The organism is Myxococcus xanthus, assembly GCF_013116825.1.
GTDB lineage: Bacteria > Myxococcota > Myxococcia > Myxococcales > Myxococcaceae > Myxococcus > Myxococcus xanthus_B.
Map to the genome: position 1 here is coordinate 115,343 of NZ_JABFNS010000002.1, position 49,993 is coordinate 165,335.

The 49,993-nt window shown below is 70.9% G+C and carries 43 protein-coding genes and 1 pseudogene (1 of these 44 only partly in view); 32 read left to right on the plus strand and 12 right to left on the minus strand.

The genetic code is table 11. The features are described from left to right. The 5 genes in view from HNV26_RS01225 to HNV26_RS01245 are tightly spaced (each overlapping or abutting the next) and all read left to right on the plus strand, a layout consistent with a single transcriptional unit that may run on beyond the window. Positions 1-563 carry the end of a GumC family protein gene (locus HNV26_RS01225; RefSeq protein WP_171439404.1) on the plus strand. Its footprint begins 1,630 nt before the window's first position, so only the last 563 of its 2,193 coding nucleotides appear in the window; the start codon falls outside the window, past its left edge; its stop codon occupies positions 561-563. Further along, positions 560-1,810 carry a glycosyltransferase gene (locus HNV26_RS01230; protein ID WP_171439405.1) on the plus strand — a complete coding sequence of 417 codons (1,251 nt, stop codon included), beginning with the start codon at positions 560-562 and terminating at the stop codon, positions 1,808-1,810. The genes HNV26_RS01225 and HNV26_RS01230 overlap by 4 nt, the downstream gene beginning before the upstream one ends. After that, positions 1,807-2,943 (plus strand): glycosyltransferase family 4 protein, encoded by a 1,137-nt coding sequence (locus HNV26_RS01235; protein WP_171439406.1) that lies wholly within the window; start codon positions 1,807-1,809, stop codon positions 2,941-2,943. The genes HNV26_RS01230 and HNV26_RS01235 overlap by 4 nt, the downstream gene beginning before the upstream one ends. Beyond that, positions 2,940-4,400 carry an O-antigen ligase family protein gene (locus HNV26_RS01240; RefSeq protein ID WP_171439407.1) on the plus strand — a complete coding sequence of 487 codons (1,461 nt, stop codon included), beginning with the start codon at positions 2,940-2,942 and terminating at the stop codon, positions 4,398-4,400. Before HNV26_RS01235 ends, HNV26_RS01240 begins: the two co-directional genes overlap by 4 nt. Next, the gene (locus HNV26_RS01245) at positions 4,369-5,511 is read left to right on the plus strand and encodes a glycosyltransferase family 4 protein (protein ID WP_171439408.1); all 1,143 of its coding nucleotides are present in this window, start codon (positions 4,369-4,371) and stop codon (positions 5,509-5,511) included. Before HNV26_RS01240 ends, HNV26_RS01245 begins: the two co-directional genes overlap by 32 nt. A 13-nt stretch (positions 5,512-5,524) precedes the next feature. Here HNV26_RS01245 and HNV26_RS01250 read toward each other — a convergent pair whose 3' ends face one another. The 5 genes from HNV26_RS01250 to HNV26_RS01270 form a co-directional block, all read right to left on the minus strand. After that, entirely contained in the window at positions 5,525-6,676 is a 1,152-nt protein-coding gene (locus tag HNV26_RS01250) for a glycosyltransferase family 4 protein (RefSeq protein WP_171439409.1), read from the minus strand. Next, positions 6,673-7,932, minus strand: a complete 1,260-nt coding sequence (locus HNV26_RS01255) for a glycosyltransferase family 4 protein (RefSeq protein ID WP_171439410.1) — start codon at positions 7,930-7,932, stop codon at positions 6,673-6,675. Before HNV26_RS01255 ends, HNV26_RS01250 begins: the two co-directional genes overlap by 4 nt. Positions 7,933-8,095: 163 nt before the next feature. Continuing rightward, positions 8,096-9,274, minus strand: coding sequence for a glycosyltransferase family 4 protein (locus HNV26_RS01260; RefSeq protein ID WP_171439411.1), 1,179 nt, complete (start codon positions 9,272-9,274; stop codon positions 8,096-8,098). Beyond that, positions 9,271-10,419, minus strand: coding sequence for a glycosyltransferase family 4 protein (locus HNV26_RS01265; RefSeq protein WP_171439412.1), 1,149 nt, complete (start codon positions 10,417-10,419; stop codon positions 9,271-9,273). The genes HNV26_RS01260 and HNV26_RS01265 overlap by 4 nt, the downstream gene beginning before the upstream one ends. A 9-nt stretch (positions 10,420-10,428) precedes the next feature. Next, entirely contained in the window at positions 10,429-11,097 is a 669-nt protein-coding gene (locus tag HNV26_RS01270) for a class I SAM-dependent methyltransferase (protein ID WP_171439413.1), read from the minus strand. Between the two features lie 194 nt (positions 11,098-11,291). On the opposite strand from HNV26_RS01270, the gene HNV26_RS01275 reads away from it, so the two are divergent. The 3 genes from HNV26_RS01275 to HNV26_RS01285 are packed head-to-tail and all read left to right on the plus strand — an operon-like array spanning position 11,292 to position 14,699. Then, a complete protein-coding gene (locus HNV26_RS01275; protein WP_171439414.1) occupies positions 11,292-12,812 on the plus strand; it encodes an oligosaccharide flippase family protein in 1,521 nt (506 codons plus the stop codon). A 20-nt stretch (positions 12,813-12,832) separates the two neighbouring features. Beyond that, entirely contained in the window at positions 12,833-13,783 is a 951-nt protein-coding gene (locus HNV26_RS01280) for a glycosyltransferase family 2 protein (protein WP_171439415.1), read from the plus strand. A 1-nt stretch (position 13,784) separates the two neighbouring features. Beyond that, positions 13,785-14,699 carry a glycosyltransferase family 2 protein gene (locus HNV26_RS01285; RefSeq protein ID WP_171439416.1) on the plus strand — a complete coding sequence of 305 codons (915 nt, stop codon included), beginning with the start codon at positions 13,785-13,787 and terminating at the stop codon, positions 14,697-14,699. Positions 14,700-14,711: 12 nt separating this feature from the next. Here HNV26_RS01285 and HNV26_RS01290 read toward each other — a convergent pair whose 3' ends face one another. Further along, positions 14,712-15,353, minus strand: a complete 642-nt coding sequence (locus HNV26_RS01290; protein WP_366816716.1) for a DUF2780 domain-containing protein — start codon at positions 15,351-15,353, stop codon at positions 14,712-14,714. A gap of 99 nt (positions 15,354-15,452) precedes the next feature. Here HNV26_RS01290 and HNV26_RS01295 point away from each other — a divergent pair, with 99 nt between their 5' ends. Together HNV26_RS01295 and HNV26_RS01300 are read left to right on the plus strand one after the other, a co-directional pair. Beyond that, positions 15,453-16,475, plus strand: a complete 1,023-nt coding sequence (locus HNV26_RS01295; protein ID WP_171439418.1) for an ROK family protein — start codon at positions 15,453-15,455, stop codon at positions 16,473-16,475. Between the two features lie 160 nt (positions 16,476-16,635). Continuing rightward, positions 16,636-18,537, plus strand: a complete 1,902-nt coding sequence (locus tag HNV26_RS01300) for an LTA synthase family protein (protein WP_171439419.1) — start codon at positions 16,636-16,638, stop codon at positions 18,535-18,537. On the opposite strand, the gene HNV26_RS01305 is transcribed toward HNV26_RS01300, so the two are convergent. Continuing rightward, positions 18,491-19,621, minus strand: coding sequence for an acyltransferase family protein (locus HNV26_RS01305; protein WP_171439420.1), 1,131 nt, complete (start codon positions 19,619-19,621; stop codon positions 18,491-18,493). The two genes, HNV26_RS01300 and HNV26_RS01305, sit on opposite strands and share 47 nt — an antisense overlap. 73 nt (positions 19,622-19,694) lie before the next feature. Here HNV26_RS01305 and HNV26_RS01310 point away from each other — a divergent pair, with 73 nt between their 5' ends. The 3 genes from HNV26_RS01310 to HNV26_RS01320 all read left to right on the plus strand — a co-directional run bounded on the left by HNV26_RS01310 (position 19,695) and on the right by HNV26_RS01320 (position 23,544). Then, positions 19,695-20,840 (plus strand): glycosyltransferase family 4 protein, encoded by a 1,146-nt coding sequence (locus HNV26_RS01310; RefSeq protein ID WP_171439421.1) that lies wholly within the window; start codon positions 19,695-19,697, stop codon positions 20,838-20,840. A 128-nt stretch (positions 20,841-20,968) separates the two neighbouring features. Then, positions 20,969-22,456, plus strand: a complete 1,488-nt coding sequence (locus HNV26_RS01315) for an MraY family glycosyltransferase (protein WP_171439422.1) — start codon at positions 20,969-20,971, stop codon at positions 22,454-22,456. A gap of 44 nt (positions 22,457-22,500) precedes the next feature. After that, positions 22,501-23,544 carry a nucleotidyltransferase family protein gene (locus tag HNV26_RS01320; RefSeq protein ID WP_216611690.1) on the plus strand — a complete coding sequence of 348 codons (1,044 nt, stop codon included), beginning with the start codon at positions 22,501-22,503 and terminating at the stop codon, positions 23,542-23,544. A gap of 189 nt (positions 23,545-23,733) precedes the next feature. On the opposite strand, the gene HNV26_RS01325 is transcribed toward HNV26_RS01320, so the two are convergent. Beyond that, on the minus strand, positions 23,734-26,493 hold the full coding sequence (locus HNV26_RS01325; protein ID WP_171439423.1) for an FG-GAP-like repeat-containing protein: 2,760 nt from the start codon (positions 26,491-26,493) through the stop codon (positions 23,734-23,736). 179 nt (positions 26,494-26,672) lie between these two features. On the opposite strand from HNV26_RS01325, the gene HNV26_RS01330 reads away from it, so the two are divergent. From HNV26_RS01330 to HNV26_RS01340, 3 genes are all read left to right on the plus strand, one after another. Further along, positions 26,673-27,644 carry a nucleotidyltransferase family protein gene (locus tag HNV26_RS01330; RefSeq protein WP_171439424.1) on the plus strand — a complete coding sequence of 324 codons (972 nt, stop codon included), beginning with the start codon at positions 26,673-26,675 and terminating at the stop codon, positions 27,642-27,644. 103 nt (positions 27,645-27,747) lie between these two features. After that, positions 27,748-29,046, plus strand: coding sequence for a UDP-glucose dehydrogenase family protein (locus HNV26_RS01335; protein WP_171439425.1), 1,299 nt, complete (start codon positions 27,748-27,750; stop codon positions 29,044-29,046). A 2-nt stretch (positions 29,047-29,048) separates the two neighbouring features. Then, complete coding sequence (locus HNV26_RS01340) at positions 29,049-30,236, plus strand: acyltransferase family protein (RefSeq protein WP_171439426.1); 1,188 nt, start codon at positions 29,049-29,051, stop codon at positions 30,234-30,236. 79 nt (positions 30,237-30,315) lie between these two features. On the opposite strand, the gene HNV26_RS01345 is transcribed toward HNV26_RS01340, so the two are convergent. Beyond that, positions 30,316-30,606 (minus strand): hypothetical protein, encoded by a 291-nt coding sequence (locus HNV26_RS01345; RefSeq protein WP_171439427.1) that lies wholly within the window; start codon positions 30,604-30,606, stop codon positions 30,316-30,318. A 99-nt stretch (positions 30,607-30,705) separates the two neighbouring features. Between HNV26_RS01345 and HNV26_RS01350 the strand changes: the two genes are divergently transcribed. After that, a complete protein-coding gene (locus HNV26_RS01350) occupies positions 30,706-31,326 on the plus strand; it encodes a hypothetical protein (RefSeq protein WP_171439428.1) in 621 nt (206 codons plus the stop codon). Positions 31,327-31,429: 103 nt separating this feature from the next. Next, the gene (locus HNV26_RS38850) at positions 31,430-34,048 is read left to right on the plus strand and encodes an O-antigen ligase family protein (protein ID WP_171439429.1); all 2,619 of its coding nucleotides are present in this window, start codon (positions 31,430-31,432) and stop codon (positions 34,046-34,048) included. A gap of 21 nt (positions 34,049-34,069) precedes the next feature. Here the strand turns inward: HNV26_RS38850 and HNV26_RS01360 are convergent, their stop codons facing one another. After that, positions 34,070-34,606, minus strand: coding sequence for an aminoacyl-tRNA deacylase (locus tag HNV26_RS01360; RefSeq protein ID WP_171439430.1), 537 nt, complete (start codon positions 34,604-34,606; stop codon positions 34,070-34,072). Between the two features lie 147 nt (positions 34,607-34,753). Between HNV26_RS01360 and sitA6 the strand changes: the two genes are divergently transcribed. Then, on the plus strand, positions 34,754-35,488 hold the full coding sequence (sitA6, locus tag HNV26_RS01365) for a SitA6 family polymorphic toxin lipoprotein (RefSeq protein ID WP_171439431.1): 735 nt from the start codon (positions 34,754-34,756) through the stop codon (positions 35,486-35,488). 31 nt (positions 35,489-35,519) lie between these two features. Beyond that, entirely contained in the window at positions 35,520-36,245 is a 726-nt protein-coding gene (gene sitI6, locus HNV26_RS01370) for a SitI6 family double-CXXCG motif immunity protein (protein WP_171439432.1), read from the plus strand. Between the two features lie 28 nt (positions 36,246-36,273). Here the strand turns inward: sitI6 and astB are convergent, their stop codons facing one another. Continuing rightward, on the minus strand, positions 36,274-37,596 hold the full coding sequence (gene astB, locus HNV26_RS01375; RefSeq protein ID WP_171439433.1) for an N-succinylarginine dihydrolase: 1,323 nt from the start codon (positions 37,594-37,596) through the stop codon (positions 36,274-36,276). A 17-nt stretch (positions 37,597-37,613) separates the two neighbouring features. On the opposite strand from astB, the gene HNV26_RS01380 reads away from it, so the two are divergent. The 10 genes from HNV26_RS01380 to HNV26_RS01425 all read left to right on the plus strand — a co-directional run bounded on the left by HNV26_RS01380 (position 37,614) and on the right by HNV26_RS01425 (position 46,518). Further along, positions 37,614-38,567, plus strand: coding sequence for a lysophospholipid acyltransferase family protein (locus tag HNV26_RS01380; RefSeq protein WP_171439434.1), 954 nt, complete (start codon positions 37,614-37,616; stop codon positions 38,565-38,567). Between the two features lie 12 nt (positions 38,568-38,579). Further along, positions 38,580-39,131 (plus strand): hypothetical protein, encoded by a 552-nt coding sequence (locus HNV26_RS01385; protein WP_171439435.1) that lies wholly within the window; start codon positions 38,580-38,582, stop codon positions 39,129-39,131. Then, on the plus strand, positions 39,128-39,754 hold the full coding sequence (locus HNV26_RS01390) for an LptA/OstA family protein (protein ID WP_171439436.1): 627 nt from the start codon (positions 39,128-39,130) through the stop codon (positions 39,752-39,754). The genes HNV26_RS01385 and HNV26_RS01390 overlap by 4 nt, the downstream gene beginning before the upstream one ends. Then, positions 39,751-40,494, plus strand: a complete 744-nt coding sequence (gene lptB / locus HNV26_RS01395) for an LPS export ABC transporter ATP-binding protein (protein ID WP_140860825.1) — start codon at positions 39,751-39,753, stop codon at positions 40,492-40,494. Before HNV26_RS01390 ends, lptB begins: the two co-directional genes overlap by 4 nt. Before the next feature lie 248 nt (positions 40,495-40,742). Beyond that, the gene (rpoN, locus tag HNV26_RS01400; RefSeq protein WP_171439437.1) at positions 40,743-42,260 is read left to right on the plus strand and encodes an RNA polymerase factor sigma-54; all 1,518 of its coding nucleotides are present in this window, start codon (positions 40,743-40,745) and stop codon (positions 42,258-42,260) included. A gap of 81 nt (positions 42,261-42,341) precedes the next feature. Then, complete coding sequence (locus tag HNV26_RS01405; protein ID WP_171439438.1) at positions 42,342-42,992, plus strand: GNAT family N-acetyltransferase; 651 nt, start codon at positions 42,342-42,344, stop codon at positions 42,990-42,992. Positions 42,993-43,005: 13 nt separating this feature from the next. Beyond that, positions 43,006-43,791 (plus strand): hypothetical protein, encoded by a 786-nt coding sequence (locus HNV26_RS01410; RefSeq protein ID WP_171439439.1) that lies wholly within the window; start codon positions 43,006-43,008, stop codon positions 43,789-43,791. A gap of 304 nt (positions 43,792-44,095) precedes the next feature. Then, positions 44,096-44,764 carry a ribosome hibernation-promoting factor, HPF/YfiA family gene (gene hpf / locus HNV26_RS01415; RefSeq protein WP_090485061.1) on the plus strand — a complete coding sequence of 223 codons (669 nt, stop codon included), beginning with the start codon at positions 44,096-44,098 and terminating at the stop codon, positions 44,762-44,764. 413 nt (positions 44,765-45,177) lie between these two features. Next, positions 45,178-45,639, plus strand: a complete 462-nt coding sequence (locus HNV26_RS01420) for a PTS sugar transporter subunit IIA (protein ID WP_090485059.1) — start codon at positions 45,178-45,180, stop codon at positions 45,637-45,639. Positions 45,640-45,672: 33 nt separating this feature from the next. Next, complete coding sequence (locus HNV26_RS01425; protein ID WP_171439440.1) at positions 45,673-46,518, plus strand: hypothetical protein; 846 nt, start codon at positions 45,673-45,675, stop codon at positions 46,516-46,518. Here HNV26_RS01425 and dtd read toward each other — a convergent pair. Next, positions 46,515-46,976: a D-aminoacyl-tRNA deacylase gene (gene dtd, locus HNV26_RS01430; RefSeq protein WP_140860836.1), complete on the minus strand. Its 462-nt coding sequence runs from the start codon at positions 46,974-46,976 to the stop codon at positions 46,515-46,517. The genes HNV26_RS01425 and dtd overlap by 4 nt on opposite strands. A gap of 185 nt (positions 46,977-47,161) precedes the next feature. Between dtd and dacB the strand changes: the two genes are divergently transcribed. Together dacB and HNV26_RS01440 are read left to right on the plus strand one after the other, a co-directional pair. Continuing rightward, the gene (gene dacB / locus HNV26_RS01435) at positions 47,162-49,408 is read left to right on the plus strand and encodes a D-alanyl-D-alanine carboxypeptidase/D-alanyl-D-alanine endopeptidase (RefSeq protein ID WP_171439441.1); all 2,247 of its coding nucleotides are present in this window, start codon (positions 47,162-47,164) and stop codon (positions 49,406-49,408) included. Positions 49,409-49,618: 210 nt separating this feature from the next. Continuing rightward, positions 49,619-49,969, plus strand: a pseudogene (locus HNV26_RS01440) (single-stranded DNA-binding protein); the annotation flags it as partial. Between the last annotated feature and the right edge of the window lie 24 nt (positions 49,970-49,993).

Here is a 49,993-nt window from a genome sequence, read left to right on the forward strand (position 1 = left end):
CCTGCATCAACCTGGGCGTGGCCATGGCCCAGAGCGGCAACCGGGTGCTGCTGCTGGACACGGACATGCGCCGGCCGCGCCTGCACCGCGCCTTCGGAGTTCCCAACGAGCTGGGCATCTCCTCGCTGGTGGTGGGTGAGGGCACGCTGGACGCGGCGGTGAAGAGCACCGAGGTGCCCGGCCTCTTCGTGCTGCCGTGCGGACCGCTGCCGCCCAATCCGGCGGAGCTGCTGCACACCCAGGCCTTCACGGACCTGCTGAAGGCCGCCTCCGAGCGCTTCGACCGCGTCATCCTGGACAGCCCGCCCATCAACGCGGTGGCGGACGCGGCGGTGCTGGCCACGAAGTGCGACGGCGTGGTGCTGGTGCTGAAGGCGGCCAAGACGAACCGCGAGTCGGCGCGGCGTGCGCTGCGCTCGCTGGCGGACGTGCAGGCGCGCATGTACGGCGCCATCCTCAACGACGTGGACCTGTCGGCGCCGCGCTACGGTGACTCGTATCTGGGCTACCAGGGCTACGGGCAGTACGCGGAAGACTCCAAGGATGGGGTGGCGCAGTCGTGAACGCGCCATCAGCGGGCGCGGGCTTGCGGGTGCTGCACCTGGGCAAGTTCTATCCTCCCGCGTCGGGGGGCATGGAAGCCCACGTGCAGACGCTGGCGCGCGCCCAGGCGGCGCTCGGCGCGCAGGTGGAGGTGCTGTGCGCCAACCATGCCGCGGACGGCGCGGGCACCAGCCACGAGTTCCAGGGCCGCAGCCCCACGTGTGAGGCGTGGGACGGACCGGTGCGCGTGACGCGCCTGGGCCGGCTGGCCTCCGTCGCGCGCATGGACGCGATGCCGGACCTGCCGCGCATGCTGGGACGCGCGTTGTCGCGGGGCGTGGACATCGTGCACCTGCACACGCCCAACCCGACCTGGGTGCTGGCGCTGGACGTGGCGCGCCGGCTGCCTCCCGTCTTCATCACCCACCACAGTGACGTCATCCGGCAGAGGGTGGCGGGCGCGCTCTTCAAGCCCTTCGAGGCGCTGCTCTACGCGCGGGCCCGGCGCGTGCTGGCCACCAGCGAGGCCTATGTCTCGGGCTCACCGCTGCTGCGCGCCTTTCGCGACAAGGTGCGGGCGCTGCCGTTGGGGCTCGACCTGGCGCCGTACCTCCATCCCTGCGCCGCCGCGCGTGAGGCGGAGGCCCACTGGCGGGCGCAGGCCGCGGGCGCGCCGCTGTGGCTCATGGTGGGGCGGCTCGTCTACTACAAGGGCCTGTTCACCGCGCTGGAGGCCCTGCGCCGGGTGCCGGGGCGGCTGGTGGTGGTGGGGCAGGGGCCGCTGGAGGCGGAGGCTCGACGCCGGGCGCGCGCGCTGGGCGTCGCGGACCGGGTGACGTGGGCGGGCTATCTGCCTCCGGATTCGCTGGTCGGCGCGCTGCACGCGGCCACCGCGCTCTGGTTCTGTGGCAATGCCCGCAGCGAGGCGTATGGGTTGTCTCAGGTGGAGGCCATGGCCAGCGGGCTGCCCGTGCTGAACACGGCGATTCCGCACTCGGGCGTCGCGTGGGTGAGCCTGCATGAGCAGACGGGGCTGACGGTGCCGGTCGGCGACGCGGAGGCCCTGGCGGCGGCGGCGCGGCGACTCCTGGAGGAGCCCGGGTTGGCGCAGCGGCTGGGGCGCGAGGCCCGGGAGCGGGCCGTGGCGGAGTTCCGGCATGACGTCATGGCCTGGCGCAGCCTGTCCCTGTACTCGGAGGCGCTGGGCCGGCCCGCGCCGGTGATGGCGCCCGACGTGGCGCTGCTGCGCTTGACGGGGAGCGTATGAGCCATCCCCTGCGCGTGCTGCACATCTCCAGCGGCAACCTCTACGGTGGCATCGAGACGCTGCTACACACGATGGCGCGCGAGCGGGACCTTCGTCCGTCGCTGTCACACGCCTTCGCGCTCTGCTTCGAGGGCCGGTTGGCTCGGGAGCTGCGCGACGCGGGCGTGGAGGTGCGTGTGCTGGGGCCCGCGAAGACAGGCCGGCCCTGGTCCGTGTGGCGCGCGCGGAGCGTCCTGCGCGAGCTGCTGCGCGGCGGGCGCTACGACGTCGTCATCTGCCACGCCATCTGGCCTCAGGCCCTGTTCGGGCCCGTGGTGCGCACCGCTGGTGTTCCCCTGGCCTTCTTCCAGCACGACGCACTGACGGGCCAGCACTGGCTGGAGCGGTGGGCGCGCGTCACGCCGCCCGACCTGGTGCTGACCAACAGCCGCTTCGCCGCGGGCACGCTGGTGTCCGTCTATCCCCAGGTGCCTTGGCGCGTGACGCACTGTCCGCTGCCCATGCCACCGCCGGCGCTGGGGGCGTCCGAGCGCGCGCGCGTGCGCTCGGAACTGGGGGCCTCCGAAGGGGACGTCGTCATCTTCCACGCCAGCCGGATGCAGGAGGGGAAGGGGCAGCGCTTGTTGCTGGAGGCGCTGGGCCGGTTGCGAGCGGTGCCGGGCTGGCGCGTCTGGTTCGCTGGCAGCGCTCAGCGTCCGGACGAGGAAGCCTATCTGGAGGGGCTGCGGGCGCAGGCGAAGCACCTGGGGATCGAAGGGCGGCTGCGACTCCTGGGGCAGCGCTCGGACGTGTCGCGGCTGCTGCGCGCCGCGGACATCCACTGCCAACCCAACTCGAGGCCGGACGCGTTTGGTCTGGTCTTCGTGGAGGCGCTCCAGGCGGGCCTGCCCGTGGTGACCACGCCGATGGGGGGCGCGCTGGAAATCGTGGATGCCTCCTGCGGGGTGTTCGTCCGCCCGGAGCCGGAGTCACTGGCCCTGGCCCTGGGGCGGCTCATCGAGGACCCCCAGACGCGCGTCCGGTTGGGCGCGGCGGGGCCCGCGCGTGCCGCGGCGCTGAGTGATGCGGGAGGCTTCCTTCGCGGCATGGAGGAGGCGCTGCGCGCGCTGTCCAGGCAGGAGGTGCCGGTGTGAGGGCGCCCCAGCTTCAGGGCCCCGGCGTGCTGAAGCGCCGGTACGTGCGCCGCGCACCGGGGGCCGCGCTGGAGGCGGTCTCGGAGGGGGGCTCGCCCACCGCGCCCGTCGCGCGAGGTGCGCGCATGGGCGGCGGCCTGCTGGCGTCGAGCCGCCTGGTGCCGCTCTTCGTCGGTCTGCTCATCTGCTGCCAGCTCGCGCTGCTGGTGGAGGCCATCGCGCCGCTCCGCGTGGCGGTGCGCGTGCTGGCCTTCGGCGTCAGTCTGGTGCTGCTGGCGCTGGTGCGGGGACGGAGTCTGAAGCACCCGGCGCTTCCCTTCATCCTGGCCGCGCTGGGCATCACCGCGCTCCAGCTCTTCAACCCTGGCACTGGTGCCCCGCTGGCGGCGCTGGCGCAGTTGGGCATCCAGCTCGCCATCGCCGCGCCACTGCTGTGGGTGACCCGGCTGGCCATCGACCCGAAGACGTTCCGTCGCACGCTCGCGCTGCTCTTCTTCTTCAACGCGGCCAGCGCGGGCGTGGGCGTGCTGCAGGTCTACTTCCCCGGCCGTTTCCAGCCCGCGCTGTCCGCCGCGGTGCAGGGCCAGGGCGAAGGTTATGTGAGCAGCCTCCAGTTCGAGACCTCGGACGGCGTGCGCGTGTTCCGTCCCATGGGCCTGACGGACATTCCGGGCGGCGCGTCCACTGGCGGCTTCTACGCGGTGCTGCTGGGGGGCGGCTTCCTGCTGTCATCCCGTCGCGGGCTGACGCGCGTGTTGAGCGTGGGCGGCATCCTGGTGGGGCTCTTCGGCATCTACCTGTCGCAGGTGCGCGCCACCGCCGTCATGCTGGTGGTGTGTCTGGTGGCCCTGGCGGCGGTGCTCCTGGTGAGTGGCCGCGTGGGACGGTTCCTGGCCCTGCTGGCGGTGATGGGCACCGCGGGTGTGGCCACCTTCGGTTGGGCCGTGGCGGTGGGCGGCGACGCGGTGCTGAGTCGCTGGTCCACGCTCTTCGCGGCCAGCCCCGACGAGGTGTACCACAACAACCGCGGCTACTTCCTGACGGGGACCTTCGCGGACGTGCTGCCTGAGTATCCGCTGGGCGCGGGCCTGGGCCGCTACGGCATGACGAATGCCTACTTTGGCGACAACAGCGACCGCGAGCGCCCGCCGTTGTGGGCGGAGATCCAGTGGACCGCCTGGGTCTACGACGGCGGCATCCTGGGCGTGTTGTTCTACCCGCTGGGCGTGCTGATGTCGTTGCTGTGGGCCTTCCAGGTCGCGCGCAGCCGTGACGGTCCGGAGGACGAGTTCTGGCTGTGGGGCAGCGTCCTCTTCGCGTACAACCTGGGCGCCTTCGCGCTCACCTTCAGCTATCCGTTCTTCATGAGCCAGACGGGCATGGAGTTCTGGTTGCTCAACGCGGCGCTCTTCGGCGCCCTGGCCCATGCGAAGACCGTACACCCTCATCGCCGGTGACTTCGTGGACACCGGAGGCATGGACCGGGCCAACCTGGCGCTGGCGCTCTGGCTGGCGAAGCAGGGGCACCCCGTCCGGTTGGTGGCCCACCGCGTGGCGGAGGTCCTCCTGCGTCATCCCAATGTGCGCTTCGTGCGAGTGCCCAAGCCCGCCAATGCGTACCTGCTGGGCGAACCGCTGCTGAGCGCGGTGGGCCGGGCCTGGGCGCTGCGCACCCGCGCCGAGGGAGGCCGCGTGGTGGCCAACGGGGGCAACTGCCCGGTGGCGTCCGCCAACTGGGTCCACTACGTCCACGGCGCCTATGCCTCCGAGCCCAGCGGCGGCGTGCTGCGCCAGCTCAAGGGCCACGTGAGCCACCGGTACTACGTGCGTTCGGAGCGGCAGGCCCTGCGGCGCGCGCGCGTCATCATCGCCAACTCGGAGCGCACGCGGGAGGATGTGGTGGCGGCCACGGGCGTTCCCGCATCCCGGGTGCGCGTCATCTATCTCGGTGGGGATGCGGAGCGCTTCCGCCCGGTAACCGCCGAGGCGCGGCGTGAGGTCCGCGCATCCCTGGGGTGGCCGGAGGCCCGGCCCGTGGCGCTCTTCGTGGGCGCGTTGGGCGACCGCCGCAAGGGCTTCGACACCCTCTTCCAGGCGTGGCTGCGGCTGTGCGCGCGTGCGGATTGGGGCGTGGACCTCAAGGTCGTGGGCTCGGGCGCGCAGCGGGACGCGTGGGAGCGCGAAGCCGCGGACAGAGGACTGGGTGAGCGCATCCAGTTCCTCGGCTTCCGTGACGACGTGGCGCGCTTGCTGTCGGCGGCGGACGTGCTGGTGTCTCCCACGCGGTATGACGCATATGGGCTGAACGTCCACGAGGCGCTATGTGCCGGGCTGCCTGCGTTGGTGAGCCGCTCGGCGGGCGTGGCGGAGCGCTACCCGGAGGCGCTGTCGGGCCTGCTGCTGGACGCGCCGGATGACGTGGCCGCGTTGGTGCGGCGCCTGGAGGATTGGCGCCAGCACGCCGCGGCCTGGGCGCCTCATGTGGCCGCGCTGTCGGAGACGCTCCGGGCGCAGACCTGGGACTCCATGGCGGAGGCCATCGTGGACACGGTGGAGCGCGAGGGCTGAGGCGCCTGCTTCGTCAGCCGCGCCGCTCCAGGACCTCGGTGAAGAAGTCCAGGTGTGCCTTCGCCACCACCGGCCACGAGAAGTGGGTGACGGCGCGCTCTCGGCCCCGTGTGGCCAGCTCTTCTCTGCGCTGGGGACTCTCCAGCAGGTTGGCGATCGCCTGCGTCCAGGCGGACACGGACGCCTCCGGCAGCACGATGCCCGCGTCGTCCATGGTGCGCGGGACTTCGCCCGAGTCACTGCCGAGCACGGGCACGCCACACGCGAAGCCCTCCGCCAACATGCGGCCGAACTGCTCCCGCCATTGGCGCGTCGTCTGACTGGGAGCGCACAGCATGTCCATGGCGTTGAGCGCGCGTGGCACGCCTGAGTGGGGCACTCCGGTGAGGACTCGCACCGATTGAGGGTGCCGGGCCGCCCAGTCACGCAACGCGCCTTCCATCGGGCCCCCGCCGACGAAGAGCGCGCGCCACGGGGTGTCGAGCGCGTCGAGCGCAGCCATCAGGAGGGGCACGCCCTTCTCCGGGACGAAGCGGCCGAGAAACCCCACCACGGGGGGGCCTGATGTCTCCCACCCGAGCTCGCGCCGCAAGGACTCGCCCGCGGCGCGATTGGGTTGGAACAGGTCCGCGTCCACGCCCATGGGAATGGCGCGCGCGGGACGCTCCGCATAGCCGGGACGGGTGAGGAGGTTGTCCCTCACGGTTTCACCCCAGGCCACCCAGCCCGAAGCGCGCTGGACGACGAAGCGCTCCGCCTGGGCGAAGGGCGGCGGGTAACGCTTGGACAGGTTCTGCGCGGTGCTGAAGACGAGCGGGACGCGACGCGGCGTGAGCAATGCCGCCTCCAGGCCGGCCAGCACATAGGGCTCTTCCCACACGTGCACCAGGTCCGCGCCGCGCGCGAGGTGCGCATGCAACTCCGGACCGTAGAGGAAGGTGTGGAGCGAGCGGCTGAAGAAGGCGCGCACGCCTTCCGTCCTGGCGGCCTCGTCCGCTTCGAGCCGCAGGGCGAGCGGGCTCAGGTCGCCGTGGAAGAAGCGGGGTGCCACCGTGGTGACATCCCATGCACCCGCGCCCACGCGCATCATCTCGTTGGCGAGGCGCCGGTTGAGGCCGACGACGTAGGAGTGAGAGAGGGTGATGAGCCGGCGTGACTGCTTCAAGGGATGGGGGCTCCACGGCTTTCAGATGGGGGATTGCTCCGCACGAGCGTGCGGTACAGGGTGAGCACCTCGCTCGCGTAGCGTTCGCGCGAGAAGTTCGCCGCCGCGGTGAGTCGCGCGGCCGTGCCCAGCCGGGCTCGCAGGGCTGCGTCCTCCAACAGCGTTCGCATCGCCTGGACCAGCGCGTGCACGTTGCCTGGAGGTATCAGCAGCGCGTCCGTGCCATTCGTGAGTGCCTCCGCCGCGCCGCTCGCGCTGGAGACGATGGCGGGCCGCCCGCAGGCGAGCGCCTCCGCGATGGTGAGGCCAAAGGGCTCCCGGCGGGTGCTGGCGTGAACGAAGACGTCCAGGGCCCGGTACACAGAGGCTGGATGGGGCTGGAAGGGCACCAGCCCCACGCGCTCCGCCAGGCCGCGTGCGGTGATGAGCCGGCGCAGTTCATCCTCGGAGAACTGCGAGCCGGGCGTCTGATACAGCGGCGCGCCCACCAGGTAGAAGCGCACGGGCAGGGCGGGGTACAGGCGCGTCAGCGTCGCCGCGGCTTCGAGGAAGACGTCCTGGCCTTTCCAGCGGGCATAGGTGGCCACCAGCCCCACGCGGAGCGTGCCCTCGGGGGCTGCGGGTAGACCGGCCAGCCGGTCCAGTTGCGCGCCGTCCGCGGGGCCGGGGGAGAAGCGCGTGGTGTCCACGCCGTTGTAGATGACGTGCACGGGCACTCGGAACAGCACCTCGCGCGTGTCGTCGCCCACCGCTCGCGAGTTGGCGATGGCCGCCGATGCGAGGGGCGACAGCAGCCTCAGCGCGCGGCGGACCAGGGGCCGCTCGCCCAGGAAGTCGTGGACGTGCCACACCCGCTTCAAGGGCAGGCCCGCGGTGGCGGCGCTGAGCAGGTGCGTCTTGATGCCGTTGGAATGCACCAGGTCGGGGCTGATGTCGGCGACTTCCCGGCGGAGCGCGCGTCCATGGCCCACCAGCAGCCCGGAGGTGGGCGCCAGCCGGCGGGCGAAGCGCAGCGCCTCCAGCGGACCGTGGCCTCTCAATGCGGAGTCGCCCAGCGCGGACAGGTGCTCTGGCAATGGCAGCAGCCGCGCATCCACGCCCAATGCGCGCGCTTCGTCGAGCAGCGGCCCCGCGGTTCCGGCCAGCAAGTGGAGCGACAGCGTTGAGTCCTGCTGCTTCAGGCACGCCATCAGGTCCAAGAGCGCGCGCTCGGCTCCACCAAGAATGCCCACGGGATTGAGGAAGAGGAGGCGCACGGCGGGTGGACCGAAGCAAACACCTCACCTCGGGTCAAGGCACGTTGCTGGGGCTTGAGGCACCGGCAACGTCCCCGCGCACTGTGTTCGCGCGATGACCTTGGGCATGTCCGTATCGCCAAGGGCGAGCGGAACGCTCCGGGTTGGGTGGAGCCTGCCGACCTCACGGCGTGGAGGCACCGAGCAGCCGCAGGTAGGCGTCCAGCACCGTACGCGCATGCGCGGCCCAGGTGAAGCGCGAGGCGCGGGTCAGCCGTGCCTCGCGCGAGGGCTGTGCGTCATGGCCGGCGAGCAGCGCGGCCACGGACTCCACCCACGCCGGCACGTCCCCCACGGGGCAGTAGGTGCAGGCTTCTGCTCCGACCTCCCGTAGCACGGGCAGGTCGCTGGCCACCACGGGGGCACCACAGGCCAGCGCCTCGATGACGGGGAGTCCAAAGCCCTCCGCCTCGCTCGTCACCACCACGGCCGCCGCGCGCCGGTAGAGGCCCGCCATCGTGGCCCGCTCCTGCCGAGGAGGCTGAAGCAGTGCATCGCCAATACCCAACGCCTCCACCTGCGCGCGCTGTGTGTCGTTCAGCGCGCCGCCTTGCTGCACCAACCGAAGCTCCGGGGAGCGCGCGCGAAGCGCGGCGAACACGGCGAAGAGCACGTCCAGGCGTTTGCGGGGAATCGCGCTGCCGACGTGGAGCAGGTAGGGCCGGCCCCCCAGCGGTGCGAGCACGGCTTCGCTGGCATCGGGCGTTCCGGGCGTGGGCTCCGGGCGGTATTCGGGGGACACGCCATACGGCGCCCAGACGAGCCGCGACTCCGGCACCACGCCATGCGCGAGCAGCTCCATGCGCACCGCCTGCGTGCTGTGGAACACGATGGCCGCGCGCTCCAGCCCCGCGAGCTGGGCACGGGCCATGGCGCGGAACCACGCGGGACGCGGCTCGCGCCGAGGCTCCAGCACGGAGCGGAACGCATCCAGGTCATGGCAGTAGACACCGGTGCGCGACGCGGGCAACGCGTGCACGAGCTGCGCGTAGGTGTGGTCCACCACGTGGAAGGCGTCGTGCCGCCCCCGGGCGAGCAGCGCACGGCCCGGGTAGAGGCCGAAGCGGGTGAGGAGCCGGTCCGCGTTGAACGCCGCGTTGCGCGCGCCTGCTCGGGGAAGCCGTCGCAGCACCGCGGGCATTTCTGGCCTCATGGCCGTCGCGTGGACCTCGGAGGGATGCGCGGCAAGCCCCGCCAGGAGGGCCTCGCCCACCAGGTCCATGCTGGGCCAGCCTTCCTCGCGCGGGTCCATCAGCAGCGCCAGCCGGGCCGCGGTCTGGGGTGTCGCATGGCGGGGCGTCATGTGGGGCCGGCGCGCAGCAGCGCTTCCACCGTGCGCTCCAGCGCGAAGTGCTCGCGGTAGATTCGGGCCGCGTGCTGGCCCAGCTCCCTCCGCGTGTCCGCGCGCGACAGCAAGCCCTCGGCGCGCTCCACCAACGCAGCGGGCGCCGTGCCTTCGGCCAACGCGACGGCGCCGTGTTCGCGCCACAGCGGTTCCGTGAGGTGCCCGGTGTTCGTGATGACAGGGAGCCCCAGGGCCAGGCCCGCCATGACCGTGGTGCGCCTGGTGCTCACGCCGTCCGGATAGGGCTGCAGGAGCACGTCACACGTCGTCAGATGCACCGCGATGTCGTCCAGCGCGAGCGAGTCCCTGGACACGAGCCGGCCTCGCAGCTCGGGGTGGCGCGTCTCCACGCCTTCGACGAAGGCGCGGCTGCCTCTGCCCAGCATCAACGCCCGGCGCGTTCCCTCACCGCGCAGCAACGGCACCAGCGCGGCCTCCAGGGGCTCAGCGGTGAGGCGTCCGAAGGTGCCGAAGTGTCCCAGCCAGGGCCCCTCACCCAACTCCGCGCGGAGCGCGTCCACGGCGTCACGGGAGACCTCGACGGGCAGGTTGCTGGGAACCGGCAGCCAGGCCGCGTGGGGCCGGACGCGAGCGGGCAGGTGCTCCGCCCACTGGGGAATGGAGACGAACACGCGGTTGGCGGCGCTCGCCACCAGGCGCACCATCAGCCGCGTGGTGCCCGCCAGGATGTGGTGGCGCCAGGGGCCGCGTGGGCTCCACGGATGCACGGCCTCGTGGATGTAGACCCAGCGCGCGTCGTGCCACCGCGAGGCGAACCACGCGCAGAAGGGGACGTTCATCGCCCTCAACCCCAGGGCATGGGGCACGTACTGGAGCAGCAGGCGCCGGGGCCCCGGGCACGCATCCAGCCCGCGTGACAGGCCGGGCAGGCCCCTGGGCGTCAGGAGGTCGGGGGCACGGTGCACGGTGACGCCGTCCTCGTCGCGGACACCACCTTCACCGGGGGCCCAGACGTGGACCTCCTGCCCGGCGCTGGCGAGCGCGCGGCTCAGTTGCCGGGTGTAGTCACCGACGCCGCCGGGCCGCGGCGGGTACTCGCCGGTGAGGACATGCCAGGCGGGAGCGGTGCGCGGAGGAGGCATGGCGCGGCGTCAGGACACTTCCATGTCGCGGATGGCGAGGAGCTGGAAGGCGTGACGGGGCCAGCGCGTGGCGAAGGGCTCGGTGAGGATGGACAGGCGGCTGCCCAGCCGGAAGGGCCGGATGCGCGGCAGGGCGTAGTCACCGCGCAGGGGCTTCCAGCCGCTCATGCCGGTGACGTGGTAGCCGCGCAGCTCGAAGTCGTAGACCTCCCAGCCGGAGCGGTGCACCTGGTGGACGTTGTTGTCCCACTCATCCTGGGGGAGGAAGCCATTGGGCGTGAAGATGATGACGCGCTTGCGCGCCAGCGACTCCATCATCTCCAACAGCCGGAATCCGTCTGGCTTGTCGAAGTGCTCGATGACGTCCAGCGCGACGACGGCGTCGAAGCTCTTGGGACCGAAGCGCTGGCCCGCTTCCATCAGGTCCATGCAGTGGTACTCGCGGTGGATGCCCGCGGCCCGGCTGCGCTCGATGCTGGTGGGGTGCCCGTCCACGCCCACCGTGTGCGGGAGCAGGTTCGAGAAGCTGTGGAGCGGCGAGCGCGAGCCACAGCCGATGTCCAGCACGCTGTCACAGGTGCCGACCAGCGCCTCCTTCAGCGTGCGGTGGAGCACCTCATGCTCACCCACGAGGACTTCGCGCTTCAGGAACTGGAAGATGTTTCCACCGGGACGCATGTGGGCGGACCGTAGCCCCGGCGCTTCGGGAAGGGCAACCCTGACGCGGTGTCCAGGCAGGCGAGCGGGACATCCCACCATGCGGGGAACGCACGTTGCTTGTAGGCCCTGCGCGCTGTCGCTAGCATTTCCGCTCCCGCGCGTTCCCGCGCGCTGGCCCTCCCCAGGACACCCGGAGCGGGCCGCTCCGCACCATGAACGCGACCCCAGCGCCCGAAGCCACCGCCGTCGAAGTCAAGGCGCGTGCCCTGAAGGGCATGTTCGTCCTGGCGGCGCGGACCGTGGCGTCCCAGGGGCTGCGCGTGGTGAGCGCGCTGTTCCTGTCCCGGCTGCTCTTCCCGTCGGATTACGGCCTGTTCGGAATCGTGTCCTACGCGGCCTCCCTGGGCGTGTTCCTGGGGGACCTGGGCCTGAGCGCGGCGCTGGTCCGCCAGTCGCACGAGCCCACGCGGGATGAGACGTTCACCATCTTCTGGTGCCACCAGGCGCTCACCGCCCTCGTCGTGGCCTCGGTCTGCCTGCTGGCCCCCCAGTTGACGCGCGGCTATGCGCTGGGCGACGGCGCGGTGCCCATGGTGTGGGCGCTGGCGCTGGGCCTGTTCCTGTCCTCGCTGCGCGTGATTCCGTTGATGGCGCTGGAGCGCCAGCTGGCCTTCTCCGTCATCGCCCGCGCCGAGCTGATTGAAAACGTGGTGCAGGTCATCACCACCATCTCCCTGGCGGCGCTGGGCTTCGGGGCCTGGGCGCTGGCGCTGGGCGGCCTGGTGCGCGGCGGGGTGGGGCTGGTGTGCATCTGGTGGGCGTCCCCCTGGCGTCCCCAGGGGCGCTTCCGCGTGGACGTGTTGCGGCGGCTCCTGGGCTTCGGGCTGGCGTTCCAGCTTCCGCCCCTGGTGGCGGCGATGGTGGCGGGCTGGGTGCCGCTGGTGGTGGGGCACGTGTTGGGCAAGGAGGCGGTGGGGCTGGTCAACTGGGCCTGGGCGCTGGCCTCCACGCCGATGATGCTGAGCGTGGTGCTCAACCGCGTGGCCTTCCCCGCCTACTGCCGGTTGCAGGATGACCCGGAGGGCTTCGCCGAGTACCTGCGCACGTCGCTGCGCCGGCTGTCCTCGGTGTTGTTGCTCGCCATTCCCCTGGCGGTGCTGGCCGTCCCCGTGGCGGTGCCCCTCTTCTTCGGTACTCGGTGGCTGCCCGCGGTGGTGCTGGTGCAGTGGTTCAGCATGGAGTGCATCCTCACCACCCTGGTGGGGCTGTTGGCCACGGCGCAGAACGCGGGCGGCAGGCCCTGGGAGCGGCTGGCCGTCGTCGTGGGCGTGGGTGCGGCGAAGTGGGGGCTGGGGACGTGGGCCATCCAACGCTTCGGCCTGGAGGGCATGGGCCCCGCGGGCGTGGTGGTGGGACTGGCCGAGGTGTGGGTGACGGCGTGGCTGGTGGAGCGGCTCAACCCGTCGATGCGAGGGCTGACGCGGCAGGTGGTGGAGCCCTTCATCACCCTGGGGCTGGTGCTGCTGGCGGCGTGTCTGGCGGCGCTGCGGCTGGTGGAGGAGGGTGTGGTGGCGCAGGCGCTGGTGGGCGCGGTGCTGTTCGCCATCCTGGTGTGGGCCCGTGAGCGCCTGCCGGGAACGCTGCCACTCCTGGGCGAGCTGAGGCAGATTCTCGAATTCATCCGGGCACGGAGGGCCGCGAGGCCAGCTCCGGTGAGTCCGGCGTCGACGTGAGCAGACACGCGGAGGTCCCGATGAAGAAGCCCGACCTGGTCATCTCCATCGTCAATCACAGCAATCCGGAGTTGCTGCACGACTGTCTGCGCACGCTGTACGCGACGACGCGCGACAGCTCCTTTGAGGTCTGGATTGTCGACAACGCCACGGACGGGCGGGGCGTGGACGCCATGCGGCGCGACTTCCCCCAGGTGCGCTGGCTCTTCAACACGGAGCGCAAGGGCTTCTCCGCCAACCACAACCAGGTGCTGCGCCAGGCCCGGGGCCGTCACTTCTGTATCTTCAATGACGACACCATCGTCCACGAGGGCGCCTTCGACGCGCTGGTGCGCTTCATGGATGACAACCCGCGCGTGGGCATGGCGGGCGCGCGGCTGTTGAACGCGGACGGCACCATCCAGAACTGCACCTTCCGGCCCATGTCGCTGGCCGGGCAGCTCTTCGACATCGTCTTCCTGCCGCGCCCCCTCCACTTCCTCAAGGCGATGTCCATCGACCCGGCGCAGTACGGCCACGACGAGGCCCGCGTGAGCTGGGTGCTGGGCGCCTGCATCGTGGTGCGCGAGGAGGCGCTCGCGGAGGTGGGCCTGCTCGACGAGCAGATGTCCCCGCTGGGCAACACCGAGGACACCGACTGGTGCGTGCGGGCCTGGAAGGCGGGCTGGGAGGTGGCCTTCTGCCCGGAGGCGGTGATTACGCACCTGACCAGCCGCTCGTTCCGTCCGTCCGACTCCGGTGCGGACAAGGTGCGCATCGAGCTGTGGCGCACGCGCCTGGCGTACTTCCGCAAGCACCACGGCCGGCTGCACGAGACGGCCATGAGGGCCATCCTGGTGGGGACCTTGCCGTACAACTCGGCGGTGCTGACGCAGACGCTGCTGCGCGGGCGCATGAGCCTGCCGGAGTACCGCAAGCAGCTGGCCACCTTCCTGGGCATCTCGCAGATGGGCCTGCGCGCCCGCGTGTGACATGCCGTTCTTCTCCGTCATCATCCCCACGTACAACCGGGCGCGGCTGCTGGAGGCGGCGCTCGCGTCCGTGTTCGCGCAGGAGGAGCGTGACTTCGAGGTGCTCGTCGTGGATGACGGCTCCACCGACGACACGCTGGAGACGCTGGCTCGCTACGGCGAACAGGTGCGCGTGCTCAGCCAGCGCAACGCGGGCCCGGGCGCCGCGCGCAACCTGGGCATCCAGGAGGCCCGGGGCACCTACGTGGCCTTCCTGGACAGTGACGACGTGTGGTTCCCCTGGACGCTGGCCACGTACCGGCGGGTGCTCGAGGCGGAAGGGACGTCGCTGGTGCTGGGCACGGCGGCGCTGTTCTCCCGGGCCGAAACCCTGGCGACCGTGCGCCGCGAGCCGCTCCAGGTGCTGCGCTTCGCGGACTACCTGGCCAGCGCGGAGGACCGGACGCCGCGCACCGCGTGTGTGCTGGCGGTGCGCGCGGAGGCGCTGCGGCGCGTGGGGGGCTTCACCCCGCTGCGCATCAGCGGCGAGGACTACGACCTGCTGTACCGGCTGGGCACGGACCCGGGCTTCGCCTGGGTGCGCGCGCCCGTGGTGGTGGGCTACCGGCAGCACGAGGGCTCCACGTCCACGTCACTGGAGTCCGGCTACCGGGGCACGCGGTACCTCCTGGAGCAGGAGCGCCTGGGGCGCTACCCGGGAGGCACGGCCCGCAGGCGTGAGCGGCTGGAGATGCTGCTCTACAGCCTGCGCCACGTGACGCACTGGTTGTTGTCCCAGCGCCGCGTGGACCTGGCGCTGGACCTGTACCGGCGCGGCCTGCCGCTCCACCTGGAGGCGCCGCGCTGGCGCTACGTGCTGGGCTTCCCGCCGTGGGCGCTGGCCACCACCGTGCGCCAGCGCGTGTCAGGCCGTTGATGGTGCGGGGCTTCAGCGTCCGCCGCCCAGCAACCCGCCCAGCATCCCCCCAAGGCCGCCACCGCCGGGCGTGTTGCCACCACCGCCCGCGCCGGCCAGCAGCGGCACCACGGAGAGGATGCGGCCCACGAGCGCGGGGTCCAGGCGCGACTTGAGGAAGTTCAGCAGCAGGGGCGCCACCAGGGACGCCTTGCTCGCGTCGATGTTGAAGCGGCCCAGCAGGGACACCACGGCGGCCACATCACCGGCCTGCCCCGCGGCGCCACCCAGCGCGCTCAGCATGCCGCCCGCGCCGCCCTCCTGGCCGGACATGAGGCCGCCCAGCGCGCCCATCAGCCCGCCCCCCGCATCCGGCGCCGTCTGGGGCGCGGACGTGGCGCTGGGGGCCTGCTGCCAGGTCTCCATCTCCGGAATCGCCTGGCCCAGCTGGTTCGCGGCGTCGGGGCCCAGCTTCTCCTGCACCGTGCCCTGCACCCGTTTCAGCAGCGAGCCCGCTAGCCCCTGGGCCTGCGTTCCATTCACTCCGAGCTGCTGAGAGAGCTGTCCGATGAGGTCCATCCCTTGCCCCTTTCTCTGTCTCGCGTCCGTGTGGAGCGCCTTTCTAGCGGGCCGCGCGAGGCGCCGTGGAGGCGTTGGTGGGGAATCGTTGCTCACGGACAGGCCGGGCGGCGCGCGGGCCGGCCGCTCCCTTGCCTCCCCGCCGCCTTCACCCGGTCCGCGGCGGACTGCGCATCTTCGCTGGGGAGGCGTGTCATGCGGGAGGCGAACGCGGTGGGCTCTCGAGGGAAGGCGGCGGAGCGCGACACCCTGGAGTGCTGGGGCGGCGTCGACCTGGGCGGGACGAAAATCGAGGCCGTGGTGGTGGACCGCGCCGGCACCGTCCTGGGGAAGATGCGCCAGCCCACGCCCGCCGACGGCGAGCCCGGTGACGTGGTGCGCGCCATCCACGACGCCTTGGAGGGCGCGGCGCACGCGGCGGGCCTGACGACCCGTCAGCTCCTGGGGGTGGGCGTGGGCGCGCCCGGCGCGGTGAACGCCAACGAGGGCACGCTGGGGCATGTCAGCAACGTGGGCCAGGGTTGGAGCACGCCCTACCCGGTGGCGGGGGACCTGGGCGCGCGGGTGGGCCGGCCCGTGGTGCTGGGCAACGACGTCCAGGTGGCGGTGGCGGCGGAGTACCGGCTGGGCGCGGGCCGCGCATATCGCTCCCTGTTGGGGGTCTGGTGGGGAACGGGCGTGGGCGGTGGGCTGGTGCTGGACGGCGTGCCCTGGCGAGGCCGGGGCGCTGCGGGCGAGGTGGGCCACATGGTGGTGAAGCCGGGCGGGGCCCGTTGTGGTTGTGGCCGGCGCGGCTGCCTGGAGGCCTATGCGGGCCGCGCGTCCATGGAGCGCCGTGCGCACAAGGCCCTGCGCCAGGGCGAGACGACGATTCTCTTCGACTTGATGCGGAAGAAGGGCCGCACCCGGTTGACCAGCAGCATCTGGGCCCGGGCGCTGGCGCAGGAGGACGCACTGGCCACGTGGCTCATCGGCCGCGCGGTGCGGATGCTGGGCGTGGGGCTCGCCTCCGCCATCAACCTGCTGGACGTGGAGGCAGTCGTCCTGGGCGGAGGCCTGGGCACGCGGCTGGGGCCTGAGTTCGCCGGCCGCATCCACGAGGCCATGCGCCCGCACATCTTCGTCCCCGAGCGCCAGCCACCGGTGCGCGTCGCGGAACTGGGAGAACTTTCCGGTGCCATTGGCGCCGCGCTGCTGGCCCAGCCACCCATGAAGTGAGCCTGGGGAGACGGGGCATGGGGCGCTCCGCCGGGCGCCCTCCCGCACGCAGTGTGGTAGGCGACAGAACCCCGACCGCAGGCGCATGGAACGCCTGGGGGCCTGTCAGGTAGTCTCCGCGCCCTCCCGCTCGCTGGTCGGCTCCTGGAGGCACCTGTCGTTGGCACGTCGCGCACGGATTCCCAAGACCTTGTTCTTCCAGCGGCCCCCCTCCAACCTGTGGCCGTTGGTGGGCGTCATCCTGGCCTCGGCGGTGCTCGTCGGGGCCATGGAGCTGACCATCGCCGTCTTCTCGTCCGCGGGCCTGGAGGGCATCACCCAGCGCAACGTCTACTCCATGCTCCTCAGCGTGGGCGTCATCTCCGCGGTGACGGGCTTGCTGTGGGCGGTGACGAACCGGGTGGGAATCTCGGGGGCCCTGGTGGCGGCGGCGATGCTCTTCACCGTCACCCTGCACATCCGGAAGGTGCAGCTCATCGACCGGCCGCTGATGCCCTGGGACTTCCTGGAGTGGCGGCAGGTGACGTCGCTGGCGCCCACGCTGCTGCCCGGCGGCGGCGCGGTGGCGGCCATCGGCTCGTGTCTGCTGCTGGTGGCCATGCTCGCCGTCATGGGGCGAGCGGTGGCGCGCGGCACGCCCCGGTATCCGTTGCCGAAGGCGGGACGCCGCAACCTGGCGCTGGCGGCGGTGGCGTACCTGCTGGTCATCATCTTCCAGCAGCACCTGCCCGTGCGGCGCGTCTTCAACCGCTTCGGCATCTACGACCAGGTGTGGGACCAGCGCTCCAACTTCCAGATGAACGGGCTCACGCTGATGATGCTCTGGAACTGGGAGGGGCTGCGGCTGGAGCCGGGCAGTGAGTACTCCCAGGCGCAGGTGCACGCGGCCCTGGGGGTCCCTCCGGGCGTGGTGCCCGCCGCGCCCCAGGAGCCCGTCGACGTCGTCGTCTTCATGGCCGAATCGCTCTGGGACCCGACGCGGCTGGGCATCCCCTTCAGCGAGGATCCGCTGCCCTTCGTGCGGTCGCTCATGGGGAGCCACAGCTCGGGCAACCTCATCAGCCCGGCCTTCGGCGGCGGCACGGCCAACGCCGAGTTCGAGCTGCTGACGGGCATGTCCTCGTCGTTCGCCCCGGACGGCGCGTTTCCCTACCAGCACTATGTGATGCGGCCCGTGGACGCGCTGCCGTCGTTGTTCCGCCGCGCGGGCTACCAGACGGTGGCCATCCACCCGTTCCACTCGTTCTACTGGAGCCGCGACGTGGTGTACCCGTTGCTGGGCTTCGACACGTTCCAGTCGCTCACGGACTTCACGTCCCCCCGGCTCGAAGGGCCCTGGGTGTCGGACGAGGAGGTCGTCGACCACATCCTCCACGAGCTCTCCGACGAGCGTCAGCCGCGGTTCATCATGGCCGTGACGATGTCCACCCACGGGCCCTACAACCTGCCGCTCACCGGCGAGGAGCGGATCGAGGTGCAGGGAGAGAAGCTCTCGCCGGACAACCGGCTGCTCTTGAAGAACTACGTGCACAAGCTGCGGCAGATGGACTCGGCCGTGGAGCGGCTGGTGCGCAGGCTGGAGGCGCGCAAGCGCAAGACGCTGCTGGTGCTCTTCGGGGACCACCTGCCGATGTTGGGCTCGGACTACGCGACCTACCGTGAGGCCGGCTACTTCCAGGAGCCCTGGACGGACGCGCAGCGCGAGCGCATGGCGGAGGTCCCCGTCGTCCTCTGGACGAACTTCCCCGTGCCCCGGCAGGACATCCACCTGAGCATCAGCATGCTCACCCCGCGCATCCTCGAGACGGCGGGGCTGCGGCCTCCGGGCTTCTTCGCCTTCGTCTCCGAATTGTCCAAGGTGCTGCCCGTGGTCCGGGGAGACCTGCTGCGCAACGCCTCCGGCGAATACCTGCCCGCGGGCGACAAGATCCCCAAGGCCCGGGAGCCGGGCTCGTGGGAGGACTGGATGCGGCGCTACCGCCTGCTCACGTATGACCGGCTGGCGGGTGACAACTTCAGCGCGGCCCAGCCGGCCGGGACGGCGTCTTCGGAAACGCTGTGACGGAGGCCGCCGGACGCCTCACCCACGCGGGGAGCCTGTCCTTGCGCCGCAAGGCGGGCTGCTCCACCCACCGCCACGACAGCGCCGCCAGCAGCAGCACACAGGGGAATGACACCGCCGCGTTCACCCACCACGCCGTGGGCCCGCCCAGCAGGGTGGTGACGGCCTGCTGCACGGGGAAGGCGTAGAGGTAGACGCCGTAGGACAGGTCGCCCCGGCGCCCGAAGTCCGCCAGCGCCCCCATGGGCCGGAAGGCGAGGTACAGCACGACGTATCCGCCCAACAGGCCGGTGGCGATGCGGCAGCCGTATCCGAGCCGGGCCGTGATGAGCCACCCCACCACGCACGCCGCCGCCACCCAGGGGCTCATGCGCACGTGTTCGCGCCACTGGTACAGCGCCACGCCGCCGCCGAAGTACAGGTACAGCTCCGGCCAGAAGCCCAGCCGTCCGGTGACGAAGGTGGCCACCGCCGCGCCGGCGAGGCCGAAGATGACCATGCCCTTGCGCAAGAGGCCCGTCAGGCCCAGGCCCAGCGTCAGCAGGTAGAAGCCGACCTCGTACTTCAACGTCCACAGCGAGCCGTTGACGGCGTGGGGGTAGGCGTTCGCCTCGAAGACGCCCGGCAGGTGCCATTGAGGCCAGTTCAGGGCGAAGTTGCCCAGCAGGTACAGGGCCGTGTCCGGGGCCGTGAAGTAGTCGCCCAGGGGCAGCCGGGTGAAGGCCGGCCCCAGCACCCCCACCGTCAGCAGCAGCATGGCCCCAAGCCCGGGGAAGATGCGCAGCACCCGGGCCCAGATGAAGCGCGCCGCGTCGGGTGTCCGCTCCCAGCTCCGGGTGATGAGCACGCCGCTGATGATGAGGAACACCGCGACGCCCAGCCGTCCCAGGGAGAACTGCCCCCGGGTGAAGGACTCCAGCGGCTCCGCCGTCCCCTTGCCCTCGCCCAGGGGGAAGGCATGGCTGAGCAATACGCACGTCGCCGCGGCGAAGCGAAGGAAGTCCAGGTTGTTGCGGCGCGAGTCCAGGCTCGCCTGCAACGTGGGAGCGGAGTGCAGGGACATGGGGATGGGGAACGGTGGCATTCTGGCCCACGCCGCTCATCCATGAAAAGCAGGCAGGCCGCCTCCGGGTGTTCTAGAAGTCCGCCACCTTCCCATGCGCATCCTGCTTGGCATCCACCATCCCCTGAACCCGGACATGGGGGCGCCGGGGGTGACGCTCGCGCTGGGGCAGGCGCTGGCGGCGCGGGGCTGCCAGGTGGACTACTTCAGCTACGACGACGCCTATCCCGGCCTGCGGCACCACACGACGATGCACGAGCTGCGGTTCCCCTGGGAGCTGACCGCGCACCTGCTGCGGGCCGCGAGCCGGTACGACGTGCTGGACATCACCACCGGGGACGCGTGGCCCTGGATGCGCCTGGGCCGCCCGGGAGCGCGGGCCCGCCATGCCCTGGTGACGCGCAGCCACGGCCTGGAGCACACCTTCTCTGAACAGCTCCGCGCCGACGCGCGTGCGGGGCACCTGTCGCTGAGCTGGAAGTACCCGCTGTACCATGGCGGCTATCGCCTCTGGGAGGTGCGCCAGACCCTGCTGCGCGCGGACCATGCGGTGCTGCTCAACACGCAGGATGCCGCCTACGCGACGGAACGGCTGGGCGTGCCCGAGCGTCAGTTGAGTGTCATTCCCCATGGGTTGGATGTGGCCTTCCAGGGGCTGCCTTCGCCCACGCCTTCCGCTCCCGGTTCCCCGCTGCGGGTGGCATGTGTGGGGAGCTGGCTGGCGCTCAAGGGGCGCGCGGAGATGGTGGCCGTCGCCACCCACCTGCACGCCGAAGGCGTGTCCTTCACGTTGACGTTGTATGGCACGGGCAACCCGGAGGCGGAGGTGCTGGCGGCGTTTCCCGCTGGGGCGCGCGAGCACGTGCGCGTGGTGCCTCGCTATCCACGCGCCGAGCTGCCCCGCCTGCTGCGGGACGAAGAGGTGCTGTTCTTCCCCAGCCATTCGGAGGGCTTCGGGATGGCGCTGGTGGAGTCGATGGCCAGCGGGCTCACGCCGGTGTCGACGCCGGTGGGCGTGGCGCCCCAGGTCGTGCGTGACGGCGAGACGGGGTGGTTGGTACCGATGGGCGACGTCGCCGCGCAGGTGGCGGCGCTGCGCTCGCTGGCGGAGGATCGCGCTCGCCTGCTCCGGTTGCGTGAAGCCGCGCAGGTCGCGGTTCGGGACATGACGTGGCGGGACATCGCCGAGCGCACGTCAATCCTTTACGAGTCGCTTCTCCGGTCGCCGCGGACCGTCTAGAAAGGGCGCTTGCCTGGCCGGACCGCAGGCGGACACAAGAGCCCATTGCTTCACAAACCTATCGTACTCCCGCGTGCATTGACGCGTGGAGCCGCCGGCCGCCACGATGCGCGGACGGTGCACGTCCCATGACTACGCTTCTGGTCGCCTTCTTCGTCTCGCTGCTGGTGGCACTGGCGCTGACGCGGCTGGTGCGCGACCGGGCCCTGGCATGGGGATGGTTGGACCAGGCGAATTCCAGCCGGAAGGTCCATGTCCGGCCGATTCCCCGGCTGGGCGGGGTGGGCATCGTCGGTGGATTCTTCGCGCCGTTGTGCGCGTTGTTCCTGGTGGACTCTGGCGTGGGGTCCCACTTCCGCTCCCACACGGAGCTGGTGGCGGGCCTGTTCCTGGGCGGCGCGGCGATTGTGGCGCTGGGCCTCTACGACGACCTGCGGGGCGCGGGCGCCCGTCTGAAGTTCGCTGTCCAGTTCACGGTGGCGTTCGGCTTGTATGCCGTGGGGTTCCGCATCGACGTCATCGCCAACCCGTTCGGCCCGGAGTTGGTGTTGGGCGCGTTGAGTCTGCCTTTCACCGTGTTGTGGGTGGTGGGCGTGGTCAACGCGCTCAACCTCATCGACGGCCTGGATGGGCTCGCGGGCGGCGTGGCCTTCTTCGGCGTCGGCACCAACTTCATCCTCGCGCTGTCGCGAGGCGACGTGCTGCTGTCATTGCTGATGGCGGCGCTGGCGGGCGCCATCCTCGGGTTCCTGGTGTTCAACTTCAACCCGGCCTCCATCTTCATGGGGGACACCGGGAGCATGTTCCTGGGCTTCGTGCTGGCCGCGGTGTCCATCAAGACGAGCACCAAGAGCGGCACGGCGGTGGCCATGCTGGTGCCGGTGATGGCGTTGGGGCTGCCCATCATGGACACGCTGCTGGCCATGGTGCGGCGCTCGCTGCTGGGGCGGCCAATGTTCAGCGCGGACCGGGAGCACATCCATCACCGGCTGATGAGCCACCTGGTGCTCAGCCACCGCGCCACCGTGCTGGTGCTGTATGGCCTGTGTGGCCTCTTCATGCTGGTGGCGCTGGCGCTGAGCTTCGCCAGCAGCGCGGAGAGCGCCATGCTGCTGTGTGGCATGGGCGTGCTCATCGTGTTGCTGATGCGGCGGCTGGGCTACCTGGACCTGGGCCGCGCCAGGGGCATGCACCAGGTTCGTCAGCGCAACCTCTGGCTGCGGACCATGGTGAAGGACGTCACCCGCGCGGTGCGCGCATCGCCTTCGCTGGAGGCGGTGTGGAACGCGGTGCGCCCGCTGGCGGATGCCCTGGGCCTGTCGCGCCAGGAGCTGCACTTCCAGCGCGTCCGCCCCACGGGGCTCGCGGACAATGTCGTCTTCGAGGCCCAGCGGCCCGCGGGCGCGGAGGTGCCGTTCGAGGTCCGCATCACCCTCGAGGCCGACGGTGAGGTGCTGGGCGCGATGCTGCTGGTGTGGCGGGATGGCCGGTCCGCCATCAACCGCGATGAGGAGCTGGCGTTGGAGCAGGTGGCGGACGCGGTGGCGGAGAGCGCCGGGCGGCTCCGGCCCCGGGCCGACGCCGAGCCCGGGCGCCTGGTCGCGATGAGGAAGTGATGCCAGACGGGCGAGCGCCGTCTCGCGCCAGGCCGGGTGGGTCGATGCCCCCGGGGGCAAGCGCGCTCCATGCGCTGCTGCGGGCGTGGCCGGACGCCCCGGTGCGCGCCGCTCCGGAGGGCGCGGAGGCGGACGGACTGGTCCACACGGCGGTGGGGCACGGGCTGGTGGGCTTCGTGGCCCACGCGGTGGAGCGGGCGGGCTGGGTGCTGCCCGAGCCCGCGAGTGCCTCCCTGCGCCGGGAAGCGTTGGGGAACGCGGCGCGGGCGCTGCGCGTGAAGACGCTGCTGCTGCGGAGCCTGGACGCACTGGCGACGGTGGGGCAGGTGCCGGTGCTGCTCAAGGGGTACGGGCTGGCGCTGCGGCTGTATCCGGATCCGTTGCAGCGAGCCACCACGGACGTGGACCTGCTGGTGGCTCGCGCGGACGTGGACGCCGCGGTCCAGGTGCTGGCCCGCGTGGGGCTCTCGTTGCGGCGGGACGACGGCGCCCGGCACGGGGAAGAGGACTCCCATCACTTGGAGCTGGCGGGGCCGGCGGGGCTGGTGGAGCTGCACTATCGCGCGCTCGCGGGGTGGGGCGAGGCGCTGGAGGGCGACGCGCTGCTGGCGCGGGCGGAGACGGGCGCGGTGGATGGCCGGGCGGTACGGTGGCTGCGGCCCGAGGACGAGGCCGTCTACCTGGCGCTTCACGCGAGCAACCACGCGTTGCAGCGGTTGGCGTGGCTCTTCGACTTGAAGCTGTTGGCGCTGGCGGACACACGGCTGGACTGGCGGATGGTGGTGGAGCGGGCACGCGGCACGGCCTTCCCACATGCGGCATGGTATGCGTGGGACGTGGCGCGGCGGCTCCTGGCGGCGCCGGTGCCGGACGAGGCGCTGGCGGCGCTGGCTCCGCCTCGCTGGCAGCAAGTGCTCGCACGGCGTCTTTTCTCCGATGCGCGGCTGCTGGGGGCGTCGCTGCTGGATGGCCGGGCCGGGTGGATGGCGGCGAAGCTGCTGCTGGCACCCCGGATGGGCTCGGTGGCCCGATATGGCGTCCGGCGAGCACGGAACGCCGTGCGGTCGAGGCTGCGCCGTCCAGGCTGAGCTGGGGGCGCGGCATACCTCCGCCGCGGGCGGCCATGCACTCCCATCGCCAGCGCGCCTGGCAGCGTCTTCATGCGAACCTTCCTCATGAGGGAGACGCCACACTTCCCGCCGGGCGGGACCGGGGTCGCGGCGCCTGAGGCGCGGGGCCGTGGAGCGACGCCGCTCCACGCCCCTGCTTCGTTCACCTCACGGGCACAGCGGGCTGCCGCCCAGGCCCGACGCGCAGCCCTGGCCCACGCAGTACTTCGGTCCGCTGTCGTGCACCTGCTGGCCGGCCGAATCGCGCGGCACCTCCACGGTGCAGCGTCCGTCGGCCCGGTTCCCGGACGGGTCCTCCACCACGTAGTGCACCGTGTAGACGCGGCCATCCCCGGCGTCGTCGCGCTCTGCGCGCAACTGGACGGAGGTGGCATTCACCCGCACGTCGATGTCGTCGCAAGTGGCGCCGTCGCAGATGCCGGCGACGTCCTCGGACTCATCCGACGTTACCCGGACGATGCGGCCGTACCGCTCCAATGACAGGTCTCCCATGCACGCGTCCTTCGCGGTCGCCGCGCACTCGGCCAGCGTCACCGTGCGGTACTGGTGGTCCGCGGGCCACAGCCGCTTGCCCAGGGATGCGCCGGGCACGGGCGCCCGCGTGTCCCGCACCGTCACGGAGAAGGCGCAGCCGCACGCGTTGCCGGAGCCATCCACCGCGTTGCAGTCCACCACCGAGCGCCCCAGCGGGAACCGGGAGCCATCCGGCGGCGTGCACGTCACCGACACCGGCCCGCAGTTGTCCGCCGCCCGCGCGGCGTAGGTGGCCTCCGCGCCCCCCGCCACGCACTCCAGCACCTGCGGCGCCGGGCAGACGATGGACGGCAGCGTCGTGTCCACCACCTTCACCGTGGCCTGGCACACCGCGCTGTCCTCGCCGTCGTGGGCCGTCAGCGTCACGGCATGCCGCCCCAGGCCGAAGGGCCCGGGCGCCGTCTGCGTCAGCGTGAAGGGGCCCGGCTGTCCGTCCGGGTCATGGCTGCCGTGGTCCACGTTGGCCGACGCACGGCACTGCGCGTCTGCCTCCACGACGACGTCCCGGCACAGCGCCACCGGAGGCTCGTTGGGCGCGCACGCCAGCTTGAGCTGCGCCGACGCGACGTTGTTGTCCTCGAGGCACTCCAACTCGCGTCCGGTGCCGGTGCCGTCGTCATCCACCACCGCGTAGACCAGCACCCAGCCACTCTCCGGGGTGTTGAGCGCCAGCTCCACGGACGCCTCTTCGCCCGCTTTCAGCTGGTGGGGCACGGTGGCCACGCCCAGGAGCGCGCCGCCTTCGCCCACCGCGTCCTGGTAGAAGGCCACCTGGACCCCCGCCGAGGCCGCCGAGTCCCCCTGGTTGCGCACCCGCGCGCCGAGCGTCACCGCGCCCTCGCCCGTGCACGTGGCCGTCACCTGTCCGATGGCGAGGTCCGGCGCTGCGAAGGGGCGCACGGTGCCCGTGCCCTGGCTGTTGGTGCGGAAGGTGTTGAGCCCCGGCGCCAGCCAGTTGCTCACCGGGCGCGCGGGCAGGGTGCCGTCGTCATTCACGTTGGTGACGGAGTAGGCGTGCTGGTTCCAGATGCGCCGCGTGTTCACCCAGCCGTCCTTGCGGTCCCGGTACACGCGGATGCCCTGGAAGTCGCCGTAGCCGCAGGCCGTGTTCTGCGCGACGACGATTTCGGCGTTGCCATCACCGTCCACGTCCGCGACCACCGGATTCTCGTACGCGGTGCACGAGCTGTGCGGCGCCTCGAAGCGGACCTGACCCGTCACGCCGTCGTAGATGCGCAGCGCCGTCTCGTCCGCGTAGACGACCTCGGCGCGGCCATCGCCCTCGAAGTCGAAGGTGGAGGAGCCGGTGCGGTTGGAGCTGTGGTCCTGCGTGGGGCTCAGCCACTTCACCGCGCCGTTCGACTCGAACACGGCGTAGTGCGACGCGCCCGCCACGCCAACCTCCGGCTGCCCGTCCCCGTCGAAGTCCGCGATGTTCGGCGGTCCGCCCACGCCGCCGCCCAGGTGCTGCACGGTCCACTTCACCTTGCAGTTCGCGTCCATCAAGGACACGTGGCCGTCCCACACCACGACGACTTCGCCCTCGGGGCCCGCGTCGAAGTTGCCCACGCCCGAAAGCCCGTGGCCCAGCTCCGCCGCCTTGCACTTGAGCGTGCCGTCATGCCGGTAGATGGCGCGGCCATTCACCACCTCCTGGAGTCCGTCCCCGTCCAGGTCCACCGCGAACGCCAGCGGTCCGGTGTCGTTGGCCGGGCTGCCCACGCCGTCGCTCCCCGCCCACCGGAGTGTCCCGCTGCTGTCGTAGACGTGGTTGCCGGCGATGATTTCCACCGACCCGTCCCCATCCAGGTCGGCCAGGGACACGCCGCCCCAGTCGAGCGGGGGCCCGTCCGCGCGGAACTTGAAGGCGCCGGTGTGCTCGAAACAGATGATGCCCTGGGCGCTCTCCGGCACGGTGCACAGCTCCACCTTGCCGTCGCCGTCGATGTCGCCCGCGGCGACGCTGGCCGAGCCCCGGGTGCGGTACGCCGGGTCCGTCACCGCCCACAGGTCCGAGCCGTCCGCGCCGCTGATGGCGCGCAGCACGCCGTTCGTCTTGAAGTTCCAGCCCTCGAAGCTGTTGAACACCACGTCGGGGACGCCATCCGCGTTGACGTCCACCACCACGGGCGTGGCCTGCGCGTTGGTATGCGTGGGCAAGAGGGGACTGGCCGTCCACGCCCACTCCACCTCGGGCTCGAAGTGGGGCTCGAAGGGCGGCCGCACCTCGCACCGGGCCTCCGATTCCACCTCCGTGGTGGTGTCGAATGCCGGAGGTTCCCCGGGGGCCGTGCCGGTGCACGCCACCCATCCGAGCGCTCCGAGCGTGAGCCAACGGCCCGGACGCCCGTCCGACCATCCCTGCTGCGACATGCCGCCTCCAAGAAAGCCTGCCCGGCCCGCGACGTACCGGGCGGCCCAGGTATTCACTCGGACCGGTTTGGGGACCCACCCTGGAACGCCGCCCCGTGTCGGCTGTTCACCCCTGGCGCACGGGCGTGACGCCATCCGGACGTTGCAGGCCATGCGTCCGGACCGTTAAAGGGGGCCCCATGTCCGCTGGTCTTCTCAATACCTTCCGAGTTCTCTCTTCGTTCGACCCGCCGCGTGGCGCGCTTCGGGGGGCGCCCTGGGATGAGTATGTGGACTGGGCCATCATGCAGGGCCTGGCGCCCCTGGCGGCCTACAACCTGGAGTACCGGTTGGGCGCGGGCAACGCGCCGGAGTGGGCGCGGGACAAACTGCTCAGCATCTACCAGGGCTCCGTCAACGACAACGTGATGAAGCTCGTGAACTTCAAGCGCATCGTGGGCGCGCTGGAGGGACGCAAGCTGGTGCTGATGGGGGCCGCGTCCTTCGCGGACTCGCTCTATCCGCACGTGGGCTTCCGGCCCGTGCCGGAGCTGCAAATCCTGATGAAGCGCCTGGACGTGGACGGCTTCGCGGGCTTCCTGTCCCACCACGAGTTCGCCCCAGAGCCCGACACGGAGAACAGCGGCGCCACGAAGGTGGTGTCCGATGGGCGCACGGTCATCCTGCTCTATTCGGACGTGCTGGGCCCCCAGCGCCGCGAACAGACGGCGGGCATCCTCGAGCGGGCGAAGCCCATGCGCGTGTATGGCTCCTCGCTCTACCGCCCGGAACTGGAGGACGCGGTGTTGCTGGTGGCGCTGGAGCATGCGCGCCATGGGTACGCGGTGCCGTGGTTGTCCTTCATCGACCTGCGCGAGCTCGTCACCGGCGCGAAGTGGATGGGCGGCGTGTACTCGCGTCCGTTGGATGTGCCGGTGCTGCTGGCCCGGGCCGCGGAGTGGCGCCTGGAGCGGGCCCTCTACACGTCCCTGTCGATTGTCGCGCGCTTGTTCCCGGACGCCGCCGCGGACGCCACCGCCGCGCTGCCGCCGCTGCGCCGGGCGACGCGGGAGCTGCTGGAGCGGACGGTGGTGGGTCCTGTATGCACCCCCGGCCGGACCTCGGCCATCAAGGGGATGGAGCGGGTTCGCCGCCTGCTCACGGGCCAGTAAGCCCGGCTGCTCGCAGAGGAGCCCCAGGGAGGGGGATGGGCTTTCTTTCGGACTCCCTCCCGGCGTATGAGTCCTTCAAGAGACATTCACTGGGGCTCCCTCAATGCGTATTGCCATCATCGGAACCGGCTACGTCGGACTGGTCGCGGGCACCTGTTTCGCGGACTCGGGTAACGACGTCACGTGCGTGGACATCGACGAGCGGAAGATCCGCATGCTCCAGGCGGGCGAGGTGCCCATCTACGAGCCCGGCCTGGAGGAGCTCATCAAGAAGAACGTGCGCGAGAAGCGCCTGTTCTTCACCCGGGACCTGACGGAGGCCGTCACCAACGCCCAGGTCGTCTTCATCGCCGTGGGTACGCCGGAAGGTGAGAGCGGCGACGCCGACCTCCAGTACGTGCTGGCCGCCGCCGAGCAGATTGGCAAGGCGATGAAGCAGTACACGGTGGTGGTGGACAAGAGCACCGTGCCGGTGGGCACCGCGGACAAGGTGCGCGAGGCCATCCGCAAGGTGACGGACATCGAGTTCGACGTCGTCTCCAACCCGGAGTTCCTCAAGGAAGGCGCCGCGCTGGACGACTTCCTCAAGCCCGACCGCGTCGTCATTGGCGTGGACTCCGAGCGCGCCCGCAAGGTGATGGCGGACCTGTACTCGCCCTTCGTGCGCACCGAGAACCCGGTGCTGTTCATGGACACGCGCTCGGCGGAGCTGACGAAGTACGCGGCCAACGCGATGCTGGCCACGCGCATCTCCTTCATGAACGACATCGCCGCGCTCTGCGAGAAGGTGGGCGCGGACGTGGACTTCGTGCGCAAGGGCCTGGGGTCGGACAAGCGCATCGGCTACCCGTTCCTCTTCCCGGGCGTGGGCTACGGCGGCTCCTGCTTCCCCAAGGACGTGAAGGCGCTGGTGGCCACCGCGCGTGACTACGGCCTGGAGCTGGACCTGCTGCGCGCGGTGGAGCGCACCAACGAGCGCCAGAAGAAGCTGCTGGTGAACAAGGCGGCCAAGCACTACGGCTCGCTGGAGGGCCGCAAGTTCGGCGTGTGGGGACTGGCCTTCAAGCCGAAGACGGACGACATGCGCGAGGCGCCGTCCATCGAGGTCATCGAGGGCCTCATCGGCAAGGGCGCCCAGGTGATTGCGCACGACCCGGTGTCTCCGCACACGGCCAGGCGCGTCTTCGGTGACCGCATCCGCTACGCCTCCGTGCCCTACGAGGCGCTGGAGGGCGTGGACGGCCTCTTCGTGGTGACGGAGTGGAACGAGTTCCGCCACCCGGACTTCGAGCGCATGAAGACGCTGATGAAGTCGCCCGTCGTGTTCGACGGCCGCAACGTGTACGACCCGGCGCGCATGCGTGAGCTGGGCTTCACGTACTACGGCATCGGCCGGCGGTAGCGGTGAGTGGGAGCAGGGCCCTCGACGCGCTGACGGGGCTGCGCTTCGTCGCGGCCCTGCACGTCGTGTCGTTCCACTTCGCGACGCCGTGCCTGGGCACGGCGCCGGAAGCGCTGCGCGACTGGGTGGGCGCGGGCTACGCCGCGGTGGGCGTCTTCTTCGTCCTGTCCGGCTTCGTGCTCGCCTGGAACTACCTGGACGCGGACGGGCGCATGGAGACGTCGCCCCGGGCCTTCTGGGCCGCGCGCGTCGCCCGCGTGTACCCCGTCTACGTGCTGACGTTCCTCCTGTCCGCGCCCACCACCATCGCCGCGTCCGTGGCGGACAACGGCTGGAAGGTGGCCGCCGCGAAGCTCGCGGTGGGCGGGGGGGCGACGCTGGCGCTGCTCCAGGCCTGGGTTCCCCGGCTCGCGCTGTACTGGAATCCGCCGGGTTGGTCCGTGGCGGTGGAGGCCTGCTTCTACGGCCTCTTTCCCCGGCTGGCGAAGGGGCTGCCCCGGCTCAAGCCCGCGTGGCTCCCCGTGGCCCTGGGCGGCGCGTGGGTGCTGGGGTTGCTGCCGCCGCTGCTGTACCTGGCGCTCCTGCCAGACGGCCCGGGCCCCGTGGACGTGCATGCGTCGGGGCCCTGGCTGATGGCGCTCAAGTTCAACCCGCTGGCGCGCCTGCCGGAGTTCCTCTTCGGCGTCCTGCTGGGCTGGCGCTTCGTGCGCGAGCGCGCGGCGGGCGGGGTGAAGGGCTCCGGCGCGGTGCTGGCGGCGCTGGGGACGGCGCTGCTGGTGGCGGCGGGCGCGGCGGGCTCGAGGGTGCCGTACCCGCTGATGCACAACGCCCTGCTGGCGCCCGCGTCGGGGCTGCTCGTGTACGGGCTGGCGCGGGGCGGAGGCGCCCTGGGCTGGCTGCTGTCACGGCCCACGCTGGTGAAGCTGGGGGGCGCCAGCTACGCGCTCTACCTGCTCCAGTACCCGGTGTCGGAGGCGGCCAAGGGCCTGGGGAATTGGGTGTCGCCCTGGGTGGAGCTGCGCACGCCCGAAGGGCTGCTGGCCACCGTGTTGCTGCTGGGCGTGCCCGCGTCGCTGTGGGTGCACCGCGCCGTGGAGACACCGTTGCGCTCACGCGTCCGCGCCGCGCTGACGCCCTGGGTGGAGGGGGCGCCGCGCGAGCCCGTGAAGCCGGTGGTGTCGGGGCCCTGAGCGGCGGGCTGGCGCCGTCCAGCGAGACGGGCGGTGTCCGGGGCACAGGTGCCCCGAGCCTCCGGTCAGGCGGGCCGCCTCAGCGGGAGAGGCCGCAGGCGCGCTTGCCTTCGTCGGTCTCGATGGCGCGGCAGTCGCAGCCGGCCAGGCGCTCCTCGCACACGGCCTCGTCCTCGGCGGTGGGCTCCACGCGGTTCTCCTCCTGGGAGGCGCGGCGGAGGCACAGCTCCTTCTCCACCGAGTTGATGGAGCAGTCGCACAGCTTCTCGGACAGCTCGCGGCAGGCACCCTTGCAGCCGGTGAGGCCGGACAGGGCGGAAACGAGGAGGGCGGCGGTGACGATGAAGCGGCGCATGGCTGCGGCGAACATGCCAGAAGGTCCCCTGGATGCAAGCTGGCTTCGAGCCCTTCGTGCCTGGGCGGATGCTAGGGTCGCCCGCCTGCTCCACACCTGGGGAAAACGCCACACATGTTGTCAATCGTCGCCGCTGCGTTGCTGGCCTCCGCGTCCACTTCAACGTCCCACGCACTTCTGACGCCCGTGTCCGAGCGGCCCATGACCGCCCGGCTCCTCGTGGCCCAGGCCCCGGCGGAGGAGGCGCCGGACGTCTCCGGGACGTCCACGCCGCCGCCCCCGCCGGAGGACCTGGATGCCCGTGCCCGCGAGCTGACGCAGCAGATCGCGATGCTCCAGAGCGAGATTCGCTCCGTTGACACGAACTGGCCCGCGGGGTCGTTGGTGATGGCGTACTCGGGCTACGTGCTGTCCCCGCTGCTGCTATTGGGCATTCCCCTCATCATCGTCGGCATGGACTCATCGAATGACGACAACGCCGGCACCTTGCTGGCCCTGGGGGTGGGCACGACGCTGGGCGGAGTCGCGGGGGTAGGGCTGCTCATCGCGGGCATCGTCACGGGTTCCAAGCAAGCGGGTGTCAACCGGGCCCACCGGGAAAGCCTGGTTCGCGAGCGCATCCGCCTGGAGGATGAGCTGCGTGACGTGAAGGCCCGCCGGGACGCGCGAGGGGTCATGCAGACGCGGCAGTGGACGCCGCGCGCTGGCATCCCGCTGGTCGCCTTCGCCTTCTGATGTCATCTTTCGCGCACGTCCGGTCTTCTGGCGGCCCGCCCTGGAGGCGGGGTGGCGGGCGAGGGGCGCGGGGGCTGTGATACTCCCCTGGCCAATCCCCGCCATGCCTCGCGCTTCCCGCAGTGCTTCTCGATTCACCCTGTTCGCCGAGGCGGCGCTGGCGGCGCTCGTCGTGGTGTGTCCGCTGGCGTTGGGCGGCGCCGCGGGGTGGCTGCTGGGGCCGCTGGTGCTGTTGTCCGGCGCCGCGGCGGTGCTGGCGGCGATAGGGGCGAAGCGGCAGGGTCAGTCGCTGCGCGTTCCGCTGCTGGCGGTGCCCCTGGCCATGGGGGCGGGCCTGTGCGCGGTGCAACTGGTGCCGCTGCCGGACGGTGTGCTGCGCCTGCTGAGTCCGGAGGCGGCCGCGCTGCGGGAGTTCGCGCTGGTGCCGCTGGGGCTGGAGCGGGCGCGGCCGGTGTCGTTGGACCCGTCCGCCACCTGGCGCGAGCTGGCGAAGCACCTGGCCTACCTGCTGGCCTTCCTGGCGACGGTGCAGGTGAGCCGCTCGCGCGGCAGCCGGGAGCGGTTGCTGGCGGCGGTGGTCTTCACGGGCGCGGGCCTCACGGTGGTGGGGCTGGGCCATGCGTTGCTGGGCGTGAAGTCCCTCTTCGGGCTGATGCACTGGATGCACGCGCGGCCCACGCTGGTGACGCCCTTTGGCAACCCGAACCACCTGGCCGGCTTCCTCGCGCTGGCGTCCACGCTGGGCGTGGGGCTGGCGCTGACGCGCGGGCCGCGGTCGCGGGCGTTGTCGTATGCGCTGGCGGCGGGCGTGTCGGGGCTGGGCGTGGTGCTGTCGCTGTCGCGCGGAGGCATTGCCTTCTTCGCCTTCGGACAGGCGCTGCTGGCGCTGTTCCTGCTCCGCAATCGCCGCGCGTCCGGTGAAGGGGCGCCCCCGGTATGGGCCCGGAGCGCCGCGGCGCTCCTGGGGCTGCTGGGCGTGCTGATGGTGGGGGCATACGCTGCGGCGGACGGCCTGTGGGCGGAGGCGCGCACCGCGGACAGCGTGGAGAAGCTGCGCCAGTCCAAGGTGGCGCTATGGCCCATGCTGGCGGACGCCGCGCGGGCGTTTCCCGTGCTGGGCATGGGGCGCGGCGCCTTCGAGGCCGCGTTTCCGCGCTACCAGTCGGAGCCCAATCCCAACACCTTCACGCACCCGGAGAACGCGGTGTTGCAGGTCGCGGCGGAGCTGGGCGCGCTGGGGCTGGTGCTGCTGGCGGTGGCCGTCTGGGGCTTCTTGCGGCTGCTGCGCCGTGAGGGGCTGGAGACGGTGGACCTGGCGGCGCTCGCGGGCGTGGCGGCGCTGGCGCTGCACGACCTCTTCGACTTCAGCTTGGAATTGCCCGCGTGCGCGGTGGCGGCGTTGGTGGCGCTGGGCGCGGTGGCGCGTCCCCGGGAGCGGGCCGTCGAGGAGAAGGCGTGGTGCGCGCGCCCCTCGGGCGGGGTGCTGGGGACGGGGCTGGCGCTCACGGCGGTGGCGCTGGTGGCGCTGGTGCCCGGCCGTCAACGCCTGGGCGACGCGGAGGCGGAGCTGGCGCGGCTCGTCACGTCGGGGGCATCCGCGCGGGAGGTCCACGCGCGGGGACTGGCCCTGGTGGACCGGCACCCCTCGGACTACCTGTTGTATCGGCTGGTGGCGTCGGCGCACGCGGCGCGAGGGCCTGAGGGGGCAGGGGAGGCGCTGGCCCTGGTCAACCGGGCGCTGTACCTGGCGCCGTTGGATGCCAGCTCCCACCGGGTGGCGGCGCGGGCGCTGCTGGCGTTGGGCCGGAGCGCCCAGGGCTTCCTGGAGTACCGGCTGGCGCACGAGGCCGGGGATGCCACGGTGCTGCTGGGCGAGGCCCTGCCCCAAGCGGAGACCCTGGCCTCACTCACGGTGCTGACGCCGCGGTCGCCGGCGACCGCGGTGCGGCTGCTGGATGCGCTGGCCAACACGCCGGGGCGCCTGGCGCTGGCGCTGGACTACTCGGGCTGGGCGCGGGAGCACTTCGCGGGTCAGCCGGAAGCCGCGTCGCTGTGGGCGCGCGAGGCCCGGTTGCGAATCCTGCGAGGGGACCTGGAGGCGGCGGAGGTCGCGCGGGCGCAGATGGAGCGCCTGGCGCCGGACGCGCTGGACACGCACCTGCTGCGCGCGGAAGTGCTGCGGGCGCAGGGGAAGCGGGAGGAGGCCCTGCGTGCGTTGGAGCAACTGTTGGCGCGCTTCCCGGGCAACGTGGCGCTGTCCTTCCAGTTGGCGGCGCAGCAACTGGACGCGGGGCTGACGCGGCGGGCGAAGGACACGCTCCAGGCGCTGGCGCCCTTCATCACGGACTACGCCCAGCGCGCGCGGTTGCTGGCGATGGAAGCGGCGTGCCTGGAGCGCGAGGGGTTGCTCTCCCACGCACTGGAGCGGCGGCAGACGGCGGCCCGGCTCGCGCCTGGCGCGGATGCGTTCTTCGCGGTGGCGCGGACCCAGGAGGCGCTGCGTCGCTATGACGCGGCGGCGCGTTCGGTCCACGAGGGCATGCGGCATCTTCCCGCGGGCGCGCGGGCCGAGGCACTGGCGTGGGTGTCTCGGCTGGAAGGCGCGGAGCGCGAGCGCGTGGATTCGCGGCGCAAGACGCTGTCGGAGGACCCGCGCGAGGCGGAGCTGGAGTCCCTGCTGCGTGGCCCGGATGTGGATGGCGAGGCTCGGGACGCGCGTTAGGCGCCCGGGCCTCGCTCCGGTTCAGACGTGGGCGTGCGCCTCCTCAGGGGGGCGGCTGGGCGCGCCGGTGTTGTGGATGGCCTGGAGTTGCTGCTCCTTCTCGATGAAGGAGGCCACCAGGGGCCACTCCAAGGTGGCGAAGTCCTGGAAGCGCAGTTCGAGCGACTCCTCGTGGGAGCCCGCGCGGAAGAGCAGCCGTTCCGCCAGACTGAGGGATTCATCCACGGCGACAGGCAGGCCGTAGAGCTCACCAAAGGGGGGCTCCGCGCCCACCTCGCAGTCGGGAAAGTGGCCGGAGAATTCCGGCTCGGTCGCGAGGCGGACGTGCCGGGCACCCAGCATGTCTCGGACCTGGTTCAAATCGACGGTGCCCGCCGCGGGGACGACGACAATCCATGGCTGCCGGTCCGCCATCACGATGACGGACTTGGCCACGCGCCAGCCGGAGACGTGCAGCGACTCGGCCACTTCTTGAGCGCTGACGGCACGCGGGTGCCAGTACCGCTCGAAACGCACCCCGTTGCGGCGCAGATAGTGCTGTATCGCTTCGGGAATCATGGGGAATCTCACCTCCTCTAGAAAGAAGGTGATGACCGCCAGCGCGTCCGACCACGGGTGCCTGCCACACTCGGGCTTGCAGCCGACCACGGAGCGCCCGTCCGCCCGTCCGTAGGGCGGGCGAGCGTTCGGATAGGCTGAGCCGCCATGAACGGGTTGCTACGGCTCCTGACGCTTTGCTGCCTCCTTCTGGGCTCGCTCGCGTGCAGTACGGCGTCCTCTCCCGTGATGCGTGAGTGGGAAGCCGCGAAGTGGCAAGCGGATGTCGAAGGGTGCAGCGCATCGAGCGAGCCGCGCTGCCTCGTCCTGGTTTGTGATGAAGGTGATTGCGGCCTCTTCCGGTGCGAGGACGTGGCGGACGACGTCGTAACGCATGCACCGAGGGTAGGGGCGGTCGAGAAGGCGACGGGCAGCCCCGCTTTCCGTGGGACGGGCACCTACCGAAACTGGTGGCAGCGCCGTACAGGGATTCGAGGGGACGCACGGCCTCTCGCGCTGGCTCCGCTGGCGCGGCGCTCTCCCGTCTTCATCCCCGCGATACCCCGACCGCAGGGCAAGCTCATCAAACATCACCTCTTTCCGCAGGAACCCCGGCTCGCGGCGTGGTTTCGAGCGGCGGGTATCGACATCCACCAGTTCACCCTGGTCGTCCCCGAGCACGTTCACCGGCAGATTCACAGCGGGAAGGGCATGGGGCCGGGAGGAGCGTGGAACAACGCATGGCGCCAGTTCGTGGTGGCCAATCCCCGGCCCCCATCGCGGGATGTCATCATGCGGCACGCGGTCGAACTCGCCTTTCGTTTCGAGCTATCCGGCCCGGTCGTGCTCTACAACATGCCCATTGCCCCCGGAATGCGTGGGCCTCGGATAGAAGCCTTATGAAGGCGATTCTCAGGAGAAGGAGCGCGAGGGCGTGAGGTTCTACCGAGTCGAAGCGAGCACGACGTCACGCTTCACGGGAAACCTGAGTCGCGCCGCGCACAAGTGGGGCCTCCCAGGCGTGGAGCCCTGCACGGAGTGTGGGGTGGGCGGCGGCTGGGCGGGCTTGCAGTATCCGTGTGTCGACCTGTCGAGCTTCTCGAAGGCTGAGCTGAAGCCGTTCTCCGACCCCTGGCCCGTCCCCTTCGAGGTCTTTGCCCAACTGCGCGAGCGTGTCAGGCCCCTGGCGCCCGAGGGCGCGGTCCTGGAGCCCGGAACCCGGCTCGGCCCCCTGACAGGCGCGGCGACAGGGGCATTCGGGCAGCTCGCATTGCAGGACTGGACGCTCGTCATTCGCGACGAAGCGCTGGAGGCGTTGCAGGGCGAAGGCGTCCGGGGACTCACCGGGTGTCGTCTCGACGTGACCTTCCGAGGGAAGAACCCTCCGGTGCTCCGCGAGTTGCAACTGGCGCTTCATGGCCGGCTGCATCCCGACTGCTTCGTGCATCCCCGTGCGCCCACCTGCGCGAAGTGCGGAAGCGAGGCCAGTGAGCGCCTGCCAGATACATACTGGCTCGCTCGGGAGACGCTGCCCGTCGAGGTGGATCTGTTCCGGTTGAGGGATTACCCCACCCTCGTCATCGCGACCGAACGCATGGCGGTCGCGGCAGACCGGCTGAAGCTGGAGGGCGTCACCTTCCAGCCTCTGGACGCGCGCTGAGCCGGACGCTCAGCGGCCGTTGTGCGCCTCAGCGTTGGAAGTCGTAGACGCTGCCCAGGTTGAGAATGCGGGTCAGCTCATCCAGCGCGGTCATCGTCTCCCGGGCCAGCTGCGGGTCCTGCAGGTCCTTGGGGCGCAGCACCTCGCGGTAGTGCCGCCGCACCCAGCCGGCCAGCGAGTCATGCAGCGCGGGCGTGTAGAAGACGTCCGCCTTGATGGCCCCGCGCTCCTCGTCCGTGAGCCACACCCGCTGGCGCAGGCAGGCCGGTCCGCCGCCGTTGTTCATCGACTGGCGCACGTCCAGGTAGTGCACGGCCTTCACCGGCGTGTCCTCGGCCACCACGCGCTCCAGGAACTGCCGCGCCGCGGGCGTCTCCCGGCTCTCCACCGGCGCCACAATCGCCATGGTGCCGTCCGGCAGCGTCAGCACCTGCGAGTTGAACGGGTACGCCTTCACCGCGTCCTTCGCCGGCAGCTCCGCATTCGTGGCCACCACCGCGCGGAAGTCCTGGCCCAGCTTCTCGCGCAGCACCGCCAGCAGCCCCGCGTGGTCCACGAAGGCCAGCTCGTGCAGCATCAGGAACCGCTCGTTGCCCACCGCCAGCACGTCCGTGTGGAAGGCCCCCGCGTCGATGCCCTCGGGGTGCTGCTGCGGGAAGAGCACCGACTTCGCGTCCAACTGGTGCAGCCGCGCCAGCGCCTGGCTGGCCTCCAGCGTCTGCCGCGCGGGGAAGCGGCTGGGCCCCTGTACGTCCTGCCACGCGCTGCGGCCCCAGGCGAGCAGATGGACGCCCGCGTGCCCGGGCGTGACGAGCCGCGTGTGGTTGGCCGCGCCCTCGTCCGCGAAGTGCCCGCTGCCCGGCAGCGGCGCGTGCACCGCGAAGTACTTCTCATTGGAGAAGATGGCGCGCAGCACCGAGTGCGTCGTCTCCGCCTCGATGGCCCGGTGGTACATCTGCGACAGGTTGGCCGGCGTCAGGTGCACCCGGCCATCCGCCGTGTCCGTGCTGGGCGCCACCGTGGCCGCGTTGGCCGTCCACATGGAGGACGCGCTGGACGTCAGGCGCAGCAGGTGCTCGGCCTCGCGCGCGGCCCGGGTGATGACCTCCTCGTCCGAGCCCGTGAAGCCCAGCGCCCTCAGCGCGTGCAGGGACGGGCGCGGCTGGGGCGGCAGCACGGCCTGTCCCACCCCCAGGGCGGACACGAAGCGCATCTTTTCCAGCCCCTGGAGGGCCGCGTCCCGGGGGTGGCTGGGTTCACCGACATGGCTCTGAGACGCCAGGTTGCCGGGCGAGAGACCGCCGTAATTGTGGGTGGGCCCAACGAGCCCGTCGAAGTTGTATTCGCGCATGGGATATTGAACGCCTCGTGGAGCGTCCACCCTTAGCAAAGCGCCTCAAGCGTTTCCTCCGCTACGTGCTCATCCGTGGCGTCCTGTTGCTCCTTCAACCTCTGCCCCTGGGGGTCGCCCGGAGCCTGGGGGCGCGTCTGGGCGCCCTGGCCTACACCCTGGCCGGAGGGGAGCGCCGCAAGGCCCTCAAGTCCCTTTCCGTGGCCTTCCCGGAAAAGTCGGACGCGGACCGGCAGGCGCTGGCCCGCGACGCGTTCCGCCACCTGGCCGCCGCCGCGCTGGAGGTGGCCTGCACGGGCGCCCTGGACGAGGCCCTGGAGCGCCTGGTCGCCTGGCCGGACGCCGACCGGCAGGTGCTGGAGACGGCCCTGGCCCGGGGGCGCGGCGTCGTCTTCGTGTCCGGGCACGTCGGGAACTGGGAGCTGCTCGCCCGCCGCGTGGCGCGCGCCGGATACCCCAGCCAGAGCATCGCCAAGGAGACCACCGACCCCCGGCTGACGGAGCTGGTGGGCCAGTTCCGGGCCCGCGGCGGGGTGCGGAGCATCTGGCGCGGCCAGGACGGCGCTGCCCGGGCCATGCTGCGCGCCCTGCGCAACGGCGAAATCCTGGGCATCCTCATCGACCAGGACACGAAGGTGCAGTCCCTCTTCGTGCCCTTCTTCGGGCAGTTGGCCGCCACCCCGCGCGCCGCCGCGGACCTGGCCATCCGCACGGGCGCGGCGGTGGTGACGGGCTTCTGCCACCGCGAAGGGGCGGGGTACCGCCTGTCCATGGAAGAGGTCCCGGTGCCCCAGGACACGGACCGCGAGGCGGCCGCCCTGGCCCTCACCGCCGCCCTGTCCAGCCGAATCGAAGCCGCCATCCGGCGGACGCCGGAGCAGTGGGTGTGGATGCACCAGCGCTGGAAGACGCGTCCACCGGTGAGCGAGGACGTCCCACTTCCGGAGGCGGCGCCCGCATCCGCCGGGTGATAAGGAAGCCCTGTGTCTCGCCTGCTCTCCGCCAGCCTCGTCATCCTGGTGTTCGCCCCCGGTTGCAAGCCGGGCTCCGGCGGGGGTGCGTCCGGCGGCCAGCCTCCCCCGGAGGTGGTGCTGCACGGCGCGCGCCTGGAGTCCTTCGAGGGCGACCGGCTCATCCGCTCCGGCACGGCCCGGCAGGTGTCCTACCAGCGCACCACCGGCGAGGTGTGGGCCACGGACGCCACCATCCGGATTCCACCGGGCTCCTCTTCCCAGAAAGCGCCCCCCGGGACGGAGGGCGGCGTGGAGGTGAGCGCCCCGAATATGGAGGGGAGCCTCGCGTCCAAGCAGGTGGTGGCCTCGGGCGGTGTCATCATCCGCACCGGGAAGGGCATGGAGGCCCGCACTCCCCGGTTGACGTACGACGCCACCACGGAGCGGGCGCATGGAAACGAGGGCGTGACGGTGAAGGGACCTGACTATCGGCTGAGGGCGGACCGCTTCGAGCTGTTCTTCCCGGACGAGACGTTCAACTTCGCGGGCTCGGTGGAGTCCGTGCTGGGAGCGCCAGAGTGATTGAGTTCCTCGTGATGGCCTTCTTCGTCGCGCAGCCCGCGCCCGCGGTCGCCGCCACCCCCGCGCAGGGCACGCCTCCCGCCGCCGTGGGGGGGGCTGCCCCCACCGCTGGGACGGGGACCCGCGCCCCGGGCCCCCTGGGCGGCAAGGAGCTGACGGAGCCCGTTCAAATCAACGGCGACCACGTCACCTTCCAGAAGTCCCAGGCCACCCTCACCGGCAACGTGAAGGTGAAGCACCGCACGCTCGACCTGAAGTGCGACCGGATGACGGCCAACTACACCCCTCAACGCGAGGTGACGCGGGTGGTGTGCACCGGCGGGGTGCATGCCGTAGACGGCGACCGCATGGCCAAGGGCGAGCGCGCCGAATACGACGTGCCCAGCGGCGTGCTGGTGGTGACGGGCTCGCCCGAGGCCCACCAGGGCACCACGCACATGCGCGGGACGAAGGTCCGGCTGACGCTGGGCAACGAGCGGCTGGAGGTGGAGAACGCCGTCATCGTCTTCGAATCGCTGCCCTCCAACCCCACCCCGGCCAGGCGCAAGGGGCGGCAGTCAGCGCCCCGTCCGGCCCCGTCCTCCGGGACGGCCCCCTCCGCCCAGGGAGGCTCGGCTCGATGAGCGCGAGGCTGATCGCCGAGGGCCTGGAGAAGAGTTTCCGCGGCCGCAAGAAGGTGGTGGCCGGCGTGTCCTTCAGCGTGGCCCCCGGGGAAGTGGTGGGCCTGCTGGGGCCCAACGGCGCGGGGAAGACGACCAGCTTCAACATGGTGGTGGGGTTGGTGTCTCCGGATGCGGGACGCGTGCGCATTGGCGACGAGGACCTCACGCACCTGCCCATGCACCGCCGCGCTCGCCGGGGCGTGGGCTACCTGCCCCAGGAAGCCTCCGTCTTCCGCAAGCTCACGGTGCGCGACAACTTCCTGGCCGTGCTGGAGCTCCAGAAGGACCTGGACGCCAAGGCCCGCGAGCAGCGCGCCGACACCCTCCTGGACGAGTTCGGCCTCACCCACGTCGGGGAGTCCCTGGGGGGAGACCTTTCGGGCGGTGAGCGCCGGCGCGCCGAGATTGCCCGCAGCCTCATCCCCCAGCCCCGCTTCATCCTCTTCGACGAGCCCTTCGCCGGCGTGGACCCCATCAACGTGGGCGACCTCCAGCGGCAGATCTTCCTCCTCCGCGAACGCGGGCTGGGTGTCCTCATCACCGACCACAACGTCCAGGACACCCTGGGTATCTGTGATCGTGCGTACATCATCGCACAGGGGCAAATCCTGGAAGAGGGCACCCCGGCGGAGATCGCCGCGTCCCCCAAGGCCCGCGCCGTCTACCTGGGGGAACGGTTCCGCCTCCAACAAGCGCTCTGAGCACGGCTGGCCACCTGTCAGAGGAGTGCTTAGAATGGGTTGGCCCCGCTTTTGCGTCGACCTGTCAACGTGCATGTGACACACTGAGTGGTCTTAAGCCCCTGGATTCCTTGTGGAATTCTGAGCATGCAAGCAAGGGACCCGCGTTTCGGGGCTAGACGAAGTCAGGGCTCCTTGTTACGTTGGCACGGTCTTTGATGGTGGTCCTCTGTCTAGAGGGACCGAATCAACCCGGGAGACCCCGTCTCATGGCGATGGAACTGAAACAAAGCCTGAAGCTTGCCCAGCAGCTGGTGATGACGCCGCAGCTGCAGCAAGCCATCAAGCTCCTCCAACTGTCTCGCATGGAGCTGCTCGAGCAGGTCCGCGAGGAGATGGAGCAGAACCCGCTGCTGGAGCAACCCGACGAGCAAGCGCCGGGAGATGTGGGAGACAAGGAACCCGGGGAAGCCTCCCTTGAAGCAGACAACATGGAGCTGCCGCGGGACGTGGACCTGCCCGCGGCCACCAGCGACACCGCCACGGAGTTCAAGGCGGACGGGGAGGGCCCCCCGGAAATCGACTGGGAGCAGTACCTCAACAGCTACCAGTTCAATGAGCCCACCACGGCCTCCAACAAGGGCAACGTGGCCACGGACGACATGCCGTCGTTCGAGGCCAACCTCGTCAAGAAGGCGGACCTGGTCGACCACATCCAGGAGCAGCTGGGCACGCTGCGCCTGAATGACGCCGAGCGCCGCATCGCCATGCTCATCCTGGGCAACCTGGATGACGACGGCTACCTCAAGCTGCCGGAGGTGGACGGGGATCCGCTCATCCGCCTGGCCAACGAGGCGGACGTGCCCATGCACGTCGCGGAGCGCACGCTGCGGCGCATCCAGATGCTGGACCCGCGCGGCTGCGGCGCCCGTGACTTGCAGGAGTGCCTGCTCATCCAGCTCCAGGGCATCCGGGAGCCGCACGCGCCGCTGTTGGGCCTCATCATCAAGCGGCACATGAAGTACCTGGAGAGCAAGAATCTGCCCGCCATCGCCAAGGACCTGAAGGTCACCTTGGAAGAGGTGGTGGGGGCGGTGCGGCTGCTCCCGAAGCTGGACCCGAAGCCGGGCCGCAACTTCAGCGGGGACGACGCGCAGTACATCTCCCCCGACGTGTTCGTCTACAAGATGGGGGACGACTACACGGTGGTGCTCAACGATGACGGCCTGTCCAAGCTGCGCATCTCCGGCACCTACCGGAACGCGCTGAAGACGGGCGCGGTGGGCCCGGGCCAGACGAAGGACTTCATCCAGGACAAGCTGCGCAGCGCGATGTGGCTCATCCGCTCCATCCACCAGCGGCAGCGGACCATCTACAAGGTCACCGAGAGCATCGTGAAGTTCCAGCGGGACTTCCTGGACAAGGGCATTGCCCACCTCAAGCCGCTCATCCTCCGGGACGTGGCCGAGGACATCGGCATGCACGAGTCCACGGTGAGCCGCGTCACCACCAGCAAGTACGTGCACACGCCGCAGGGCATCTTCGAGCTGAAGTACTTCTTCAACTCGTCCATCGCCCGCGTCTCCGGTGAGGACACCGCGAGCGAGGCGGTGAAGCACCACATCAAGCAGCTGGTGGCGCAGGAAGACGCCCGCAACCCGTACTCGGACCAGAAAATCGTCGAGCTGCTGCGCTCGCAGGGCACCGAGATTGCCCGCCGCACGGTGGCCAAGTACCGCGAGGTGCTGGGCATCCTCCCCAGCAGCAAGCGCAAGCGGTACTACTGAAGTCACGGCTGTTCTGGAGTCACGGCTGTTCGGGCGCGCCGCTTGTCGACGGCGCGCCCGGGTGGGCAGAGTGGGCGCTCCATGAGCGCCACCCTCCCTCCCGGCTCCGCCGTGCACCGGCGTGACTGCGTCCCCCTCGTCGTTCCGCCCGTCACGCTCGAAGGGCACGACGTCCGCCTGGAGCCGCTGCGCATGGCGCATGCGCCGGCCCTGGCCGCGCTGTGCGAGGACGACATCTTCACCTGGTTCTCGAGCGTGCTGCGGACCGAAGCGGACGTCGCGGCCTTCATCGACAGCGCCTGCCAGGCGGCCGAGCGAGGGAGCGAGCGCCCCTTCGTCATCATCGAGCGGCGGACGGGCGCGCCGGTGGGCACCACGCGCTTCCTCGAAATCCAGCGCGACCACCGGACGCTGGAGATTGGCTACACGTGGCTGGGCCGCCGCGTGTGGCGCACGCGCATCAACACGGAGTGCAAGTACCTGCTGCTGCGGCACGCCTTCGAGTCGCTCGGCGTCATGCGGGTGCAGTTCAAGACGGACCAGCACAACGCGCGTTCGCGGGTGGCCATCGAGCGGCTGGGCGCTCGCTTCGAGGGGGTGCTGCGCCACCACAAGCTGGTGCGCGGCGGTGTGGTGCGTGACAGCGCGTACTACAGCGTCGTCGACACGGAGTGGCCGGAAGTGAAGGTTCGGTTGGAAGGGCTGCTCGCGGACGGCGGGGTGCGGGTATAGGGTGCGGCGCCGCATGAATCCCATTCTTCGTCGCAACCTTCTTCGCATCCCGGCGGGGGCCTTCGTCGCGGTGGGCCTGTTGTCGGGTTGTGGCAGCAGCCTCACTTCGGAAGCCGTGGACCTGGCGGGACTCTCTGACCGGACGCTGACGTTGTCCCAGTCGGACGTGGACATCTTCGAGGGCGTGGACGAGCCGGGCGCCCACCGCGTCACCGTCACCTTCTCGCAAGCGGTGGAAGGGGACCGGTGCACCGAGCTTCGCGAGGGCGTCACGGCCACCTTCAACGGCCAGCCCATGGCACTGGAGCGGGGCGGGGTGGACGGCACCGCGGGCCGCGACGTGTGCGTGCCCACGCGGGCCTACTACGACTTCGACCCCAACGTCTGGGTGCGGGAGCCCATGGAGGACGCCCGCATCGTCCTCCAGGACGGGACGCACACCATCACCCTGGTGATGAAGAACGGGAAGGCCAAGCGCCTCTTCTCCTTCCAGGGCCCCGGCGCCGAGGACCGGCTCACGCGCGGCCAGGAGTATTCGTTCCGGTGGCTGCCCGAGGGCGAGGTCCCCAGCCGCGCCGCGGCCACCCTGCTGCGCGAGGGAGGGAGCGCCACGGCCACCATCCCCACGGAGCAGGAAGAGGCGGTCGTCCGCTTCACCCTGTTGCCGACGACGCCTGTCGCCGCCCACCTGCTCACGCTGAGCGCGACCGCGCCCGGCGAGGTGCTGGAGTGCACGGGCGTCGCCACGTGCGAGGCGACGGTGTTCCACTCCGAGGAGCGGGTCGTCAACGTGCAGTGAGGGGCTGGGGCGCTCATCAACACCAGCTCCAATGCGTCCCGCTACGTCAACGCGGAGGTGCTGGGCGTGACGGGCGGGCGGCTGCTCGCGTGAGCTGACGCGGCGCGTGATGTCACCGGACGCGTCCTGGCATGGTTCCAAACAGGGGCCATTGCCAGTGACGCGAGGTGCAGGCGGGATGTCCTGCCTCGGACGGGTGGTGTGTCCGGGAACAGGCAACCTGGTGGGGTGGGTTGCTTTCCAGGGCTGGGAAAGTTTCAGATCCGTCACGGAGCTCACCTCTCACCCTAGGAGGCAGCCACGCATGCAGTTCAACATCACCTTCCGTCAGTTCGGAGCGTCCGATTCCCTCAAGGAGTACGCACGCGAGAAGGTCGAAAGGGTGAACCGGTTGCTGGACCGAGCCGGCGAGGCCCATGTGGTTCTGTCGTTGGAACGCCACCTCCACCATGCGGACATCACCATCCACTCCGGCGCGTGGGTCCTTCGGGGCCGCGACAAGAGCGATGACATGTACGCGTCCATCGACCTGGCGATGGACAAGATCGAGCGCCAGCTGCGGCGCTACCGTGACAAGCTGAAGTCGCACCATGGCCGTGAGCGCGTCCACCACCGGCATGATTTGGTGGAGCAGCTCCGGGTCCGCCACGCCGTGTTCGAGCTCCCGGACGTGGAAACGCTGACGTCGCTGGCCGAAGCCTCCGCGAGTGAAGATGCGCCGAAACCCGCCGCCGTCGTGCCCGCGCAGCCCGCGGCCTCGTCGCAGGCGGCGCGCGAGGTGCGTGCCACCCACCTCACCGTCAAGCCGCTCACCGTGGATGATGCGGTGATGCAGATGAACCTGATGGACAACGACTTCTACGTCTTCCACAACGTGGCGTCGGAGTCGCTGTGCATCGTCTACCGGCGCAAGGATGGCCAGTACGGCCTCATCGAGCCGCACGCCCCGGCGATCGCCGCCACGGGGACCTGAGCCGTCGCTGACCGCTGACCTTCCGCGCGCCGTCACCCGGTGAAGTGGGGTGACGGCGTGTGACGCTGATTCGAATGCCTCCGCGTGCAGGAGGGCGTCGGGGCGGGTGCCCGTGGGGCCCCGCGCCCACGTCCCGCCGCGGGGCGGTCCACCAGGCCGCTCCCGAAGAGGGCCTGGACGCGGGTGGGGGCCACCCCGGCGAGCATGCGCCGGTCGCCCTCGACGCGATGTCGATGACAGTCGACAGGAACAGACGCTTCATGGGAAGTCCCTACCGCCCGTGGGACGGGTTTCCCTTTCGCGTCATGATGCGCATTGAGCGCGGCGAGCGCGCGTCCAGACAGGCCACCCTTGCGCTAAAGAGGGGTGAAGAGTAATTGCCGCCAACCAGGAGCGCCAGCGCGGGAGCGTCAGTGAGAATCGCCGAGTTCCTCAGCCCCCAAGCCGTCATCGCCGACATGCAGTCGCGGACGAAGCCTGAAGTCCTGCGAGAACTGAGTGCCACGCTGGTGCGCGCCCATCCGCTGCTGACCGCGGACCGGCTGGTGGAGGTGCTGCGCGAGCGCGAGAAGCTTGGCAGCACGGGCATCGGCGAGGGTGTGGCCATCCCCCACGGCAAGCTGCCGGGCATGGGGCAGCTCCAGGCCGCCTTCGGCGTGTCGCGCGCGGGCGTGGACTTCGAGGCCATTGACGGCAAGCCCACCCACCTGTTCTTCGCCCTGGTGGCGCCGGAGAACAGCGCGGGGGTCCACCTCAAGGCCCTGGCCCGCATCTCCCGTCTCTTCAAGAACCCGCGTTTCCGGGCCGCCATCCTCGAGGCGCCCACGGCCGCGGACATCCACGCGCTCATCGTCCAGGAAGACGCACGGCCTTGAGTGGGCGTGCGGTCCGGGGGGAACATCCGCACCATGGACGTCGTCCTGAGACCCATCAGCGACCGCTTCTTCCACGAACACCTGCTGCCCTTCTTCGAGCGGGCCATGGGGGATGCCCCCGGCGCGCTGGAGTCCCTGCAGGAGCAGCTGGGGGACGGTCAGGCGCGCATGCTCTGCGAGCGGATGCTCTCCACGGCGCTGCCCGGCGGCGTGGGCTCCGTGGACGCGGACCCCTGGGCGGACCTGGTGGACCGGCTCGTCTTCCTGCACTGGACAGAAGGCCCCGCGGGCTGGGAGGTCGGTGCGGCGGAGGCGGGCTACGCGGACGGCTGGGACGAGGCCCTGCACCTGGCGCTGATGGTGGAGGAGGCGGACTATCCCTACTGGGACGCGCGGGGCTCGCGCGACGTCAGGGACCGCTTCCGCTTCCGGCCGCGTGAGGACGTGGGCCTGGCCTCGCTGCTGGCTGGCCTGTGGGAGCCCTTCCCGGAGTTCCCGCCGGACCAGGTGTTCACCACCCAGGGCCGGGGCGAGTACTCCCCCGGGGCGCGCTACGCCTTCGCGGACTGGGCCTGGCGCCCGGCGAAGAAGGTGGCGCACTGGCAGGTGAACCTGCCGCGCAAGCTGGAGCGGCTCCTGACCCGCGAGCAGGCGCGGATGAAGCTGCCGTCGCTGCCGGAGAAGGAGGAGGTGCTGGCGTACTGGCTGGGCAAGCAGCCGCAGCCGCCGCCGCTCACGGTGGCCTTCTCCGGCCTGGGGCCCCGCGCGGCCAACTGGATTCGCGAGCTGGGCGCGCTCACCGCGCACCTTCGCGGCGCGGCGCTGGCGAAGCAGGGGCTGGCGGCGCTGGTGACGAAGGGCTCCGGCGTCCGAATCTAGCCTTTGGGCGCGGCCGGCCCGGGGCTCTCCAGCAGCAGCGTGACGGGGCCGTCGTTGACGAGCGCCACCTTCATGTCCGCGGCGAAGATGCCGGTGCCCACGCTCAGGCCGCGCTGGCGCAGCAGCTCACAGGTGCGCTCATAGAGGGCCTTGGCGCTCACGGGCTCCATCGCGTCGATGAAGCTGGGCCTGCGCCCCTTGCGCGCGTCGCCGTAGAGCGTGAACTGGCTGACGACGATGAGCTGCCGGGACGTCTCCTCCAGCGACAGGTTCATCTTCCCCGCGGCGTCCTCGAAGATGCGCAGCGTGGCCAGCTTCTCCACCATCCACGCCACGTCCGCCTCCGCGTCGCCCTTGCCCACGCCCAGCAGCACCAGCAGGCCCGGGCCGATGTCGCTCACGCGCTGGCCCTCCACCGTCACTGACGCCTCCAGCACGCGCTGCACCACCGCTCTCATCGAAGTCACCTCGTGGACAAGCGTGTCTGACCGGGGGCTCGCGTCAGTCACGCCGTTACAGTTGGAATGTCAGGTTTCTGCCTGCTGGAAGAGCGAGCGCCCAGACGTGGACTCACGCAGCCACTCACCCTTGCCCGTCTTTTGCCCCGTTCCGCATAATGGCACCTGACTTCCCCGGAGAGAGTGTGCAGGTCCATCGAGCCAGCTCCATCTTGGCCGCGTCGGCCATTATTTTCCTGTCGCTTTCTCACGCAGCGCACGCCGCGCCCGCTCCAGCGGAGAAGCGCGCGGACCGCGAGGCCCTCAAGTCCGCGCTGCTGCAGGTCCTCCAGCGCGCGCCACTGAAGGCCAGCCGCATGGGCGTGCTCATGCAGAGCCTGGACGACGGCGCGGTGGTGTTCAGCCACAACGCCGACGAACTGCTCAACCCCGCCTCCAACGTGAAGCTGGTGACGTCCGCCGCCGCGCTCGCGTCGCTGGGGCCGGAGTTCCGCTACGACACCGAGTTCCTGGTGGAGCCGGAGCTGGGCGCGGACGGCAAGGTGAAGACGCTCTACGTGCGCGGCAAGGGCGACCCGTCCATGACGACGGAGCGCCTGTGGGGCATCGTCGCGGAGCTGTGGCACGCCGGCGTGCGCGACGTGGGCGAAATCGTGGTGGATGACTCGTGGTTCGACGCCGAGCGCACGCCGCCCGGCTATGACCAGGAGGACACGGACCGCGCCTACATGGCGCCCACCGGCGCGGTGAGCCTCAACTGGAACGCGGTGGCCATCTACCTGCGGCCCGGCAACGCGCCGGGCGCCAAGGGTGTGGTGGAGATGGAGCCGCCCAGCGACTACTTCGTGGTGGAGAACCAGCTCACCACCGGACCGCGGCGCGCGCGCCGGGTGTCCGTCACGTCGGACCCCGCGGGCCTCCAGCAGAAGATTGTCGTGCGCGGCCAGCTCCCGGGGGAGCGCGGCGGCGCCGTCAGCGTCTGGAAGAAGATCGACAACCCGCCCATGTACTTCGGCCAGTCGCTCAAGCAGATGCTGGTGACGCGCGGCGTGAAGATGAAGGGCAAGGTGAAGCTGGGCAAGACGTCCACCAAGGCCCGCATGCTGCACGTGTCGCAGTCGGACACGTTCGACGTGCTCCTCAAGCGCCTCAACAAGCTGTCCAGCAACTTCGTCGCCGAGCAGCTCCTCAAGACGATGGGTGCCGAACTGCGCGGCGCGCCGGGCTCCTTCACCAAGGGCGTGGACGTGGTGGAGCAGTTCCTGGAGCGCGACGTGGGCATCCCCCGCGGCACCTACGTGATGAAGAACGGCAGCGGGCTGAACGACGCCAACCGCTTCTCCGCCACGCAGCTCAACCAACTGCTGCGGCACATGGTGCAGCGCTTCCCCTTCTCGCCGGAGTACCTGTCGTCGGTGCCCATCGCGGGCAAGGACGGCACGCTCAAGTACCGCTTCGAGGGCAGTGACGCGGTGGGCCGGCTGCGCGCCAAGACGGGCACCCTGGAGAGCGTGTCCGCGCTGAGCGGCTACGTGACGAGCGCGGGCGGAGAGCGCTTCACCTTCTCCATCATGGCCAACGACTTCGCAGGCCGCGCCGGTCCCATCGTCGCGGGCCTGGACGCGCTGGGCGCGGCGGTGGCCGCCACCGGCTCCAGCCTGGGGCCGTCCACGGCGGTGGCCGCGCTGGCGGACAGCGGGCGGCCCTCGGGCGCCGTGGACGACGTGGCCGCTCGCATCAAGACGTACCTGGACCTGGGCGCGCAGCGCGACCAGCGCAACATCGGCTTCCTGCGCACCGCGTGGCGCAGCGAGAGAGACCCGGCCGTGCGCGCGGTGCTGGCGGAGAGCCTCTACCAGTCCAACCCGCACGATTACCTGGGCGCGCGCACGCTGCTGGACAGCTATTCGGCCACCGCCGAGGTCTACGGCCGGCTGAAGGACGTGGCGCGGGTGCTGTCCGTGGAGGTGCCGGGCGTCAGCAGCATGGTGGAGCTGGCGGCGGGCGGAAACGCGGAGGCGCTGGCCCGGGTGCTGGAGCTGGCGGGCGCGGCGGGCTCGGACGCCCAGGCCCAGTCGGAGATGGCCGAGGCCCTGGGCGAGGTGGCCCGCACCGCGCCGGAGGAGCTGGTGGTGGCGCTTCGGGCCGCCAGCGCCAGTGACCGGGACGCGTGCACCACGCTGCTGGCGAGGGGGCTGGTGCAGGCGGGGCAGGCGGACCACCCCTTCTGGAAGTCGCTGCGCCGCACGCTGGGCGCTTCGGATCCGCGGCTGGCGTCCTTCGCCAAGGGGCTGGACTCCACGCTGTCGCAGAAGGTGGCGGAGGCCAAGGCCCCGGCGAAGACGCCGGAGGGCTTCACCCCCGTGCAGATGGTGGCGCCCGCGGGCAACGCGCCGGAGTCCTCCACCGCCGACAACCGCCCGGGCGGGTAGGCCGGAATCCGCTGTGTTTCTCGCGAGTTCCCTCCGGCCGGGCCTGCCGCCCCGGCCGGGTGGCGGGCGGGCGTACGGCACCCAGGAAGAAGGCGGCTTTCTGGCTGGGTGTCAGTACCCACTGCTATAGGTGGGAATCAAACCCGGCGGGTGCGTCCGGGGTGTAACCGGTCCTTGGTGGACCGGTTCTCGTGAGAAAGGAATGAAGTCATGGCTGGAGGCGTGAACAAGGTCATCCTCATCGGCAACCTCGGGGCGGACCCGGAGGTCCGGTTCACTCCCGGTGGTCAGGCGGTGGCGAACTTCCGCATTGCCACCAGCGAGAGCTGGGTCGACAAGAATGGCCAGAAGCAGGAGCGGACCGAGTGGCACCGCATCGTCGTCTGGGGAAAGCTCGCGGAGCTCTGCGGCGAGTACCTGAAGAAGGGACGGCAGTGCTACGTCGAGGGCCGCCTGCAGACGCGCGAGTGGACGGACAAGGAGAACCGGAAGAACTACACCACCGAGGTGGTGGCCAACGCCGTGACGTTCCTCGGCGGTGGTGGCCGTGACGCCGGAGACCTGTCTCTTATACACAGCTGAACC

Coding starts and splice junctions, on each gene's coding strand:
- HNV26_RS01235 (WP_171439406.1), top strand. CDS start 1,807: ATGAGCCATCCCCTGCGCGTGCTGCACATCTCCAGCGGCAACCTCTAC.
- HNV26_RS01245 (WP_171439408.1), top strand. CDS start 4,369: ATGCGAAGACCGTACACCCTCATCGCCGGTGACTTCGTGGACACCGGA.
- HNV26_RS01260 (WP_171439411.1), bottom strand. CDS start 9,274: ATGACGCCCCGCCATGCGACACCCCAGACCGCGGCCCGGCTGGCGCTG.
- HNV26_RS01265 (WP_171439412.1), bottom strand. CDS start 10,419: ATGCCTCCTCCGCGCACCGCTCCCGCCTGGCATGTCCTCACCGGCGAG.
- HNV26_RS01270 (WP_171439413.1), bottom strand. CDS start 11,097: ATGCGTCCCGGTGGAAACATCTTCCAGTTCCTGAAGCGCGAAGTCCTC.
- HNV26_RS01275 (WP_171439414.1), top strand. CDS start 11,292: ATGAACGCGACCCCAGCGCCCGAAGCCACCGCCGTCGAAGTCAAGGCG.
- HNV26_RS01280 (WP_171439415.1), top strand. CDS start 12,833: ATGAAGAAGCCCGACCTGGTCATCTCCATCGTCAATCACAGCAATCCG.
- HNV26_RS01285 (WP_171439416.1), top strand. CDS start 13,785: ATGCCGTTCTTCTCCGTCATCATCCCCACGTACAACCGGGCGCGGCTG.
- HNV26_RS01295 (WP_171439418.1), top strand. CDS start 15,453: ATGCGGGAGGCGAACGCGGTGGGCTCTCGAGGGAAGGCGGCGGAGCGC.
- HNV26_RS01305 (WP_171439420.1), bottom strand. CDS start 19,621: ATGCCACCGTTCCCCATCCCCATGTCCCTGCACTCCGCTCCCACGTTG.
- HNV26_RS01310 (WP_171439421.1), top strand. CDS start 19,695: ATGCGCATCCTGCTTGGCATCCACCATCCCCTGAACCCGGACATGGGG.
- HNV26_RS01315 (WP_171439422.1), top strand. CDS start 20,969: ATGACTACGCTTCTGGTCGCCTTCTTCGTCTCGCTGCTGGTGGCACTG.
- HNV26_RS01320 (WP_216611690.1), top strand. CDS start 22,501: ATGCCCCCGGGGGCAAGCGCGCTCCATGCGCTGCTGCGGGCGTGGCCG.
- HNV26_RS01325 (WP_171439423.1), bottom strand. CDS start 26,493: ATGTCGCAGCAGGGATGGTCGGACGGGCGTCCGGGCCGTTGGCTCACG.
- HNV26_RS01330 (WP_171439424.1), top strand. CDS start 26,673: ATGTCCGCTGGTCTTCTCAATACCTTCCGAGTTCTCTCTTCGTTCGAC.
- HNV26_RS01335 (WP_171439425.1), top strand. CDS start 27,748: ATGCGTATTGCCATCATCGGAACCGGCTACGTCGGACTGGTCGCGGGC.
- HNV26_RS01345 (WP_171439427.1), bottom strand. CDS start 30,606: ATGTTCGCCGCAGCCATGCGCCGCTTCATCGTCACCGCCGCCCTCCTC.
- HNV26_RS01350 (WP_171439428.1), top strand. CDS start 30,706: ATGTTGTCAATCGTCGCCGCTGCGTTGCTGGCCTCCGCGTCCACTTCA.
- HNV26_RS38850 (WP_171439429.1), top strand. CDS start 31,430: ATGCCTCGCGCTTCCCGCAGTGCTTCTCGATTCACCCTGTTCGCCGAG.
- HNV26_RS01360 (WP_171439430.1), bottom strand. CDS start 34,606: ATGATTCCCGAAGCGATACAGCACTATCTGCGCCGCAACGGGGTGCGT.
- sitA6 (WP_171439431.1), top strand. CDS start 34,754: ATGAACGGGTTGCTACGGCTCCTGACGCTTTGCTGCCTCCTTCTGGGC.
- astB (WP_171439433.1), bottom strand. CDS start 37,596: ATGCGCGAATACAACTTCGACGGGCTCGTTGGGCCCACCCACAATTAC.
- lptB (WP_140860825.1), top strand. CDS start 39,751: ATGAGCGCGAGGCTGATCGCCGAGGGCCTGGAGAAGAGTTTCCGCGGC.
- rpoN (WP_171439437.1), top strand. CDS start 40,743: ATGGCGATGGAACTGAAACAAAGCCTGAAGCTTGCCCAGCAGCTGGTG.
- HNV26_RS01405 (WP_171439438.1), top strand. CDS start 42,342: ATGAGCGCCACCCTCCCTCCCGGCTCCGCCGTGCACCGGCGTGACTGC.
- HNV26_RS01410 (WP_171439439.1), top strand. CDS start 43,006: ATGAATCCCATTCTTCGTCGCAACCTTCTTCGCATCCCGGCGGGGGCC.
- hpf (WP_090485061.1), top strand. CDS start 44,096: ATGCAGTTCAACATCACCTTCCGTCAGTTCGGAGCGTCCGATTCCCTC.
- HNV26_RS01425 (WP_171439440.1), top strand. CDS start 45,673: ATGGACGTCGTCCTGAGACCCATCAGCGACCGCTTCTTCCACGAACAC.
- dtd (WP_140860836.1), bottom strand. CDS start 46,976: ATGAGAGCGGTGGTGCAGCGCGTGCTGGAGGCGTCAGTGACGGTGGAG.